Source organism: Cohnella sp. WQ 127256, assembly GCF_024519285.1.
Classification (GTDB): domain Bacteria; phylum Bacillota; class Bacilli; order Paenibacillales; family Paenibacillaceae; genus Cohnella.
On the sequence record NZ_JAMZCY010000002.1, the window covers coordinates 403,700 to 461,370 of the forward strand.

General features: G+C 45.8%; 45 protein-coding genes and 1 tRNA gene (2 of these 46 running past the window's edge). 33 read left to right on the forward strand and 13 right to left on the reverse strand.

Annotated features, from left to right (window positions below; genetic code table 11):
• Positions 1 to 1,620: the 5' portion of a molybdopterin-containing oxidoreductase family protein gene (locus tag M1K58_RS09835; protein WP_256758645.1), read on the reverse strand. Its footprint begins 417 nt before the window's first position; the window shows 1,620 of its 2,037 coding nt (coding positions 1-1,620); the start codon lies at positions 1,618 to 1,620; its stop codon lies off the left edge, out of view.
• A gap of 352 nt (positions 1,621 to 1,972) precedes the next feature.
• Between M1K58_RS09835 and M1K58_RS09840 the strand changes: the two genes are divergently transcribed.
• Together M1K58_RS09840 and M1K58_RS09845 are read left to right on the forward strand one after the other, a co-directional pair.
• Positions 1,973 to 2,173 (forward strand): cold-shock protein, encoded by a 201-nt coding sequence (locus tag M1K58_RS09840; RefSeq protein ID WP_256758646.1) that lies wholly within the window; start codon positions 1,973 to 1,975, stop codon positions 2,171 to 2,173.
• A gap of 78 nt (positions 2,174 to 2,251) precedes the next feature.
• Positions 2,252 to 2,482 (forward strand): cold-shock protein, encoded by a 231-nt coding sequence (locus M1K58_RS09845; RefSeq protein ID WP_256758647.1) that lies wholly within the window; start codon positions 2,252 to 2,254, stop codon positions 2,480 to 2,482.
• A 49-nt stretch (positions 2,483 to 2,531) separates the two neighbouring features.
• Here the strand turns inward: M1K58_RS09845 and M1K58_RS09850 are convergent, their stop codons facing one another.
• Positions 2,532 to 3,767 carry an S-layer homology domain-containing protein gene (locus M1K58_RS09850; protein WP_256758648.1) on the reverse strand — a complete coding sequence of 412 codons (1,236 nt, stop codon included), beginning with the start codon at positions 3,765 to 3,767 and terminating at the stop codon, positions 2,532 to 2,534.
• A 238-nt stretch (positions 3,768 to 4,005) separates the two neighbouring features.
• Here M1K58_RS09850 and M1K58_RS09855 point away from each other — a divergent pair, with 238 nt between their 5' ends.
• Positions 4,006 to 4,563, forward strand: coding sequence for a guanylate kinase (locus M1K58_RS09855; RefSeq protein WP_256758649.1), 558 nt, complete (start codon positions 4,006 to 4,008; stop codon positions 4,561 to 4,563).
• Between the two features lie 390 nt (positions 4,564 to 4,953).
• On the forward strand, positions 4,954 to 6,162 hold the full coding sequence (gene lplT, locus M1K58_RS09860) for a lysophospholipid transporter LplT (protein WP_256758650.1): 1,209 nt from the start codon (positions 4,954 to 4,956) through the stop codon (positions 6,160 to 6,162).
• On the opposite strand, the gene M1K58_RS09865 is transcribed toward lplT, so the two are convergent.
• Entirely contained in the window at positions 6,138 to 6,434 is a 297-nt protein-coding gene (locus tag M1K58_RS09865; protein WP_256758651.1) for a hypothetical protein, read from the reverse strand. The genes lplT and M1K58_RS09865 overlap by 25 nt on opposite strands.
• Positions 6,435 to 6,575: 141 nt before the next feature.
• Between M1K58_RS09865 and M1K58_RS09870 the strand changes: the two genes are divergently transcribed.
• On the forward strand, positions 6,576 to 8,426 hold the full coding sequence (locus M1K58_RS09870; RefSeq protein WP_256758652.1) for an LTA synthase family protein: 1,851 nt from the start codon (positions 6,576 to 6,578) through the stop codon (positions 8,424 to 8,426).
• 38 nt (positions 8,427 to 8,464) lie between these two features.
• A complete protein-coding gene (locus M1K58_RS09875; RefSeq protein WP_256758653.1) occupies positions 8,465 to 9,124 on the forward strand; it encodes a phosphatase PAP2 family protein in 660 nt (219 codons plus the stop codon).
• 91 nt (positions 9,125 to 9,215) lie between these two features.
• On the opposite strand, the gene M1K58_RS09880 is transcribed toward M1K58_RS09875, so the two are convergent.
• Positions 9,216 to 9,824: a TetR/AcrR family transcriptional regulator gene (locus tag M1K58_RS09880; RefSeq protein ID WP_256758654.1), complete on the reverse strand. Its 609-nt coding sequence runs from the start codon at positions 9,822 to 9,824 to the stop codon at positions 9,216 to 9,218.
• Between the two features lie 218 nt (positions 9,825 to 10,042).
• On the opposite strand from M1K58_RS09880, the gene M1K58_RS09885 reads away from it, so the two are divergent.
• The gene (locus tag M1K58_RS09885; protein WP_256758655.1) at positions 10,043 to 11,548 is read left to right on the forward strand and encodes an MDR family MFS transporter; all 1,506 of its coding nucleotides are present in this window, start codon (positions 10,043 to 10,045) and stop codon (positions 11,546 to 11,548) included.
• A 68-nt stretch (positions 11,549 to 11,616) separates the two neighbouring features.
• Here the strand turns inward: M1K58_RS09885 and M1K58_RS09890 are convergent, their stop codons facing one another.
• Both M1K58_RS09890 and M1K58_RS09895 read right to left on the reverse strand, forming a co-directional pair.
• Positions 11,617 to 12,507, reverse strand: coding sequence for an MBL fold metallo-hydrolase (locus M1K58_RS09890; RefSeq protein WP_256758656.1), 891 nt, complete (start codon positions 12,505 to 12,507; stop codon positions 11,617 to 11,619).
• A gap of 161 nt (positions 12,508 to 12,668) precedes the next feature.
• Entirely contained in the window at positions 12,669 to 13,598 is a 930-nt protein-coding gene (locus M1K58_RS09895) for a helix-turn-helix transcriptional regulator (RefSeq protein ID WP_256758657.1), read from the reverse strand.
• Between the two features lie 392 nt (positions 13,599 to 13,990).
• Here M1K58_RS09895 and M1K58_RS09900 point away from each other — a divergent pair, with 392 nt between their 5' ends.
• From M1K58_RS09900 to M1K58_RS09985, 18 genes are all read left to right on the forward strand, one after another.
• On the forward strand, positions 13,991 to 14,935 hold the full coding sequence (locus M1K58_RS09900) for a DoxX family membrane protein (RefSeq protein ID WP_256758658.1): 945 nt from the start codon (positions 13,991 to 13,993) through the stop codon (positions 14,933 to 14,935).
• A 379-nt stretch (positions 14,936 to 15,314) separates the two neighbouring features.
• Positions 15,315 to 20,279 (forward strand): S-layer homology domain-containing protein, encoded by a 4,965-nt coding sequence (locus M1K58_RS09905; protein WP_256758659.1) that lies wholly within the window; start codon positions 15,315 to 15,317, stop codon positions 20,277 to 20,279.
• Positions 20,280 to 20,552: 273 nt separating this feature from the next.
• Positions 20,553 to 20,981 (forward strand): hypothetical protein, encoded by a 429-nt coding sequence (locus M1K58_RS09910; RefSeq protein WP_256758660.1) that lies wholly within the window; start codon positions 20,553 to 20,555, stop codon positions 20,979 to 20,981.
• Between the two features lie 219 nt (positions 20,982 to 21,200).
• Positions 21,201 to 22,139, forward strand: coding sequence for an ABC transporter permease (locus M1K58_RS09915; RefSeq protein ID WP_256758748.1), 939 nt, complete (start codon positions 21,201 to 21,203; stop codon positions 22,137 to 22,139).
• Between the two features lie 19 nt (positions 22,140 to 22,158).
• Complete coding sequence (locus M1K58_RS09920) at positions 22,159 to 23,049, forward strand: carbohydrate ABC transporter permease (RefSeq protein ID WP_256758661.1); 891 nt, start codon at positions 22,159 to 22,161, stop codon at positions 23,047 to 23,049.
• A gap of 67 nt (positions 23,050 to 23,116) precedes the next feature.
• The gene (locus M1K58_RS09925; RefSeq protein WP_256758662.1) at positions 23,117 to 24,820 is read left to right on the forward strand and encodes a type 2 periplasmic-binding domain-containing protein; all 1,704 of its coding nucleotides are present in this window, start codon (positions 23,117 to 23,119) and stop codon (positions 24,818 to 24,820) included.
• 121 nt (positions 24,821 to 24,941) lie between these two features.
• On the forward strand, positions 24,942 to 26,828 hold the full coding sequence (locus M1K58_RS09930) for a sensor histidine kinase (protein ID WP_256758663.1): 1,887 nt from the start codon (positions 24,942 to 24,944) through the stop codon (positions 26,826 to 26,828).
• Position 26,829: 1 nt separating this feature from the next.
• Complete coding sequence (locus M1K58_RS09935) at positions 26,830 to 28,395, forward strand: response regulator (RefSeq protein WP_256758665.1); 1,566 nt, start codon at positions 26,830 to 26,832, stop codon at positions 28,393 to 28,395.
• A gap of 296 nt (positions 28,396 to 28,691) precedes the next feature.
• Entirely contained in the window at positions 28,692 to 31,793 is a 3,102-nt protein-coding gene (locus tag M1K58_RS09940) for an efflux RND transporter permease subunit (protein ID WP_256758667.1), read from the forward strand.
• A gap of 40 nt (positions 31,794 to 31,833) precedes the next feature.
• Complete coding sequence (locus M1K58_RS09945; protein ID WP_256758749.1) at positions 31,834 to 32,748, forward strand: TetR/AcrR family transcriptional regulator; 915 nt, start codon at positions 31,834 to 31,836, stop codon at positions 32,746 to 32,748.
• Between the two features lie 130 nt (positions 32,749 to 32,878).
• On the forward strand, positions 32,879 to 34,567 hold the full coding sequence (locus tag M1K58_RS09950; RefSeq protein WP_256758668.1) for a cache domain-containing sensor histidine kinase: 1,689 nt from the start codon (positions 32,879 to 32,881) through the stop codon (positions 34,565 to 34,567).
• Positions 34,564 to 36,177 (forward strand): response regulator transcription factor, encoded by a 1,614-nt coding sequence (locus M1K58_RS09955; protein WP_256758669.1) that lies wholly within the window; start codon positions 34,564 to 34,566, stop codon positions 36,175 to 36,177. Before M1K58_RS09950 ends, M1K58_RS09955 begins: the two co-directional genes overlap by 4 nt.
• Before the next feature lie 91 nt (positions 36,178 to 36,268).
• The gene (locus M1K58_RS09960; RefSeq protein WP_256758670.1) at positions 36,269 to 37,585 is read left to right on the forward strand and encodes an ABC transporter substrate-binding protein; all 1,317 of its coding nucleotides are present in this window, start codon (positions 36,269 to 36,271) and stop codon (positions 37,583 to 37,585) included.
• 61 nt (positions 37,586 to 37,646) lie between these two features.
• Positions 37,647 to 38,537 carry a carbohydrate ABC transporter permease gene (locus M1K58_RS09965; RefSeq protein ID WP_256758671.1) on the forward strand — a complete coding sequence of 297 codons (891 nt, stop codon included), beginning with the start codon at positions 37,647 to 37,649 and terminating at the stop codon, positions 38,535 to 38,537.
• Positions 38,534 to 39,349, forward strand: a complete 816-nt coding sequence (locus tag M1K58_RS09970; RefSeq protein WP_256758673.1) for a carbohydrate ABC transporter permease — start codon at positions 38,534 to 38,536, stop codon at positions 39,347 to 39,349. The genes M1K58_RS09965 and M1K58_RS09970 overlap by 4 nt, the downstream gene beginning before the upstream one ends.
• Positions 39,350 to 39,354: 5 nt before the next feature.
• On the forward strand, positions 39,355 to 40,380 hold the full coding sequence (locus M1K58_RS09975; RefSeq protein ID WP_256758674.1) for a glycoside hydrolase family protein: 1,026 nt from the start codon (positions 39,355 to 39,357) through the stop codon (positions 40,378 to 40,380).
• Between the two features lie 23 nt (positions 40,381 to 40,403).
• Positions 40,404 to 46,115, forward strand: a complete 5,712-nt coding sequence (locus M1K58_RS09980) for an S-layer homology domain-containing protein (RefSeq protein ID WP_256758675.1) — start codon at positions 40,404 to 40,406, stop codon at positions 46,113 to 46,115.
• Positions 46,116 to 46,286: 171 nt separating this feature from the next.
• The gene (locus M1K58_RS09985) at positions 46,287 to 46,802 is read left to right on the forward strand and encodes a nuclear transport factor 2 family protein (protein ID WP_256758676.1); all 516 of its coding nucleotides are present in this window, start codon (positions 46,287 to 46,289) and stop codon (positions 46,800 to 46,802) included.
• 53 nt (positions 46,803 to 46,855) lie between these two features.
• On the opposite strand, the gene M1K58_RS09990 is transcribed toward M1K58_RS09985, so the two are convergent.
• Complete coding sequence (locus tag M1K58_RS09990) at positions 46,856 to 47,728, reverse strand: aldose epimerase family protein (protein ID WP_256758677.1); 873 nt, start codon at positions 47,726 to 47,728, stop codon at positions 46,856 to 46,858.
• Between the two features lie 474 nt (positions 47,729 to 48,202).
• Here M1K58_RS09990 and M1K58_RS09995 point away from each other — a divergent pair, with 474 nt between their 5' ends.
• The 4 genes from M1K58_RS09995 to M1K58_RS10010 are packed head-to-tail and all read left to right on the forward strand — an operon-like array spanning position 48,203 to position 51,676.
• The gene (locus M1K58_RS09995) at positions 48,203 to 49,300 is read left to right on the forward strand and encodes a phosphodiester glycosidase family protein (protein ID WP_372339147.1); all 1,098 of its coding nucleotides are present in this window, start codon (positions 48,203 to 48,205) and stop codon (positions 49,298 to 49,300) included.
• A gap of 36 nt (positions 49,301 to 49,336) precedes the next feature.
• Entirely contained in the window at positions 49,337 to 50,482 is a 1,146-nt protein-coding gene (locus M1K58_RS10000) for a LacI family DNA-binding transcriptional regulator (protein ID WP_256758678.1), read from the forward strand.
• A 37-nt stretch (positions 50,483 to 50,519) separates the two neighbouring features.
• Positions 50,520 to 50,975: a VOC family protein gene (locus M1K58_RS10005; protein ID WP_256758680.1), complete on the forward strand. Its 456-nt coding sequence runs from the start codon at positions 50,520 to 50,522 to the stop codon at positions 50,973 to 50,975.
• Positions 50,975 to 51,676 (forward strand): SDR family oxidoreductase, encoded by a 702-nt coding sequence (locus M1K58_RS10010; RefSeq protein ID WP_256758682.1) that lies wholly within the window; start codon positions 50,975 to 50,977, stop codon positions 51,674 to 51,676. Before M1K58_RS10005 ends, M1K58_RS10010 begins: the two co-directional genes overlap by 1 nt.
• Before the next feature lie 116 nt (positions 51,677 to 51,792).
• Here the strand turns inward: M1K58_RS10010 and M1K58_RS10015 are convergent, their stop codons facing one another.
• The 3 genes from M1K58_RS10015 to M1K58_RS10025 are packed head-to-tail and all read right to left on the reverse strand — an operon-like array spanning position 51,793 to position 53,435.
• Complete coding sequence (locus tag M1K58_RS10015) at positions 51,793 to 52,401, reverse strand: DUF3298 and DUF4163 domain-containing protein (protein ID WP_256758683.1); 609 nt, start codon at positions 52,399 to 52,401, stop codon at positions 51,793 to 51,795.
• Between the two features lie 56 nt (positions 52,402 to 52,457).
• Positions 52,458 to 53,120, reverse strand: coding sequence for a class F sortase (locus M1K58_RS10020; RefSeq protein ID WP_256758685.1), 663 nt, complete (start codon positions 53,118 to 53,120; stop codon positions 52,458 to 52,460).
• A gap of 15 nt (positions 53,121 to 53,135) precedes the next feature.
• Positions 53,136 to 53,435, reverse strand: a complete 300-nt coding sequence (locus M1K58_RS10025) for a hypothetical protein (protein ID WP_256758686.1) — start codon at positions 53,433 to 53,435, stop codon at positions 53,136 to 53,138.
• A gap of 243 nt (positions 53,436 to 53,678) precedes the next feature.
• On the opposite strand from M1K58_RS10025, the gene M1K58_RS10030 reads away from it, so the two are divergent.
• A tRNA-Thr gene (locus tag M1K58_RS10030) sits at positions 53,679 to 53,754 on the forward strand.
• Between the two features lie 241 nt (positions 53,755 to 53,995).
• On the forward strand, positions 53,996 to 54,679 hold the full coding sequence (locus M1K58_RS10035) for a PsbP-related protein (RefSeq protein WP_256758687.1): 684 nt from the start codon (positions 53,996 to 53,998) through the stop codon (positions 54,677 to 54,679).
• A 60-nt stretch (positions 54,680 to 54,739) separates the two neighbouring features.
• Here the strand turns inward: M1K58_RS10035 and sda are convergent, their stop codons facing one another.
• Positions 54,740 to 54,913, reverse strand: a complete 174-nt coding sequence (gene sda, locus M1K58_RS29655) for a sporulation histidine kinase inhibitor Sda (protein ID WP_372339141.1) — start codon at positions 54,911 to 54,913, stop codon at positions 54,740 to 54,742.
• A gap of 229 nt (positions 54,914 to 55,142) precedes the next feature.
• Between sda and M1K58_RS10040 the strand changes: the two genes are divergently transcribed.
• On the forward strand, positions 55,143 to 55,892 hold the full coding sequence (locus M1K58_RS10040) for a DcrB-related protein (protein ID WP_256758688.1): 750 nt from the start codon (positions 55,143 to 55,145) through the stop codon (positions 55,890 to 55,892).
• A gap of 29 nt (positions 55,893 to 55,921) precedes the next feature.
• Here the strand turns inward: M1K58_RS10040 and M1K58_RS10045 are convergent, their stop codons facing one another.
• Positions 55,922 to 56,482 carry an ImmA/IrrE family metallo-endopeptidase gene (locus M1K58_RS10045; protein WP_256758689.1) on the reverse strand — a complete coding sequence of 187 codons (561 nt, stop codon included), beginning with the start codon at positions 56,480 to 56,482 and terminating at the stop codon, positions 55,922 to 55,924.
• 77 nt (positions 56,483 to 56,559) lie between these two features.
• Positions 56,560 to 56,964 (reverse strand): helix-turn-helix domain-containing protein, encoded by a 405-nt coding sequence (locus tag M1K58_RS10050; protein ID WP_256758690.1) that lies wholly within the window; start codon positions 56,962 to 56,964, stop codon positions 56,560 to 56,562.
• Positions 56,965 to 57,229: 265 nt separating this feature from the next.
• Here M1K58_RS10050 and M1K58_RS10055 point away from each other — a divergent pair, with 265 nt between their 5' ends.
• Positions 57,230 to 57,671, forward strand: the 5' portion of a protein-coding gene (locus M1K58_RS10055) for a sigma factor-like helix-turn-helix DNA-binding protein (protein WP_256758691.1). Its footprint extends 137 nt past the window's final position; the window shows 442 of its 579 coding nt (coding positions 1-442); its start codon is at positions 57,230 to 57,232; its stop codon lies off the right edge, out of view.

Sequence of the window (57,671 nt, forward strand, 5' to 3'; positions counted from 1 at the left end):
CATGGCTTTCGAATATAGCTCTATTTTGCCGGATGGAGTTGGGATCTTATCAGGAAACAGCGAAGGCCGATTCAGCTTCATTTTCGCCCAGCCCTCCCGCTTCAGCTCCTCATAAGTTAGACCATCTAAAAAAGGAGTATTAAGGTCCAAAGCCTGTCGAATCATTTGCTCTTCGGTAATGTCGAAAATGTCCGGCTCAAAACCCATGCGCATGCCAAGCTCTTTGAATAACGTAAAGTTAGATTTGCATTCTCCCATAACTTCGATGATCGGTTCGTGCAGCTGTAGGTATAAGTGCCAGTAGGAGGAGTACAGATCACGATTTTCAAAGTGGCTCGTGGCGGGTAGAACGATATCCGCGTAACGGCAAGTGTCGGTCAAGAATAAGTCGTGCACGACGGTGAACAAATCTTTCCTCAATAAGCCCTGCCGCACTTTATTCTGGTCGGGAGCGACAACGGCTGGGTTGCTATTATATACGAAGAGGAAATCTACGGAGGGTTCTGCAGCAAGCAAAGCTTCTCCAAGACGGTTCATATTAATGGAGCGCACGTTGCGATCGGGTAACAGATCAGGCCGCTCTATCTCATAGCTGTTCAAGGAGGAATAATAACCGTTGCCTTTAAGTGCTCCACCACCGAGGACTCCCCATTGGCCGGTTAATGCGGGCAAGCATACAATTGCACGAACGGCCATTCCGCCATTGTCGTGATGCTGCAAGCCGTTGCCGATCCGTATGAAGGATGGAGCAGCTGTACCGTACTCTCGAGCAAGCTTGATGATCACATCGACGGGTATACCCGTAATTTGCGAGACTTTCTCTGGAGGATACAATTCAGCTTGAGTAATAAGCTCCTCATATCCCGTTGTGTACTTCTCTAGAAACGATACGTCCGTCATTCCCTCTTTAATGAGGATATGCATCATCCCAAGCGCTAGAGCCGTGTCAGTACCGGGTAAGATTGGAATGAATTCATCCGCCCATTTGGAGGTTCTGTTCCGGTGGACGTCTATATGTACGATTTTGGCTCCACGCTTACGAGCCTCCGTTAAATACATGACCTGATGCATGTTTGTAGAAACCAGATTACATCCCCATACGAGCACGTACTTCGAGTGTATCGTGTCCTCGGGATCGATTCCGGCTGAGGCGCCCATCGTATAGTTGTAACCGGCTGACCCTGCAGCATTGCATATCGTTCTTTCAAGCTGGCTTGCACCAAGTCGATGGAAGAACCGTCGATCCATTCCTTCGGCATTTAGAATTCCCATGTTTCCATAAAAGCTATAAGGGAGTATGGTTTCTGCACCCTTGTCGGATATCGCAGCTTTTATTCGCTTAGTCATTTCTTCATAAGCTTCATCCCAGGTGATACGTTCGAATTCTAGCGTGCCTTTGGGACCAACTCGACGCAAGGGATGAAGAAGTCGATCGGGATGATAGACTCTTTCATTCAAATTCCGAACTTTATTACATATCGCACCCTGGGTTACTGGGTGGTCGGGATTGCCGTCGATCGACACGATGGTGTTATTCTCCATTCGTACATTCAAGCTACAGGTATCTGGACAATCGAATGGACAGACTGACCTGACTACCGTGCTTTCGTTTGTTGTCATGCTACATTCACGCTCCATTCCTTCATAGAAGTAATTATATCGCAAAGCGCGGGGGAGATGAGAGCCCTTCGCATAAGATCTTTAATAACGGCTATCCTAAACAAGCTACGCTTGTAAATAAAGGGGTGGCAAGGTGTTGTTTGGAACAAAGGAGTTGTGGAAATGAAATTGTCAGGAGATTAAGTTTGCTTTTTAATCAGGAACCTGTTATAGTAAAAACTATCGAAATCGTGACCTGGATTCACAAAATGGAAAGGGTTATTATTTTGGAAGCGACCTTTTTCATGGTGTGGATTTTTTATTCGTATGAATAAAAAAGTTCATGAGGCAATAGAAGTTGGAGGTGAATTACATGCAAACAGGTACAGTTAAATGGTTTAATGCAGACAAAGGCTTTGGTTTCATCGAAGTTGAAGGCGGCAACGATGTATTCGTACATTTCAGCGCTATCACTGGTGATGGTTTCAAGACTTTGGACGAAGGCCAACGTGTTGAATTCAATGTGGTACAAGGCAACCGCGGACCACAAGCGGAAAACGTTGTTAAATTGTAAATCAAACACGAAAATACCCTTAACGTTCGTTGAGGGTATTTTCTTTTGGTTATGCTATAAGGAAAAGGGGTCTCGTCCATGTACTCACGGAAAAAGGTTTTAGAGGAAATTCCTGAAGAAATGACGGCGGTCTGGTCCTGCACGAGTGAAGGCTGTAATGGGTGGATGAGAGATAATTTCGCGTTCGAGACAGTTCCGACCTGTGGGTTGTGCCACAAGCCGATGGAAAGCGGAATGAAGATGCTTCCATTGCTTGTAAATACGAATCGGGATCAAAAAACCCTTCGTAAAGGCGTTTCAATAGGATAACCAAGATTATGCAGGAGAGCACCGCGAGAGGTGCTCTCCTTCTTTGTGTTTAGCTCTTGTTCTTGGCGATGGAGACGATAACTGTCTTCGTGGCAGATTCGATTCTAATGTCCACCGTGTCCTCACCAATCGTCATTTTCTTAGAAGATAATGCTTTTCCGGCAGCCACGTCCGTACAAACCTCTTTAAACCAGTTGCTAAATGTAGCTGCGTTATAACCGAATAAGAAGTTGGTGAATACCTCGATTGCTTCCTGATTACGGGCTAACGTACCCTCGCGAAGCTGGATCGTGATCCCGTAGGTGTTGTATTGCGGGTCGAGCCATAAGGCTGTTTCTTCCTGCAACTTGTCGGCACCAGGAGCAGGAGTTGTAAAGCTGTTTTTTTCCTTCTGATCCTTAAACAATCGAAGTGTTGTATCGGACAGCTCTTGATTCGAGCCTCTCAGTTGGCCTGCCAGTTTCAAAGTGTCGTAAGCATCGCGCATTCTTTGATCTGGGAAAATGACTACCTTCGATCCTCCGCCAACTGTAGGGACGGAAAGCTGCAGCTTATTCGTTTCGGAAGGTTTAACCACAATGCGCTGCGCCTTATCCGTTAACCTGTTCAATATGACCAGCGATTCTGCCCGAGTCACTTTGTCGCCTACACCGAAATAACCGTTCGGATAGCCTTGCATAATCCCCTTAACCAAAGCTTCGGCAATGAACTTCTGCTCGCGTTCAGTTGCGCTCATCAAATCGCCATAAGATTGCGCGAGCTGCTGGCTGAACTGCCCGTCTTCCAGAAACTCGGTTTCCTGAAGCGTGTAGAAAATAATCTCCGCCACATTTTCCCGTGTCATATCGCTTTGGAAATCGCTGTAACGACTTTTGTTAAGGAAATGAAGATCACTGGCGACATCAATGTAGGGCTTTGCCCAATAGCCAACGGTCGCGGGCTTGAACGTGTAATAACGGTAATCCTGCTTGAGAATCGTTTGATTTTCAGTGCTTAAGGATTGTAAGAAGGAGGAGCTCCAGCTCCGTTCCCCGTTCTGATGGAGCGTAGTGTAAGAAAGCATGAGCATCTTAATAAATTGATCGACCTTCACCGGTTGATTAGGCTGGAAGGTTCCGTTCGGATAGCCGTCGAGAATTTCTTTGGCAACCATATCGTTTATGGTTTTCTCTGCCCAGTGCCCTTTAACATCCTTAAAGGGAGAAGCTTGTTGTTCCTGTGCATAAGTTGCGCTGCCTGTAAATAATAACGCGATAATTAAGCTGAATATTGTTAAGTGACGCATGAGGACCCTCCTGTGTGTTGATTGCCTTTAAACAGACTTATTAAGCTAAACATAAATAGATTGAGGTTGGAAACAGCCGTGAAGACTATTATGTTGATAGGATCAGTGGGTCTTAAGGCGTGTTTGAGATATGCCTAAAGACTACCCTTCCGCGTAGGGCAAGATGTTCGCGTCGCCAAACATTACCATGGTACTATGCCGATATATAAAGTACGAACCATTTATGGGGGTGCTTGATATGTCCAAGCCAACGATCTTCGTGTTTACTGGAACGAGTGGATCAGGACGTAAGACGGTTGCTCGGAAAGCGGGAGAGCTGATCGGTTGGACGGCAGTGCGTTCCTGCACGACACGTGCTCCACGAAATCCGGATCATCCTGATGGAGATTATCACTATATTGGCCCTGAGCAGTTCGTTGAATGGGAACGTGAGGGAAGGTTTCTGCAAACCGTGGAGATGGACAGAAACAAATATGGTGTCCTGCGCGATGAACTGGAAAGAGCAATAAATGGCAACTTAGGAGAAGGCGTCTATCTCGTCCTTAATCGGGAGGGGGCGGCAGCTCTTAAGCAGCTCTATGGAGAGCGGCTTGTACGGATATTCATCTATGTGGATAAGCAAACGGTGCGGGAGAGATTGGAAAGCAAAGGGGCTCCCTACGAGGTCATCGAGAATTATTTGGATCACTATTCCGAAGAAGTGACTTATCGCAAGGTTTGTGAGCATGTATTCGAGAATGTGGACTTGAACCGAACAGTTGAAATGATTAGCGAAGCCGTGAAATCTTATAAATAGACAAATATTAAAGCCTCCAACCACTTAGATGAACTGCACCTCAATTGTTAGGATGTGTCTAACAATTGGGGTCAGTTCAAGAGTGGAATTGGAGGCTTTTCTAGTTGATTAGGAACGATAGGATATGGCGGATTACGCAGTTTGCTCCTTGATTTGAGCTTCGATCTTCAATTTTAATTGTGATCTTTCCTCATCCTTGAGCAATTGTAACATTTGACGCCATTCTCTCGTTTGTAATATTTTGAATAATAGTGTTATGTATAAGTCTTGTCAACTCGATGAGTGGGCTGAAGAAAATAGCTTAAAAATTATGTAAAGAATTACATATAATAAGGACGGATTTGTATCGAAGGAGTATAATATAGGTTCGAAGAGAAAGGGTGGGGAACGTTGGCAGGGTTGAAAAATAAGCTATCACCGTTAAAGGCAGTCGTATGGACACAATTTTTAAGTGCATTCGCGGATAATCTAAATTTCTTTCTTATCGTAGGGTTAGTTAAGCGTGAAGGTGTATCGGACCCCGATGGAATGATAACTTATATTCAAATCGCTTTTCTAATTGCTTATGTCCTATTAGCTCCAATTGTAGGAGCTTTCGCAGATAAAAAGGCGAAATCGAATGTTCTACTACTAGGTAACATACTGAAAGCAACGGGGATTTTTCTGTTACTACTCGGAGTATCTCCAGCGATATGTTATTTCTTTGTAGGTGTGGGCTCTGTTGTTTACTCCCCGGGAAAATATGGGATTTTGGCGGAATTAACGAAAAACGAAGGCGAGCTTCTAAGAGCGAACGCGCAAGTAGAGGGAACAACCATATTAGCAATTTTGCTCGGTACGGTTGCAGGAGGCTTTCTTGCTACGAATTCTGATCTTCCAGCGATCCTTGTCTGTCTGTTCATCTATTTAGTATCGCTCGGTATGACCTTTCTCATTCCGGCTAAATCAGGCAATCCAGACATTCGTTATGGAAAAGCTTCATGGCAGTTTTTCTACGATGTAGTTAAGCTGTTCAGGAACCGGAGAAGTCGGTTCTCGCTACTTGGGACTGGGGCGTTCTGGTTAACTGCTTCTGTGCTTCGTATCGCATTGATTGCATGGCTACCGTTAAATTTAGGGATCGAAGATACGGACCAGCAGTCGATGATTATCGGAGTTACGGCTCTTGGTGTTGTCGCCAGTGCATGGCTGACTCCTAGGCTCGTACCAGAGGGTAGACTGTATAGAGGATTTTTCTACGGGATTGGTATGGTTGCAGCTGTCATGACTGCTAATTTCACGAACCAGCTGTGGATGACGGTTACTTTGCTATTCATTACCGGAGTCATGGGCGGTATTTTCCTTATACCACTCAATACGATGCTTCAAGAGGCAGGAAAAACCGCCATTGGCTCTGGTCGGACGATCGCCGTTCAGAACTTCGTAGAAAATAGTCTGACGGTTATTGGGCTATTCCTATATCTAATGTTTAGGAAGATGAATGTTCCGGTTAATTTTTCAATTATGGGTATCGGAGCGGTACTCACTTTATTTTTCATCTATTTGGCTTTCCAGGTTGGCGCAGTAAGAGCTAGCTATTCGCGTAAAGAGATGACGTGAATGAGCTGAGGCCCAGCGGTCACCTTAATGACGGCATGGCTAGAGTCATATTCTGCGGACCCTAGACCAACGTCGGTTGACGTCTCGGTACCAAGAACGTAAAATAGGTCGTCGGAGAGCGTGCGAATGCATACGTCTTTCTCATCTTTGCTGAGGTCTTCCCAGTCCGCTGCTTCCATCTCAAATGCCTCGTAAAATTGCGGTATTGTGGTTAACGCACGAGACAAGTCATCGAGAATGTGATCATAAGCTCTATTATAGGTAATTGCCATAGAGGATCTTCCTTTCAAGTTTTGTTTCATTATACGCGATGCCTTATTCTTTAGCTAACCTTTAGGAGAACTTCCTTTAAGATAGACTTTAACACTGCGTTAACATTCGATATAATAGTAAAGGCTCTGGAGGTGAATAGCATGAAATCTTTAAGACTAGGTGTATGGTTTTCTAAGCCGTTTATCTTCTTTACCTTATTAATGGTGATCAAGATTTGCTTGGCTAGATTCGTTATTTTTGATAGTGCCTCATTATGGCTACAGATTGCAACGGGGATACCCTCAGTCTGGGTGCTATTCTGCTTAATTGAGTGGATTGCTCCACGTAGAAAATTAGGGGTATATATAGCGGTTAATTTATTGATAACGACCATCTTCTTCGCAGTTATTATGTATTATAAATATTTTGGTGTTATTGTTACGTACCATGCCTTGCAGCAAGTGAACCAGGTAACGGAAGTAAAGGGTAGCGTCTTCTCCTTGTTACATCCGTATTTCTTGTTTATCTATACCGATATTGTTGTCTTCCTATTGTTATACATGAATCGCAAGTATCGAAGCTGGGGCAAATCAATTGCCGTTCGTGAATCGAATGTGCTTATCTCAGCTCTATTCGTTGTTTCCTTGGCAGTTAGTGTGACAAGTGTTTGGGTTCATCGTGATAGCCTAAATGAACTGAAGCAGGCCGAGAACATGGGGATATTGAATTATGAGGCCTATGCGATCATTTCTAGCCGCTCTGAAGTGTTGGAAGATCCGAGCAACATTACAACTGAAGCAATCGCTACGCTTAAGGAAATGGAATCTCCGGAAGTACCTCTCTATTGGGGGGAGGCGCAAGGGAAGAATGTCATTATTCTGCAGTTGGAGGCGACTCAGAACTTCGTGCTTGATCGGAAGATCGATGGTCAGGAAATTACGCCTGTCTTGAATCAATTGATTAAAGAGCATTTCTATTTCCCGAATTTTTATCAGCAAGTGGGTCAAGGGAATACTTCGGATGCTGAATTTGTCGTGAACACTTCTTTTTACATTCCTCAGCATGGCGCTGCTGCCCAAGATTATGGCGATCTGGCGCTACCAAGCATGCCTAAAGTGCTTGAGGAGCACGGTTATCAGACGGCGACATTCCATACGAACAATGTGCAATTCTGGAATCGTAAGGAGCTTTACAAAGCCCTTGGCTTCCAGCATTATTACGACGCTGAATTTTTCGGTAACGACGATATGGTTTTTTTCGGGTCTTCAGACGAAGTGTTGTATGATAAAACAGCTGATGAATTGCTGAAGCTAAGCCAAACGGGCAAGCCCTTCTATGCTCAACTTATCTCCATGTCCTCTCATCACCCGTTTAATATCCCGGAGCGTAAAGTCCGTTTCCAGCTACCGGAAAGATATGAGGACACCTTAGTAGGCGACTACATCCAAGCTCAGAACTACACTGATTATTCGATTGGCTTGTTCATTGATAAGCTGAAGAAGAATGGTTTGTGGGATAATTCGGTGCTAATCATTTACGGTGATCATCTAGGCTTGCCCATCTATTCGTTAAGTGAGCATGAGAAAGGTCTAATGAAAGAAATTTACGGCAGGGAATATCAATTTACAGAGATGATGAATATTCCTTTGATTGTCGCTGCACCTGGCATTACGGAACAGAAACGTTTGCCACAAACAGGGGGTCAGATCGATATCTTTCCTACAGTGGCTAATCTTCTAGGGATCTCACTGCAAGACCATATCCATTTCGGGCAGGATATTCTGAATAACACGAGTAACTTGCTTCCACAACGATATTATTTGCCTTCCGGATCATTCATAAACGATAAAGGCATATTCGTACCAGGACTTAATTATAAAGACGGAGTAAGATACCCTTACGACGGAGCGATACCCAATGAGACCGATACTACGGAAGAGGAATATAATCGAGCGTTGGAGCTTTTGAAGCTATCGGACAGTTACGTGAGTCATCTGCCTAAGCATGATTGATCTATCGATGTTATAGGTATTTTAAGGGGGGTTAGGTAGTGGCGCTTAGAAATATAAATTGGAAAAAGTACGCTCCGTTGCTATGGATGCTAATGTTTCCTGTTCTTGGGTGGATGTACGCTGCAACTAACAATGTTGAAGGTCAAGAGGTGTATCGGCTAATTACGAAGGTTGATGAAGCGATCCCGTTCATTCAAATTTTCGCATTGCCTTACTCGATCTGGATATTTTATATTTATGTTTGTTTGATTTACTTCTTCAAGAAGGACCCCAATGTCTATTATCGTTCACTCATGACTTATGCCATCTGCGCATTGTTGTGCTACTTGATCTATTCCGTATTTCAAACGACAGTTGACCGACCGGTTGTAGTTGGTAACGGCATAGTATCTGACGTCATGCGCTATATTTACAATCGAGATCAGCCTTATAACTGTTTTCCGAGCATACATTGTTTCTCAAGCTATATGGTGATGAGAGCGATATGGACCAGCTCTTTCCGTAATAAATGGAACATCATTCTTATTACTGGAATGTCGAGCACTATTATTATGTCCACATTATTCGTGAAGCAACACGTCATTATGGATGCATTGGCTGGTATTTTTATGGTCGAAGTTGTTGTGGCCGTCATTATTCTCTTCGAGCGTAGGTTTAAGCTTTCGCGCGCGCGTCAGAAGAGTACATTTGAAGCTTAAGCATCGAATATAAGAAAAAGGCTGATAAACCCGACAGATGTAATGATCTGCACGAGGTATCAGCCTTTTCTATGATCTACTAAACGATTTACTAGATAGTGGGTAGACATAATCGGCGTAAATGTAACTTGATTTGGCTAGTGGTGTATTCTTTCTCCTGTTTGATATGGAAGTATCCATTGGGAGACAAGGAGCAAATGATGAAATGAGCAGTTAGATCTGCATCGAAAGGTGGCTGCAAATCGGATTGGACTACTTCGGATAGAAGCTCAGATATTTTTTTTCGGAAGAAATGGTACATGGGGGAGTGAAAATAGTTTCCCCGTTCATCCTCGCAATTCATCTTGGATTCCATCGCGGTAACCAAACCTGAGATCAAGCTAGATTTTTCCTCAATGGCATCTATCCAATAGTCAATAATTCCTCCCAAGCGTTCGCCTGCTGGAGATTGTTTGTTTTCTTCAAGATAAACAGTGATCAGTTCTACAAGCTGATGTCCGTAATCATCTAGAATATCTAGACACAGATCGCCTTTATGAGCATATCTGCGGTACAAGGTTGCTTGTCCTATGCCAGCTGTCTTGGCGATTTGGTGCATGCTAACCGGCTGGACGCCATGCTGGTTAAATAACTCATTGGCGGTTTGCAGAATCAATTGACGGTGCTCTACAGCATCCTTGCGTTCCCGACGAATTGACACAGAAAGACCTCCTCGCTTTACTGAAATTTAACATTTCGCATATTGACAACCGGACAATTGTCCGGTAACATCGAGATTAAACGGACAATTGTCCGGTAATGCTGCGGGTTACCTTCGTAGGGTCCATATGTACTTATTGTACCGTCAAGTCAGAGTGCGGTCAATGGACGAGAGAGACTGCGCGAGGGAAGCTCCTTAATTTGGGTAGGAGGTACGATATGTCTTCGAAAACAGCACCACCTGTATTAACAGAAACGCCATTCTCAATACGTACGATTTTAGGTCCGTTGGTGGCAATCGTTATTGGAATCTTTATGGTCATCTTAGATGGAACGGCCGTTAACGTCGCTCTACCGAAGCTTCAGCAAGAATTTGAATTGTTGAACCTCTCGCTAGTTCAATGGACTGTCATTGGCTATGCACTAGCGCAGGCCGCAGTTATTCCTTTGGCTGGCTGGTTATCAGATCGATTCGGAGCTAAGAAAGTATTCTTGATTTCAGTCGGATTGTTTACGATTGGGTCGTTACTTTGCGCATTAGCAACAAGTGTTGAAACACTTATTGCCTTCCGGATTGTTCAAGGCTTAGGCGGAGGCGTCGTCGTTCCGATTGCCATGGCGTTCATCTATCGCCTGTCTCCCCCAGGTAAGGTTGGGGCGGTTATGGGGATGATGGGGATTCCAATCTTGTTAGGTCCTGCTTTAGGGCCTGTAGTGGCGGGATGGTTTGTTGAATATCATAGCTGGCAGTGGATATTCTTGATTAACTTACCTATCGGTGTTATTGCAATCATTCTTGGAATTCGTACGTTACCTAATATGCAACGTCAGACGGTTGCTTCGTTGGATTTGTTTGGGATGATCCTTGGACCGTTGGCTTTTGCTGCTCTAGTGTTCGGAGTTTCGAAGGGCGGTATTGACCCGATTACGGGTGAATCCACTTGGACTCAGCCTGCTACATTGATCGGCATAGGTGTCGGACTCGTGGCATTAATTCTATTCGTTCTTGTGGAATTAAACCGTGATAATCCATTGCTGGAGCTTCGGGTATTCAAATCCGGTAACTTCACGAAAGGGATTATCGTACAATGGATTTCGCAGATCGCGATGTTCGGTACTATGTTCCTTGTTCCTTTGTTCTTGCAACAAGCGCATGGATATAGTCCATTGAAAACGGGTTTAATTATGCTTCCGCAGGCGTTAGCGTCAGGCTTATTTATGCCAATCGGAGGTAAGCTGTCTGACCGTTTCGGTGCTCGACCGCTTGTCATAGCGGGTATGGCCCTAACGACAGTGGCGGCATTGTTGTTATCCAACATTTCAGGAGACTCTGGAATAAGTTCAGTTATGCTTCCCCTTGGTTTGCTTGGGGCTGGAATGGGATTATTCATGATGCCACTTAATAATCACCTGATCCAATCCGCACCGCAGAATCTAGTAGGGCGAGTAACCTCCCTTACGAATGCTGCACAGCAGGTTATGATGTCGTTTGCTATTGCGATCTTAATGACGATTTCTTCTACGAAGATGCAGAACCTCATGGTTGAACAAGGTAAACAGCAGCCGGATGTTCATTTGTTTGCATCGTCATTCGGATATACGTTCCTCATCCTGCTTGGAATTGCGATTGTCGGTGGTCTACTTGGTCTCATGCTTCAGAAGCCTAAGATGGTGGAAGGCGAGCATGGAAGTAAGACAGAAATTCCGGTCATCATTGGTCACTAATTCGAAGTAAGAAGATAATAAGGCAGCATCCCGCTTTGAAGGGGATGCTGCCTTTATTAATTTGCATGCTATTTCAACATATAATATTCAGTTTCTTTGATAGCATCCAGGTCCACACGATCAATAGCCAACTCTGCGGCTTCACCTTTGTCGATTAGTTTTGCTGTCGAGATGACTTCTTTTACGATTTCAGGTTCATAATGAGTTGGGATTACGAGAATAGGTTTGACTAGCTCAAGAGCTTTAATCGTACTTGCAGTAGTCGCACTATTGTCGCTTATGTTCGAGAATCTGGTGAGCATAATGTCGATCTTACCGATTTTCTCTAATTGCTCTGGGGTGAGCTCATCCTGTCCTAGATCACCAAAGTGAGCAATACGTAAGCCATCTACCTCGAAGACATAGATATAGTCGCTCGGGGCTGCATCGAAGAATGTAGGCGTATGGCTAGCTTTGATGGATGTGACATTCATATCCTTGATCGTGAAGGAATCCTCTTGAGAGATGGATATCTTGGCATTAGTCGAGGCCATAACAAATTTCTCATCATAGTGATCGGTGTGTTTATGGGTAACGACAACGATATCTGCATTAAGAATCTTGCTATCGCTCCATAGGGAGTAGGGATCAACTATGGCAACTGTGCCAGCTTTGGAAACAATCGCATAGGACGTGTTGTTAGCGCCATCCTTCGCCGTAGAAATGTTGCGAACTAAGGTTTTGCCTGTTGTATTCTTTAAGGTTTCAGCATCAAAGGTCATGACGGGCTCAGGGCTTTCTACGGGAGCAGATTGTGCAGCATTAGGGGTTTCTGAAACGGGGCTTGCAGCTGGTGCGTTCGTTGTGCTTGGTGAGCTAACAGAAGGGGATGCAGGGCTTTCTGTTGAGTTGCCGCAAGCTTGGGCAAGGAATAGAAAGGGAATACTTAAAAGCAGCATACGTGTCTTGCCAAATCTCATATTAGACCCTCCTTGTAAGTGCTACGCATCGCATATCGGCGTCGCTACTAAATCTATGTTACTAGATCGTTAAGGGGAGTAAATATAGCCAATCGTCAGCGATTGGGTGTCAATTGGCAACAATCCAAGAAGACCAGGGTAGCAGTTACCCTGGTCTTCTATTACATAGGCTGAGGCATCCGACAATATAGATTTCTAAACTCTGCAGGAGAGCAACCAGAATGCTTGCGGAAGGTGCGAATGAAATGAGCATTATCGCGTAGTCCTACGCGAACCATAATCTCTTCGGAGGGTAACAAGGTATTTCGCAACAAATCGCTAGCCATCTGCATGCGTATGGAGTTCAAGTAGGACATAATGGATAAGCCAGTTGAAAGCTTGAAGTTCTGATTTAAGGTTGTTTTGTTTGTATGGAAGAGCTTGGTGAGATCTTCGATCTTTATTTTATTTTTGTAGTTCGTATGTAGGTGAAGGATGACGGGGTGTATTTTCTCAGAGGCAGCGCTAGGTATAGGTTGGACTGTCGGCTTCATTTCCCCATAAGCACGTCTTAGGAGAGCGAGTATCTCGATCAGAATGGAACGACTGCGGCAGGGCCATTTGCTATCGGGCTGGTTGACCAACTGACGCTCGACTTCCTCGATAAGGTGATTTCCATAGTTGGCTAACGCAGGGTCAATGGGGACGATGATAGGCTGATTACTATTGGTGTTAACGAGGCGATCACGAAAAGGATCTAGATACCACATATCTTGTTTATCTCGCTCGGAGAAGGTGACAAATGTTTCTTGGGTTAATTCAAAGCTGAACAAATCATTAATTAAATTGGGATGAAAGAAAACCGATTTGGCTTTCATATAGGAGCCTGGAAGCAGATGAAAGGAATCGCGTTCATTTAAGCAATAGAAAGCAGGACTGTGGATCGGATAGGAAGCGCCTTCAATTTCACAAACGCCTGTACCATCTAAGGATAGCAATAAACGATAACGCTCATGGCGACCTTCATTAAAATTAGTCATTTCTTCTGAACTTACCCACATAGGATGAGTATAGCCAGACTGGTGCATCCTACCTATCGTTGATAACTTCATAAGTGAATCCTCCACTCCTAAGTTATTTTGGATATTGGACGACCCCCGTAGACGAGTCTGACGGGGGTCTTATTATTGAAGCGCAACCGCGCGATTCTTCCTGATTTCACTTTCCACGAACACAACGATAGCCCTACCTCTCCATCGTTCTTGCGGCTCCAAGACCGCTCCAGTGAGAATTCGTGTTTCCTTCCAGCAGCCAGTTCATTGATTTAATAAGGAATGTGTGGGAAAACGGAGGAATATTACCCTTTATTTGAGGAAAAACCTGAGGGTTACTACTTCTACAATTTAATATTATACTCCTTTGACTAATAAATGTCAATCTTCTAGCCGATAACCATATCATATTATTCGATTTTCAACTCATGAAGAGTAGGTGTTTTTGACTGATGGTTAAGTATGCTCATGTTAAATGGTTTACGGATGTTACACCGGTCAAAGAAGCGCTGGACAACGTCCTGTCCCCCGTATTTATGGGTACCGCTCTAGCTATCGCTTTGTTACTAGCTGTATTGACCCAAGTGCTGCCTTCTATTATGAAGATATCCGTGATGGGGAAATTAGATCAACAGGTGGAGCGCCTGCGCCCGAAGTCATTTCTCATCCTGCAATACGGAACGGCAGTGGCGTTACTTTGGTCACTTCTAGAAGGAACCTTGTTTGCTCCTGAGTTTGCTTCTCCTGAGGGTGGAGTTACGATTGCAATAGGGATCGCGATTGCCATGCTACTTATTCCGCATCATCTTACTGCTAAAGCAGCAGCGCTTGTTCTGGTCGGGTTATATGTTTATTACATAGGACAATACGGTCTATTTCACATGCTGGATTATGGTTTCTATTTGGCGATTGCTGCAGCTCTCGGACTTTACCGGACGGTATTCGAGAAATGGTCGTTCCCACTACTCTATTTGGGTACGGGACTTTCGTTATGCTGGGTAGCGGTTGAGAAATGGATCTATCCGGCTATGAGTCTAGATATTGTGGAGAATCATCATGTGCCTACATTCGGCTTCGATCCTGCAGTATTCATCGTATTGGCTGCATTTATCGAATTTGTCGTCGGGTACTTGCTCGTTGTAGGGATATTGAATCGATTGTTATCTATCGTCTTAACGCTAATCTTTATCATGACGACGATGCTGTTCGGATATGTGGAGATCGTAGGTCATTTCATGATTCATGTCATTCTAGTGTTATTCATTATTGAAGGCGTGAGCTTCTACAAGCCACCAGTTGATATGCATAAGACGAAGCTGGATCGGATTATATTCGTTGCCCTTAACTTCTTGCTTGTGCTTGCGATGTATTTGCTGCTGTACTACAGGTTCGCATAAGCTAATATTACAGTACAAGCTTGCAATGATTGTCAGTTGCAGGTGTCAGGTGTCAAGAACCTTGTCCCATAACAAGTCGCGTAATTCGCGGCTTTTTTTATTTATGGGATCAAGTTCTTGTTATTTGACGTTGACAAGAACATTGTCCCATTCCCGATCTGTGTCAAGATGAAACACATCTAGCATTTCAAGTTAAGGAAAGCCCCAGCCCCTTCCGTAGAAGAGTTTAAGTATTTGTTAAGCGGCTTATGATAGGATGCTAACGGAAAATGAAATAAAGCGAATCAAGCGGCGGGAGTTGAATCGGTGCCGACTGACCGCAAAAATCCGATCACATTTATAGCAGAAAACTCTATCATCTATTTAGGAAGGAATGGGTATGACGATGAAAACAAAAACAACGAATCGGTTTATGGCTTTGATGCTGATCAGCGTCTTGATGGCTACTCTCGTTCCGATGGGAACCGTGTTTGGCAGTGCTTATACCACTTGGAACGATATCACGGGTACGTCCAGTTTGACGATTCCAAATGGCGTAGCAACGGATCCTTGCGGCAACGTATATGTAGCCAATACGGGATTGGACAACTATTACGCCAATACCAATAAAATAAAAAAGTATTCGAACGGAACCTGGAGCGCGGTGACGGGAACGGGGAATATTCTTCTAAAACCGACAGGCATCGCGGTCGATCCGAACAATGGCGACCTCTACGTGACGGAAGTGTTTCATGGCAGTCCTGCCACAAAGAGGGTGAGCAAGCTGAACAACGACGTGTGGTCGACCGTTGCCCTTAACGCGGGCGTTACGTTGATCAATCCACGCAGCATCGCCGTGGACGCTTCAAGCAACTTGTACGTAGCCGATTCGGGCAACGACTCCGTTCCGGGAACGAGCAGAATTTACAAATATACAAGCAGCTCTAACCTATGGTCGGACATTACGAACGGGTGGAGTTTCACAATGGCATCCGCGATTGCCGTTGATCCTTCCGGAAACATCTATGCAGCCGACTGGAAGTATAGCGGCAACTTCGGAAAAGTGGTGAAGCTGCCATCAGGCAGTTCGTCCTGGACAGACGTCACAGGTACACTGGCAGGTAAGCTGACTTTGCCGCAGGGTCTGGCTGCCGATGGTCTGGGTGATGTTTACTTGACGGACAATACGACAATCAGCGACAAGGATGTTAGCAAAGTCTATCGATTCTCGAATGGCGTCTGGCAAGACATGACGAACGGCGAAAGCTTTGGTGCGGGTGCGCTTCATGGCATCGCCGTAGACGGACATCAGCATCTGTATACGGTCGAAGGTACCGCCCAATTACCAAACAAGGTAAGAGCGCTTTACAATACGGATTTTTCGTATGGCATCGCCTCTATTGCCAATCAGTCGTTGACTAAGCTTACTTCGGGATATGCCAGTGGTACTCAGCAAACGAGGACGATTAAAGTAACTTCCACCGGCACGGGTGACGTTAGCGGCTTGACCGTAACGTCCAGCGACACCGATAAATTTATCGTGACGCAGCCCAATACGCCGCTTTGCGGAATGTCTTCGACCACGACATTCACGGTCAAAGCGAAGGACAACTTGCCCGTAGGAACGCATACGACGACGGTAACCGTATCAGCGCCGCGCGTCGCGAGCAAGTCGTTCACCGTGACACAGATCGTCGATCCGAGTTACAAGATTGCCCCGGTAAGCAATCAGACATTGCAGTTTTTAAAAGTGGGCTACGCGGTGGGAACGCAGGAGGAGAAGACGATTGATATCTCCTCTGCCGGCACGGGAGTATTGAATAACCTTACGATAACGTCGAGCGACACGACGAAATTTGTCATGACTCCGCCAGCCGTCACAACTTTGAACCCGTCAGCATCCACGTCGCTGAAGATCAGGGCGAAAGATAATTTGCCGGTGGGTACGCATACGACGACCATCACCATTTCCGCTGACAACATGCCGAACACGACATTTACAGTGACGCAGAAGGTGGGCAGCTTTGATGTAGCCCCGATCGTGGATCAGGCGCTGAAAGACTTGAGCGTTAACTATACGTTGGGGACTCAGGAAAACAGGGTAGTTACGATCAAAGCGTCCGGTACGGAAACCTTAACCGACCTTGCCGTGACGTCGAGCGACATGACGAACTTTGTGCTGACGCCGCCATCTGGCACGACGCTGAACGCGAATTCCTCTAAGACATTCATGATTAAAGTGAAGGACAACCTTCCAGTTGGCACGTATGAAACGACGATCACTATTTCCGCGACGAACATGACGAGCAAGACATTCAAGGTGACGCAAATTGTCACTGCCACGCCGTTGACGTATGACATCGCGGCCATAGCCGACCAGACGTTGAACGTCCTGGCCGTCGGCTATACGTCGGGGGCTCAGGAAACGAAGGAGATCACCGTGACGTCTACCGGCACAGGAAGCATAGTCAACCTGAGCATGTCGTCTAGCAACATGACGAACTTTGCGATTACACCGTTAGCAGCCACATCGCTGAGTCCTGGTAACACTACGACGTTCAAGATTGGTGTGAGGAACAACCTTCCGGTTGGCACGTATGAGACGACCATCACCCTCTCAGCAGCTAACATGACGAGCAAAACGTTCAAGGTGACGCAAACCGTCTCTGTCGCGGGTTTGACGTACGACATCGCAGCCATAGCCGACCAGACGCTGAGCGGCTTGACCGACGGCTATACGTCGGGGTCGCAGGAAGAGAAAGAGATCACCCTAACATCTACAGGTACGGGAACCTTAAACAGCCTGGACGTAACGTCGAACGACACGATGAATTTTGATCTGACGCTGCCAACGGTCACGTCGCTAAATCCGAACGGCTCTACGACGTTCAAGATCAAGGCGAAGGATAACCTTCCGGTTGGCACGTATGAGACGACCATCAACGTATCCGCGGCCAACATGACGAACAAGTTGTTTAAGGTGGCGCAGACCGTCTCAGTCGTAGGTTTGACGTACGACATCGCAGCCATAGCCGACCAGACGTTGAGCGGCTTGACCGACGGCTATACGTCGGGGTCGCAGGAAGAGAAAGAGATCACCCTAACATCTACAGGTACGGGAACCTTAAACAGCCTGGACGTAACGTCGAGCGACACGGTGAATTTTGATCTGACGCTGCCAACTGTCACGTCGCTTAACCCGTCTGGATCTACGACGTTCAAGATCAAGGCGAAGGATAACCTTCCGGTTGGCACGTATGAGACGACCATCACCATCTCAGCAGCCAACATGACGAGCAAAACGTTCAAGGTGACGCAAACCGTCTCTGCCGCGGGTTTGACGTACGACATCGCGTCCATAGCTGACCAGACGTTGAGCGGCTTGACCGATGGCTATACGTCGGGGTCGCAGGAAGAGAAAGAGATCACCCTAACATCTACAGGTACGGGAACCTTAAACAGCCTGGACGTAACGTCCAGCGACACGGTGAATTTTGACCTGACGCTACCATCGGTTACAACGCTAAATCCGAACGGCTCTGCGACGTTCAAGATCAAGGCGAAGATCAACCTACCTGTTGGCACGTATGAGACGACGATCACCATCTCAGCAGCCAACATGACGAGCAAAACGTTCAAGGTGACGCAAACCGTCTCTGCCGCGGGTTTGACGTACGACATCGCGTCCATAGCTGACCAGACGTTGAGCGGCTTGACCAAAGGATATACGTCCGGATCGCGGGACGAGAAGGAAATCACCATTACATCTACTGGAACGGACGTCTTAAACAGCCTGAATGTGACGTCCAGCGACACGGCTAACTTTGTGTTGACGCCGCCTTCGGTCACGTCTTTAAGCCCGTCTAGCTCTACGACGTTTAAGATCAAGGCAACTAACGGACTGCCGGTCGGCACATATGAGACAACAATCACCGTATCCGCGGCCAACATGACGAGCAAGACATTTAAGGTGACACAAGTCGTTAATGCAAGTCCTTCTTCATCAGGAGGAGGCGGCGGCAGCAATCCTATTAAAGAATTCATTACGGTCGACGTCGAGGATGGGTCGCGCAATAGCGGCGAGGTTGTGTCCAAAGCGACCATCGAGCGTACAACCGACGCGAATGGAAACAAGAAGGACAGCGTGACGTTTACGACCGAACAAGCGGCGCAAACGACGGAACAATTAAAGGCGGCCGGTTCGAATACGGCCAAGATCGTCATTCCCGACAAGAAAGACGAAGTGTCTGAGTTGAACGTGAAGCTACCGTTATCCTCAACCTCGACGCTGGCAGGCAACGGAATGAATCTGGAAATCAACACTCCGAACGCCCGCGTTCTCATTCCAAGCGATTCATTGAAAGGACTGATCGACGACGTCTACTTCCGCTTCATCCCGATCAAGAAGGAAGCCGAGCGCAAGGAAGTGGAGCAGCGGGCTCGAACCGAGCAAGTGGTGCGTATAGTGGCCGGCAACGATACCGTTACCGTAGTCGGCCGACCGATGACGATCGAGACGAATATGCAGAGCAGGCAAGTGACGCTTACCATTCCCTTGCCGGAAAACGAATTGACGAACGATCAATTGAAAGATTTAGGCATCTTCATCGAGCATAGCGACGGCGAGAAAGAGTTGGTCAAAGGGGAAATCGTTCCTTACGATCAGACAGGAAAACTAGGAATCCGGTTTACGATTAACAAATTCAGTACGTTTACGGTCATTCACATGGATGGTTGGCAGCAAACCGAGGTTGCAGGCGAGAATGCGCATCATGCCTATATTAAAGGGTACCCTGATGGTACGTTTAGACCCAAACGGGCGATCACCCGGGTGGAGATGGCTGCGATATTATCGCGCGTAATGGACAAGGAGAAGAAACTGCCCATTATCGGTTACTCGGATGTAAAGGCTACGCATTGGGCGAGCGAGTCCATCGCGAAAGTGACACAAATGGGTCTGATGCGCGGCTATCCTGACGGCAGCTTCAAGCCGGAGCAGACGATTACGCGCGGGGAGATGGCCAACATTGCGCTCCAATTGCTCACCAAGGATGGGACGGCAAGCAGCACATTCCCGGATGTGGCCGGCCATTGGGCGGAACATGCCATTGTGCAAATTTATGCTGCGGGTATCATTGTCGGGTTTGAAGATGGAACCTTCCGTCCAGACGATGCCCTTAGCCGCGCAGAAGCCGTTACGATCATCAACAAGCTTCTAGGAAGAGGTCCTCTAGTCGGAGCGGAGAAGCAATGGGCAGATGTTTCGATGGACCATTGGGCGTACGCGGATATTCAAGAGGCATCCAGTTATCACGCGTTTGAGAAAAACGCGAAGGACGTAGAACAATGGGTCCCTTCGCACTGAAACGCCAAGCGAATGTTAAACCTACCATGAAAAATACAGCCTGTATCCGTTGGGATTCAGGCTGTATTTTTATGTTGCTATAGTATTCCTGAGGAAGGTATCCGGCAGTTCGTGGGCTTCAGCGCTGGGAACACTCGAAATGGTATGATTAGTGCGAGGAATCAGTATACATTCTTGTCATTTATCGGAATAAATTCTTGTCATTCGCAGGCTTATTATTGTGCATTTTACGGGCTGGTCTGCTGTATATATGTACAAAAGGAGGAATTTCTGATGCAGCAATTTGGGATTGTAGTTAAGGAAATTCGGTCGTTCCTGACCTCTTTTGGCATCGTAAGGCTGAGTTCACCGTTTCACCTACTTATTTTGTTTGGTGGACTCGGTGTTTTATTTCTGGAAAAGGTACTTTACCGGACCGTCTCCTACTCCAGCTATGACACCATGAATACCCTGTTCAACGATATTCCTTTGCATTTAATCGCGTACTATGGGTTTTTCGTTGGGATATGGTTAACCCTCATCTCGCAAAATGTGAAGTACTTATCCTATGGATTGTGGGGATATGCGTTTGTTGTATTGTTCCCGTTCGAAGGCTTGGGGTTAGCCGAAATCGTTCGAGCTGCAATCTATGCGGTAGGTGGTTATTACCTCTTCCGTTACACCGCGACCTCACATCGTGCTTCAAGCACGAAGAGCTTATAGCTTAATTGTCTGAAAAACGGATAGATGAAGAAGTCGACTTGATTAGTCGGCTTCTTTTTGTGTGTGAATAGATGATTTTACCTAAAAAAATGCAACCTTAGATGAAATTTGACACCTTACATTCCCATGCTGCAAGCTATAAACTTTGATGTAAGAGCTTACAAAGTTAGTTGTGGAGGTGCGGCCGGAGTGGAACCAAACGCGGAAATTCAAATTCCGATGCAGAAGCCTATGAACAGAAAACGAGGAAATACGAATCTATTCCGCAGACTTTACGGTCAGCGCTATCTGCAGATCATGGCATTGCTTGGGGTTGCTTGGATGATTGTGTTCAATTACATTCCGATGTACGGAATCAGGCTTGCGTTCAAGGAATACATCGGAGTCGGGGATATCGCGAACGCTCCGTGGGTAGGTTGGACCCATTTTCAGGCGATATTCGAGGATGATCTGATGCTTGGAGTGATCAAGAATACGCTAGGAATTAGCTTACTCAAGCTCATCATTGGATTTCCATTGCCGATTATTTTCGCATTGTTCCTGAACGAGCTTCGTTCTCTGAGATTCAATCGGATTGTTCAGACCATTTCGTATCTTCCACATTTTCTTTCTTGGGTCATTCTGGGTGGTATTTTAATCACTTGGTTGTCCGACGTTGGAGTTATCAATGACGCTCTGATGGGACTTGGGATAATTCATGAGCCTATCTACTATTTGGCCGAACCCAAATACTTCTGGAGTATCGCGATTGCCTCCGACATATGGAAGGAGTTCGGATGGTCGGCTATTATCTACATCGCTGCCATAGCCAGCATCTCGCCTGAGCTTTATGAGGCGGCGACGATTGACGGAGCAGGTCGGTTCCAGAAAATGTGGTTGGTTACCCTGCCGTGCATCAAAGGAACGATATCGATTTTGTTCATTCTGGCGATCGGTAATGTCTTGAACTCTAACTTCGATCAAATTCTAGTGCTGAAAAATCAAGTCAATGAAAGTGCCAGCGGTGTTATCGACACCTATGTATATGAAATTGGGATTAAGATGGGGAGATTTTCTTATTCAACCGCAGTGAACTTGGTTAAAGGGATCATCGCGCTATTCCTACTTTTACTAGCAAACTCACTGACCAAGCGTATGAATCAATCTTCTCTATTCTAATAAAGGTGGTGAACCGACCATGTGGACACGAGATCGTAGAACGCGCGGAGATTGGATATTCGACAACCTCAACGTGATCGGGATGCTACTGATTTGTTTCGTAACCTTATATCCGATCTGGTATGTACTCGTTAACTCGTTTAACGAAGGCAAGGATGCGATGACCGGCGGCAACATTTACTGGATTCCACGAGATTTCAGTCTGGAAAATTACACAACCGTATTCAAGAATGCCGGAATCATGACAGCAATGGGCATCACGATATCCAAGACGCTAATTGGAACGGTCATTCACGTTTTCTTCACGGCAATGGTCGCCTATGCCTTCTCGCGAAGAGAGTTAATCTTCCGAAATGGTTATATGATTTTTGGTACAGTGACTCTTTTCTTCAATGGGGGCTTGATTCCGACCTATCTCTGGTTCCGTGATCTTGGTCTGCTCGATACGTTCGGAATGTATATTTATCCGGCAATGTTCAGCTTCTTTGATCTCATCATCTTCGTAGCCTTCTTCCGTGAAATACCTGAAGGTCTGGAAGAGGCAGCTAAGATTGATGGGGCAAATGATTTCTCGATATTCGTCAGAATTGTACTTCCGGTATCTTTACCCGTAGTGGCAACGATTGCGTTATTTCATGGGGTCTGGCAGTGGAATGACTATTTTACGGGGGTATTGTATACGAGCAGTGAATATTTGCAGCCGATACAGACGTTCCTATATAGGGTCATTGCCCAGTCTAGCTCTAATCAAATCGTTGGGGCCACAGGGGGAGCGATCAATCGAACGGTCACAGGCCAATCGATCAAGCTTGCAACTATGGTCATCACTACATTGCCGATCGTGCTTGCGTATCCGTTCCTCCAGAAATATTTTGTCAAAGGCCTCATGATTGGGTCACTTAAGGGTTAATACAAAATAACGGTTTCACTTTCCCCATCGGGAAAATATTATAAATACGAATTTAAGGGGTATAACGATGAAGAAATGGCTAAGCTTAACGATTATTGCTGCACTCATGATCACCCTCGTCGCTTGTGCAAGCAACAAGAATGAACCGGCTTCAAGCAGCCAAAGCGCATCAAGTGAGCCTCCGGCATCGAGTGCCAGCGCAAGTGCAAGTGAAAGCGCTAGCGAACCAGCAGCGGATGAGGCAGGTTGGAAAGCAGACACTTCGCCGATTACATTCGACTGGTATTTGAACTTCGCTTGGTTCCCGAACAAATGGGGCGTCGATCCGACCTCTCAGTACATTACGAAGAAAACCGGAGTTAGCTTAAACCTTATCGTTCCGGCTGGTAACGAGAATGAGAAGATGAACGCTATGATTGCAGCTAACGATCTACCAGACTTTATTACACTCGGCTGGTATGAAGAAGGCGTGAAGAAAATGATCGAAGGCGGACTCGTTGATTCCTTAACGGATCTGGCAAATGAATATGATCCTTACTTCTTCAAAGTCGCGGATGCTGCCAAGCTGTCTTGGTATGCTCAACCGGATGGCAAAACGTACGGTTACCCGAACGCTTCATCTTCTCCGAAGGACTTCCAGACGTTCGGCACGGAGTTTACTTCCAATCAGACATTCGTTGTTCGCAAAGATATGTATGAAGCAATAGGTAGTCCGGACATGCGGACACCGGAAGGCTTCCTAAATGCACTGAAGCTTGCGAAGGAGAAATTCCCTCAAGTGAATGGTCAACCCCTCATTCCGATTGGCTTCCATGAATTCAATGATGTGGGCAACTATTCATTCATCGATGTTCAACAGGATTCGTCTTACTTGGCGAATTATTTGGCTCTACCTCGCGAGAAGGAAGGCAAGCTCTACGACCGAACCACAGATCCAGAGTTTGTGAAATGGCTCAAAGTATTCCGTCAAGCGAATCAAGACGGTTTAATCTCTAAGGATGTATTCGTTGACAAGAGAGCGCAAATGGAAGAGAAAATCTCACAAGGACGTTATTTCGCAATGCTGTACCAGCGTACGGATTTTGCAGCACAGCAGAATGTTCTATTCGCGAACGATCCGAATTCTGTTTATATCGCAGTGGATGGACCAGCGAATGCACAAATGGACCCTCCAACGCTTTCAGGACCGGCGATCTCCGGTTGGACAGTCACGTTGATTTCCAAGAAGGTTAAGGATAAAGAAAGAGCAATTAAATTCCTTAGCTACCTAATCAGCGAAGAAGGACAAAAAGACATGTATCTTGGCGAGAAAGGCGTCTCGTACGATACGATCGATGGCAAGGACCAACTCAATCCTGAAGCATTTGCATTGATGAACTCAGATCGCTCGGCCTTCGATAAGAAATACGGTGCGTCGCATACGTTCTGGATGCTAATGGATACAAACATGCAGCTCCAATGGCAAAAGCCTGCTGTTGAGCCTTTCAAACAATTGGAAGATTGGACGAAGGGGAAAACAGTGAGCTACTCTCAGTATGACTTGATTAATCCACCAGCTACCTCTAAGGAAGGGATTAACGGGACGAAGATTGCGAATGAATGGGGCAAGATATTGCCGAAGCTACTCTTGTCCAAATCGGATGCGGACTTCGATCAAGTATTCAATGAGTTTATTGAGAAACGTGAAAAAACAGGCTTTGCAGAGCTGCAAGCCTACCGTCAAACCAAATATGAAGAAAATATTAAGAAATTAGCGGAATTCATGAAGTAAGCAGCAGGGTAGGTCCAAAAAAACCCAGTAATTCTGGGTTTTTTTGGACTTTTCTAGCGTCATCGATAGGCGCGCATGATAGAATAACTGCACGACCCGCTGCGAAAGAGATGTGAAGACATTGTCTATTTATTGGAAAAGAAAAAAGGACAGAGTGGTGTATGGGATTGAACAGCTGACCTTGCAGCAGAGGCTCGTGATCTCCTATATTCTTATTATTCTGCTACCGAGTATTCTCATCTCTATGTATATTTTCCGAGGGTTAACAGGAAATACGATTCAAGAGCTACAGAAGAATAACGAATATGCATTGGAGATTGAACAGGTTAGTATTCATAACAACATGGAAACGATGAAGAGGGCTGCGGAAAGGGCAAGGATCGAACCGCATGTATACGATTACTTAGATCAACCAAATGAATTGAGTGTTGAGGATCTGATTGATCTAGATCGGATTAACCTTTATAACATTGTCAGAATTCAATATAATAACCCAAGCATTGAGCTCATCCGTATCTTTATGAGTAATCCAGCTACCAATGAAATGTATCCCGTTCTTTATCACGAAAGTCGGATTCAGAAGGATCCTTGGCATAAGACTGTTATGGAAGCGGATCAACAAGACGTTTGGGTATTTAGTAGATCGACACGTGAAATTCTTCAAAGCCGGCTTAAAGGAGAAGAAGTGATCAGTCCTAGAATCTCTCTTTACAGGGAGATGCAATATCCGAAAGGATCCCATGTTGGCATATCAGAAGTCGATATGCTACTGACCAATTTCTTTCCGAATACATTCAATGCCTTACAGGATGATCATTCCCAACTGGTGATTTTTGATCGGAAGGGTAGCATTTACCGTAATTCTGCTAATAGCTTCTTCGATCGATCAGGTTTAACGGATGCCATGGTAATGCAACAACTCGCTTCTATCGAACCTACCAAGATCAGCAAGGGCAGCTTTGAATTTAAGGTGGCAGGTGCTCCGTTCTTGGGTGTCTATTCCTACATCGAGCCTTTGGATATTTACATGCTGAAGGTATCGTCGCTCCTGCCCGTCTATGAAGGGATCAACAAGACCCGCAACCAAATTATTCTCGCAAACTTCATCCTAATCGCCATCTTGACGCTATCTACCTATTATTTGAACTCCTTCATTCTCAAGAAGCTACACGTGTTGACGGATTCGATGAAGAAGGTGAGGCAGGGAGACTTCGGCTTTGACATTAACATCCGTGGTGGAGGAGAGGTTGGAGACTTAGCCCACCATTTCCGTAAAATGTTACGTAAAATTAACGAGCTTATCGCAGATGCGGTGAACAAGCAGGCTGCTGCTAAAGGTGCAGAGCTCGCCACACTCAAAAATCAGATCGATTCTCATTTCTTATACAATACACTCGAGAACATTAAGATGATGGCAGAAATCAACGATCAGCGAGATATCTCAGATGCACTGACCTCGTTGGGGAGTATGATGAGATATAACATGCGCTGGACAAGTGAATATGTGCGTCTGAAGGATGAGCTTAGTCATATTAGTAATTATATTAATATTGCCAATATCCGCTTTGACAACAAGATGAAGCTAATAACGGATATACCCGCGGACGCGATGAATCAAGAGCTGTTAAAGATGTCGCTCCAGCCAGTCGTTGAAAATTCCGTTAAGCACGGGCTTCGGGATAGGGATTTGAATATCGTCATTCGTGCGGAATTAGATTCTGATCTGATGCTTATCTCAGTCACAGATGATGGAGCGGGAATGTCCTCAGAGCAGGTGTATGAGCTTAACAGTCGAATCACACGCAGAGAAGGCGTATCAGGTGATTGGAGTGGCCAAGGAGGAAGCCATCCTGGTCAAGGGAGTGGCATTGGGTTAGTGAACGTTCATAGCCGTATCCAACTCTTCTTTGGCAAAGAATACGGATTACATGTCGAGAGTGAGTTAGGAAGCTACACGCGAATTACGATTCGTATTCCACATCTCATTTTAAGTGGGGGGCTCTCTTAATATGCGGACATTACTAATTGCGGATGACGAACGAAATATCAGGAATGGCCTTAAGGCAATGATTGAGCGGGAATATCCGGGAGCTTATCATATTTTCCTCGCGGCGGACGGTCAGCAAGCGTTGGAGCAATTCATGCAGAGCCCAGCTGACATCGTTCTTACGGATATTCGAATGCCGATCATGGACGGGATCGCCTTAATTAAACAGCTGACGGATATTGTAGATGGGCCTGCGCTGCTCATCTTAAGTGGCTATGATGATTTTCAATATGCCAAAGAAGCAATTAAGCACAAAGTAAGGGACTATTTGCTTAAACCGATCATCCGTGAGGATTTGTTCGGAGCACTTAATCGGATTGAAGCTGAGCTTAAGCAACAGGAATCGATCCATAACAAGCTTGAGGTGACGGATAAATATCGGAAAGGCATGCGGATCAATACACTTCAGCACGTGTGGGCGAGATCGGATATGGGTTCAGAGGAAGTGGCATCCTTAGCGTTAGAAGCGGGCCTTCAGGAGTTTGAGCCTTCTTATTATATTGGGATATTAGATTCTCCGGACAATCAACGCAATGTAATAAAAGGGCAAGAATATTTATCCGGTCGTGAGCTGGAGGGAACACTCCTCTCCTTAGAAGACAAGGACGGCCGTCTCGTAGTGTTAGCGTCCCGACAAGAGCTGCTTCAAGGGATGACGGATCATCTAGCCTCTGCATCGGGTGGAACAGGGACGTTCGCTACTGGAATAAGTGGAAGAGGAGAAACGGTGGGTCAACTCAAAGTCAAATATGAAGAAGCTCGCCACGCCCTTAAATACCGTCTTTTGCTAGGTAGGTCGGATTCGATATTGATTCATTATGAACAGCTTAAGCATAGGAGTCGCTCCTACCAGGTTCCTGAAGATACGATCCATAAGCTAGCTAATATGATGGGAACGGACAGGGATAAAGAGATGAAGATGCTACTCTTAGAGCTATTCTCTGCTCCAACGCTAGCTGAGGCGGATATTGACTACTTCGAGGCAGTCAGTCTGAAGTTAAATGAACAAGTGTTCGATAAAGTGTTCTACACCTATGGTGAAGCATCGATTGAAATCATAAAGTTGTATAAGATGGCCGGTAGCTTATACAATTTTACGATTATTCATGACTATATCCAATGTGTGGAAGGCTTGCTGTTAAGCTTGAACGACTACATCCGGAGTTTGAAGTCGGTCCACGTCGATCAGAAGGATATGTTTAAGGCTGCGGAATATATTCGGGACAACTTTGATAAGGAGCTAAGCATGACGATGGTATCCAATCATGTTTCCCTTAATTACTCTTACTTCAGCCAAGCGTTCAAGGAGTTTGCGGGGATGAGCTTTGTCCAATACTTGAAAAACCTGCGGATCGGTAAAGCGAAGGAGCTCCTCGAGACGACCGAATTGAAGGTGCTTGAGATTGGTGAGAAGGTTGGTTTCGATAATACGAAGCATTTCAATCGAGTCTTTAGGGAAACTCTCGGTGTTACCCCCTTAGAATATCGGCAAAGCATTAACAGTCGTATAAATGGGAAGTCGATTTGATGAAATAGTTAGAGGTCTCGATGATCGTATTCATGACCAGGACGTTCAGAAGCTCGTTTCTGAACGTTCTTTTTTACGAATAAAAAATAACTAAAAAATAGAGGGCAGGAGAAGCTATAGGGATGGATAGTGAGGGTGTAGTGAGGGCTATGTGTAGAATGCGGGTAGATCATTCGAACGATTGTTCAATCCTATTTCCCTGATAAATCAATGAAATAATCGCGCCTGAATTTGACTTTCGACCAGCCGTTCGATAATCTAAAGAAAAGAGAGATCAAGAGGAGGAAGTGGAGAAGATGAAAAGCGTTATTGGATTTTCGTTAAAGAATAAATTTGCTTTATGGATGATTACAATCATCGTAATCATTGCCGGTTTGTATTCCGGTTTGACTATGAAGCAAGAGAGCCTGCCTAACCTTAGCCTGCCCTTCTTAAGCGTGACTACGATTTCCCCGGGTTCTGCACCGGATGCTGTCGTGAAGCAAATTACTGAACCGTTAGAGAAGCGTCTTAAGAATGTTGAAGGGGTTAAGAATTTGACTTCGACTTCTATGGAGAACGTTTCTTCTATATTCGTCGAATACGATTTCGGTCAGGATATGGATCAGGCTGTATCTCAATTAAGGGAAGCGGCTGCTGATGTTGCACTCCCAGAAGGGATTGCGACGCCTGACATTTCGAAGTTCTCAATCAATTCCTTCCCAGTTATTTCGTTAAGCGCGTCGGGACATGGAAGTCTAGAAGAGCTGACGAAAATTGTATCTGAAGAAATACAGCCTGATCTTGAAGGGGTAACGGGTGTTGCTTCCGTTCAGATCGCGGGTCAGTATGTTCAAGAAGTAACCTTGAAATTCAACAAGGCCAAGCTTACCGAGCTAGGCCTTAACGAAGAAACGATCAAAGGAATCGTGCAAGGCTCTGCCTTAAAGGTTCCGCTTGGGTTGTTCCAATTAGATAAGACTCAGAAGACCGTTGTTGTTGATGGACGTATCACAACAATCGACGACTTGAAGAAAATCGAAATTCCAGTTATACCTTCGGCTACTGGACCTAATGCAGGTGCGGCTAATCAAGAGGCCCCAGCAGCAGGGGCCGGATTAAACACGGTCCAATTAGGTGACATTGCCGACATTGCGATAGCGGGTAAAGCTGAATCCATCTCACGCACGAATGGTCAGGAATCCATCGGAATTCAGATCGTTAAAGCTAATGATGCCAATACAGTTGACGTTGTTAATGGTGTTAAAGATCAGGTAGACAAGCTAAAGGAAAAGTTCTCTGATCTGAAGCTGGATGTTCTGTTAGATCAAGGGGAGCCGATCGAGAAGTCTGTTGAAACGATGCTAACCAAGGCGTTATTCGGTGCATTATTCGCAGTCATCGTTATATTGCTATTCCTTAGAAATATCCGTACAACGATCATTTCCATTGTTTCGATACCTTTGTCGCTCATTATTGCTGTTCTTTTCTTAAAGCAATTTGATATTACCTTAAATATTATGACACTTGGAGCGATGACTGTTGCCATCGGGAGGGTTGTCGACGACTCGATTGTGGTCATCGAGAACATATACCGTCGTATGTCGCTTGCCGGAGAGAAGCTGAAGGGTAGAGAACTTGTCCTGGAAGCAACGCGCGAGATGTTCCTGCCAATCATGTCGTCCACGATCGTAACGATCGCGGTATTCTTGCCGCTTGGACTAGTAAGCGGAATGGTTGGTCAAATCTTCCTTCCGTTCGCACTGACGATTGTTTTTGCACTACTGGCTTCCTTGCTTGTCGCCGTTACGGTTGTGCCAATGCTGGCTCATCAAATGTTCAAGAACGGAATCAAAGCGGACAAAGTCCACAATCACGAAGAGAAGCCAGGCCGTCTTGCTAATGGCTATCGTCGTTTTCTGACTAAAGCTTTGAACCACAAGATTATAACGCTAGTCATCTCTTTTGCCCTACTTGTCGGCAGTATGTTCCTAGTTCCGTTAATCGGAGTCAGCTTCTTGCCTGATCAAGAGGACAAATTCACAATGGTGACTTATTCTCCTGAACCAGGAGATCGTGTTGAAGATGTAGAGCAACGAGCTTTGATCGCTGAGAAATATATTATGGAGCAATCGGATATTACGAGCCTGCAGTATTCGATAGGGGGATCTAATCCTCTCCAGCCAGGACCTTCGAAATCCGGATTGTTCTTCGTTCAGTATAAGAGCGATACGAAGGATTTCGCTGATAAGAAAACAGCCTTAGTTGAAGGCTTGCACAAAGCTGTTCCAACAGGAGAATGGACAGAGATGGACATGGGTGGCGGAATGGGCGGAAGTGGCTTTAGTATTAGCGTCTTCGGCGAAAACTTGGACGATATTACTCCAGTCGTTAATCAAATTGCGGATCTCATGAAAGCTGATGATTCCTTTGATAAAGTAGATACAAGCCTATCTAAGACGTACGAGCAATATACAATTGTAGCTGACCAAGCGAAGCTCAGCCAATACGGGTTGACTGCAGGTCAGATAGCAATGACATTAAGCCCACAGCGTGCTCGTCCGGTATTGACGCAAGTGGAAGAGCAAGGCAAGACATACAACGTTTACGTAGACGTTGCAACAGCTCAATATAATAATGTGGATGATATTCTGGATTCTAAGCTGCAATCTCCTCTTGGTATAGCTGTACCGATTCGCGATGTGGCTAAAGTCGAGGAAGGCACTTCACCAAACTCGATTACTAGACAAAACGGAAAAATGGTTGTAAATGTAACAGCGGATATCACGAAATCTGATGTTTCTAAGGTGTCCAGTGATTTACAAGCCAAAGTAGATAAATTAGAGAAACCGTCATCTGTTGAAGTGAATTTCGGTGGTGTTACGGAGCAAATCAATGAAACGTTCACGCAGCTTGGTCTTGCGATGCTTGCAGCGATTGCGATCGTGTATTTAGTGCTCGTGCTTGCATTCGGTGGTGGACTTGCACCGTTCGCAATCATGTTCTCCTTACCGTTCACGATTATTGGTGGACTTGCAGCCTTGTATGTGACGGGTGAGACGTTAAGTGTATCTGCTCTGATGGGTGCATTGATGCTGATCGGTATCGTTGTCACGAATGCGATTGTTCTTATCGACCGTGTTATTCATAAGGAGAATGAAGGCATGTCAACTCGCGAGGCGTTACTTGAAGCGGGTGGAACGCGACTTCGTCCGATTCTGATGACTGCACTTGCCACAATTGGAGCACTTCTACCGCTTGCTTTTGGTTTCGAGAGCGCAGGTATAATTTCCAAAGGGCTTGGAGTTACCGTTATTGGAGGGTTGATCAGCTCGACGTTGCTTACGCTCCTGATCGTGCCGATCATTTATGAGCTGCTTATGAAAATGAGACGCAAACCGAAAAAGGCAACAGTTTAATTGTTAATTCATAATGGGAACGGAGGTGATGGAGTTGGCCATGCAAGATAAGAAGAAGCAAATTCTAGATGCAGCGATTTATTGCTTTGCTCGCAAAGGGTTTTACGCAACTACAATTCAAGAAATCGTTGATGAGCTCGGCATGGCCAAGGGCTCCATCTACTTCTATTTCAAGTCGAAAGACGATCTACTTATATCGGTTATTGAATATTATGGCGAAATGTTATATGTAGGGATGGAGGTACTCCCAGAAGAAGTGGGTCTCTCACCAAGAGATAAGCTGGCCACGCAATTAGAAAGGCAATTCCGCTTCCTAAGAGATCATCTGGACTTCATGCGGATGCTCTTAAAGGAGCCGCTGACTGGGCTACATCCACATATTCAGAAACTAATGAGTCGCATGCGAGCGAGGGCTCAGCTATGGAATACGAATCATCTTCTAGCCATCTACGGCAATTCTGTTGAATCCTATTTGGGCGATGCATCAGCCTTATTATCGGGTATTGTAGCGCAGTATTTCGAGTCAATTGTTTTCGGTAACACTAAATTTGATGATCTGCGGTTAAGCCGGTTTCTTGTACGTCGCTTGGATGATCTCATTTCCGGGATCAAGCGAGCAGAAGAAGAGCCGATTTTACCTCCGATGGACTTAGTTTTACTTCGGAATCTTGCGGGCTATGTACAAGAAGAGGGAAATGTAGAAATTGCCCTTATCCAAGAGCTTGTGAATGAGATCACCACTTCGGAATCGACTTGGGATATGCAAACTCAAAGTGACTTACTTGCCGCGCTGGCGTTGTTGAAGGAAGAGGTCGTCAAACCGATTCATAAAAATCAATTAATCTTACGAGCGATGCTTGCCCTGCTTAAACAGCATATCTCAGGGCAAATGCGTGAGTCGGTGGAATTATTGGAACAGCGATTGTTCCCCAAAACATCAGAAGTAGTAGATTAAATTAAACAAACGAAAGCCCCGGTTCCTCAATGGAATCGAGGGCTTTTGTTTTGTAAGTTGAGGATTACAAAAGCGGCATCCGTATGTTTTAATAAGGGGGTTAAATGTTCATCATCTTAATGACCTGGCGGTGAGACTTCTGAAGATCAAAACGAAATTGCTGCTGTTGCTCTTATTCTGTACGATTCTTCCGCTCGCTGTTAACGTATTCGTCTCTTACAATTCGATTAACAATCGTCTGAAGAATGAACTGATTACCCAATACAAGTCGCAAGCTGACCGACTTAATCAGTCGTTCGAGCTGTCCATTCGGGGGATGGACAACAATATTCTGAGTATTTATCAAACAGCCGAGCTGTACAATTTCGTAACGGAAAGCCAGCACACGGGTGTAGAGACGATTGCAAAGCAGCGCCGGGTGGAGAATTTGCTCAAAATATTGACCCACTCGCTGAACGATTTCAGTAACGTGTATTTGTATTTGGACTCAAGCCATCAAATGTTCAAAGTAAACGCCAAGTATTTGGACGTGCGTAATCAATCGGTTCTTCCTGCGGAGAGTCCAGCGTGGATCGAGGAAACGAAGAAGCATGATGGCAATCTGGTCGTCGTTCGTAATTCGATTGTAGGTGCGACATCAGAACAGCCCGTTCTGTTCGTAGGCCGATCGATTCCCGACGTTATCGAGAAGAGGCAGGCTGGAGTCATTGGCATCGATCTGGGAACTACCTATTTTCAAAATATGTTGGGCAAAGACTTCATCGTGGAAAATACGGAAATCCGCGACTCAGATGGAACGGTCATCTATTCGACGGTTAAAGATCAGCTAAACGGTAGCGATCAGTTGGAGATCGTTAGCGAAGCGAATGTCTACGGTTGGACGGTCGCCACCTATTTGTCCAAGAAGACGCTTCAGGAAATTGCCTGGGCTGCGGTTAAGCCTACGGTGTTATGGGGAGTTGCTTTCCTCCTGGCAGGAATCGTGCTCTGGCTCATGTTATCCCGACAAATATCCGTACCGATTCATAGCTTGGTGCAACGGATGCGCAAGGTTGGTAAAGGGGATTTCAGCATGGCTGGGTGGACGCCAAAACGCGAACGAAAGGACGAGATTGGTTATCTCGAGCTCCAGTTTCATTCGATGGTCGTACGGATCGAGGAATTAATCAAACGAGAATACGAGTTGAAAATGAGTGAGTCCGTCGCGCAGATGAGAGCTCTGCAATCACAGATTAATCCGCATTTTCTGTACAATACGTTAACCTCGATCTATTCCGAAGCTTTGGAGGCTGGGGCGGACAACGTTTGTAAAATGGTCAAATCGCTATCCGCTATGTTCCGATACACGACAGATCATAAAGACGATATCGTGACGCTTGCTGCAGAGATTGAACATATCCGTAACTATCTTGCCATTCAGAAATATCGATTCGAGCACCGGCTGGAGTTCCGTATCGACATCCCCAAGCATCTGGAGGAGGCCCTGATACTTAAGCTAAGCCTACAGCCTATCGTGGAGAATGCCGTCGTGCATGGCGTATCGCGGAAAGGACAGGGTACGATCGTGATCTCAGCTAGGGAGGAAGACGGGCGGATGATCGTAGCGGTTACCGATACGGCGGGAATGGTCGATGAGTCCGAAGCGAGCAGGTTAACTCTTCATGTGCGGGAAAGCGGATCATTGGGAACAAGCGTGGGTCTTGCGAACGTGCATAAAAGAATACAATATTTGTTCCCCGGATCTGACGGGATTGAAATCCACGCCAGCGAGGGACAGACAAGCGTTTCGATAAGTTGGAAGGCAGGTGCGACATCATGAGAGTTCTCATTATCGAAGATGAACCGAAAGTAAGAAGGGCATTGAAGAGGCTGCTGCTTGATATCGAGCCAACAATCGAATTTATCCGTGAGGCAGAGACAGGTTTGGAAGGGTTGGCCGCTGTTCGGGAGGAAACACCCGATCTGATTCTGCTCGACATGATCATGCCGGAGATGAACGGCAACGAGCTATTGGAGCATATTCGTGCCCTCAAGCTCGAGACACCGGTCATAGTCATCAGTGGGCATAACGATTTCGGTTTCGTTAAGCATGCTCTCTCGAATGAGGCCGTCGAATATGTGCTGAAGCCCTTCGATCGGGATGATATCGAGGCGGCACTGAATAAAGCGAAGGAGCGGATGGACAAAAGCCGGTTCCAGCGCCAGACCGAAAGACTATGGGAAGAAATGAAGAAAGAGAAGTCACAGTTGCATCGCGCCTCCGTCCTGAGCAATCTATATGAAGGACGAAAGCTGACGAAGGACGAGCTAGCATTGCTGCCTGGATTTGTGAGTGGAAATTCCTGTGAGGTTCAAACGATCGTAGTTAAAAATTTCGAAAAGGTGCTGCAGGAACGATTCCACAAGGACAAGGATTTATTGGCGTACGCAATCGGAAAGCTGATCGCCGAATATGCGGAGCAGGAAGGAATTACGCTTCTGTCCGGGCCTTCTGGAAGATACGATTGGAGTCACTGGCTGATCGTTCCGGCCTCAGCCTCGTCCGCTGCTACACTGAAGGGGCTTCGAGACGTCTTCGAGAAAGTGCTTAAGCTATCTTGTATCTCGATATCAGCGGAAGAAAGCATGACGATGGCGGATTATTCCTCGACGATTGCCATGTTAGAGGATACGGCGTTCTATGCCGATCTCTATACGCTGGATCTGGACTTGCTAGTCAAGAGAAACGGTTTTGGGAGTCGAACGGTGTCTACTCCGGAATTGCAGGAGCTTGTTACCGCGTTCGTCCCGAAGGCTTGTCATCTCATCAAGCATGGGCTGGCGTTCCGTATTCGGGGGGAACTAGAGGAATTGTTCGAAACCGCGACTTCTTCCCAGTGCTTGTCGGCGATGTTCCTATTCCAAACGTGGACGATGCTCCAAACTCAAGTAGGAACGGAGTTTGGCTTCCGAGCTTATGCCGCTGGCTCCTTGGACCGCGTAGAGCCGTTTGCGATGAAGATCGCTTTCGACAAGAAGAAGGCGATGGAACTTTTCGAGGAATGTCTGAATTTCTTCATGAACGCAGCAACAAGCTCCAAGTCTGAAGGAAAGGCATCCGGGAATAGGGCGCTGGCGGTAAAGGAGTATATCGACATTTGTTATCGAGAGGAGATGTCACTTGCGGATTTGGCCGAGCGTTTCTTCATCAGTAAAGAATATCTCGCAACCCAGTTTAAACGGCAGTTCGGGGTTACAGTGATTCAATATATTCATTCTAAGCGTTTGGATATGGCTAGGCGAATGCTGGAGGAAGATGGTCTTTCTGTATCGGCTATCGCTTCGGCCGTTGGTTACGACCATTTCAGTTACTTCGATAAGTTATTTAAGAGAGAGTACGGAAGTACTCCTTCGGAGTACCGGGTATTGTTTAAAGGCAAAACACATTAATATCGTGCTAATCGATCCCTTAATATTATAGTAGGTGACCCCTTCGGAATTCCTTATAATGAGGATATTCAATTCGAGAGGGGTCATTATTTTGCGCAAAAAGAATCTGCTAGCCCTAACATCTACACTATTGTTAAGCCTTTCAATGGTGCTTGGTGGCTGCGGCAACAATGGCGGCAATAACGCTTCGCCTTCATCGGAAAGCCCGGCTTCTACTCCTGCTGGAGAAAGTGCTTCGCCAAGTGCAAGCTCTGTTGTGGGAGAGCCCGTAACGCTCACAGCTTTCCTGTTCAATATGGACAAGCGCCAGGCGCTTGAAGAAACGTTCAAGAAGTTTACCGAGCAGAACCCGAACATTACAGTCGACTTACTGGTGAACGACCAAGATTACTACACTGTGCTTAAGACGAAGATCGCATCCAACGACATGCCTGATATTGTAATGGGCGAATACGGAGATCTTCTGGAGCTTGGTCAAGCCGGACATATCCTCGACCTAGCCAGTGATGCCTACATTGGAAATTACTCGGAGCAGATTCGCTCCCAGATGAAGACGCCGGACGGCAAAATCTATGGTATCCCGCTCGACATATCTGGAATGGGGATTTTCTACAATAAAGACCTATTCAAGGAAGCGGGTATTGAGGCTTTCCCTAAGACGCAGACGGAATTGCTCGCTGCTGTCGATAAGCTTAAAGCTAAGAATATCTCGCCTTTCGGCTTGGCAGTAGCGGATGGTTGGACACTTGCTCATACGCTATTCACGACCATTGCAGGAACTACGGATGACGTCAAAGCGCTTGCTGAGAGCGCAAAAGCAGGACAGTCCATTCAATCCGATCGCCTGAAACAAGGCTTCAAAACCTTAGACACCATTTACGGAAACACCGATCCACAAGCGGCTTCGAACAACTACAACGCAAGTCTGTCGCTTCTTGCACAAGGAAAAGTGGCCATGCTTCAGCAGGGTTACTGGGCATACTCCAGCATCACGGATATAAATCCGGAAGTGAATCTCGGTTTCGGCGCTATTCCGTATAGCGACAATCCAGATGAAGCGAAGATGGGTGTTAACGTGAACGTATCCTATGCGATTACTGCCAAATCCGCGCATCAGGAAGCGGCTAAGAAGCTATTCGAATGGCTCACGACTAAAGAAGGTAACGCCATCGCTAACGAGAACATGAAACAAATTCCGGCTATCGAAGGGGTAACGGTATCTAGCAATCCAATCGCTGATGACATCCTCTCTTACGTGAACGAACAGAAGGTCGTTCCGTGGTCGCAGGTGCTGATGAACGGCTCCACTAGGGTAGAGGCGGAAGCGAACATGCAAGGATATTTCTTTAAGAAAAAAACAGTTGAAGAAGTCGTGACGGATATCGCAAAATCTTGGGCAAAAAAATAAAGATTTAGAGACAGAAGGACACCTTACAAGTGTCCTTCTACTCTTCTAGGAGTGGTTTGAAATGTCATCTGGAGCTTCATCAAAACTGAGAAAGTTCGGAATCACGCTGTCTTTCATAGGGCCGATCTGTATTTTGTATATTTGTTTTTTTGTCGTGCCACTCGGCGGCTCCTTCTTATATTCCTTCACTGACTGGGACGGTCTGCAATCTACGTTTCAGTGGGTGGGCTTCCGTAATTACACCGATATGCTCTGGAACAGCGGGGACTTCCGCGATTCCTTCTTGTTTACCTTGAAGTTTTCTGCGCTGAATATTGTGCTTGTTAACGTCTTCGGTGTGCTTCTCGCGCTGCTAGTCGATTCGAAGCTGAAATCGAAATACGCGCTCAGAGTTATCTTTTTCTCACCGAACGTGATTTCCTTGATCGTGGTCGGATTTCTATGGAAGTTTTTCTTCTCCTCCGTGCTCTATGAGATGGGGACGAAGCTAGGGTGGGATTTTCTTACCTACAGCTTCTTAGGCAATCCCGACCACATTCTGTATCCAATCGCTGGTGTATCCTTATGGTCCAGCGTCGGGCTTGCCATGGTCATCTACTTGGCTGGGCTTCAGGGCATTCCGGGTGAATTGAAAGAGGCGATGCACGTGGATGGAGCGGGAAGCTGGACACGTTTCTGGAAAATGACGCTTCCGTTACTCATGCCAGCGATTATCTCTAACGTGTTCCTAACGACGACGAATTCCTTCAAGGTGTTCGATCTCATCCTGTCGTTGACCGGTGGTGGTCCGGCGAATTCCAGCCAGAGTTTGGCGATCAACATTTATCGCGAAGCGTTCACGGCCAATTCTTACGGTTCGGGAACGGCCCGTTCAATTGTTTTCTGCTTGTTCATTGTTATCGTTATGCTTGTTCAATTCCGCGTTATGCGGAGCAAGGAGGTGAGCGCATGATCCGAAGAGGTTTTGGAGAAATCGTAGCGGTGCTTCTAGCGCTGCTGTTCCTGCTGCCAATCCTGTTCGCGCTGCTGAATTCCTTCAAGACGAACGGGGAAATGCTTCGCTCGTTCGTATCCTGGCCGGAAACATGGCAATTCGGCAATTACAAGCAGGTGTGGAAGGACATGCACTATCCTCGCGCCCTCTGGAATACCGTTCTCGTTACGTTGTTTGGAGTCGGATTTACTCTGTTGTTCAGTGCAATGGCGGCTTACCGGATTTCGCGGATGAAGGGCTCGCGTGGCTTCTGGTTGCTCATGTTCTTCACGCTGTCGATGATGGTACCTTTCCAGACGATCATGATTCCGCTCGTCAAGCTGGCTTCCGAACTGAATCTGATGAATTCGAGATTCGGGCTCGTACTCATGATTATTGCGTTATTCTCACCATTTACAATCTTCCTCTATCGGGGCTTCATGACCCAGCTTCCGGCTGAGTTGGAGGAAGCGGCGAGAATCGACGGAGCGAATGTCTATCAAACTTTCTTTCGTATTATCGTTCCGTTGCTGCTGCCTGTCACCGCGACTGCCGCGGTATTGAACGTGCTATGGGTATGGAATGACTTCATCCTCTCTTTCCTTATGCTTCAACGGGAAGAAGTGATGACTTTGCAATTGACCGTTTACCGTTATTTCGGAACATACAGCCAGCAATGGAATCTTGCGCTGGTATCGCTCATTCTTGCCGCGATCCCCGTGCTCATTATTTATCTCATGCTGCAAAAATATATCATAAAAGGTGTCGCTGCAGGCGCAGTGAAAGGGTGAGCGGAATGAAATTGGATGAAGAAGCATTACTAGCGCAATGGAGTACTTCTAATAGAAGAGAAACACCGGCATTGGTCGGCTCCGGGATCGGAGAGAGCTATGATTCACAAGGCGTTGATTGTCCGTTCGTCTTCCGGCACAACGACCAATTTTACATGATGCATGTCGGGTTCGACGGTATCGGCTATCAGACGGCATTGGCTATAAGCGACAATCTGCTGGAATGGCGGCATGAAGCCGTCATTCTGTCTCGTCTGGAAAATTCGGATCGGTGGGATCGAGTCGGGGCGGCGGGCTCTTGGATCTTATTGGAGTCGAACGATATTCGAGAGGTGCCAACTCTCCGCAAGCTGGACGGGCGGTACTGGATGATCTATCACTCGTATCCGGGTGAAGGCTATGAAGCAGGGGGCGCCGTTATGGGGCTGGCTTGGACGACGGACGAATCGTTACGGACGTGGCACCGCCTTGAACAACCGGTTTTCACTTATGAGAACGGCGGGGAGTGGGAGAAGGAAGGTCTGTATAAGTGCTGTTTACTAGAGCATGAGGGTAAGTACTGGATGTTCTATAATGCGAAAGGCTCTAGCGTATGGCCATGGAAGGAAGAAACAGGCGTCGCGACATCGACTGATTTGATTCAATGGGAACGGTATGCCGGCAATCCGATCATGCCATTCGAAGAAGGGACGTTCTACAGTCAATTCTACAGCGACCCTTGTATTCGTTATGACGGTGAGCGCTGGCTGAACTTCGGTTTCGGATTAGATGGGACGCATGCTCAGGGTTTATTATCCGTTTCGGAAGACTTGCTACATTGGGTGACGCTGGACAAACCATTGCTCCCGCATGGCGGATCGGGCGATCTGGACGAGATTCATGCACACAAATCCTCGGTCGTAATGTGGAACGGAACTCTTTATCATTTCTATTGCGCTTGTCGTCCTTGGCGCGAAGGCGATCCGACGATCGTTGAGGTGTTCGAAGGACAGGATGAGTTCAGATGTATTGCGGTGGCGATGAATAATTAACCAATTTACAGGAGGATATTGAGATGAGAAGATTCAAAAAACCGTTTATATGGATGCTTGCTTCATTACTTATATATACATCGCTTCCCGTCTCCTCCGTTGCTCAAGCGGAGGAAATAAGTCGTTCTGCAAACATTGTTCACGACACAGATAATCATACAGTTGGGATTTCCAATGATCAACTTTCTATGCAATTTGATTATGACCATAAGTTAGTCATCAGCTCAATGAAGATGGGAGGAACGGTGGAGGTCATTGACGCGGATGGGGTTTCCGGCTCAGGGATCAATACCGGCACTGCCGCGAATCCAAATGTAAGCGCATCATTTTCTTTCGTGCATTCTCTGGATGGCGTATTACGGCTGAACGATGGCATAATTTCCTATACGGATGTCCCGCGGAATCGTTGGACCAGCTATCGGGCGGGGAGCAATTGGGTCACATCAGATTGGGTCGAATATGATTTCGGGTCCATTCGTAAGATGGATTCGGCCAAGCTCTATTTCTGGGCTGATGGCGGAGGAGTGAAAGCTCCTCAAAGCTATGCGATTCAATACTGGAACGGTACTTCATGGGTTGCAGCCGTGAATCAAGTGAAGAGTCCCGCTGTCCCTGCAGGCAATGCGGTAAATACAGTAGTGTTTGATTCAATCAACACGTCGAAGATACGATTTATGCTTCAGCATCAATCTAAATCCTATTCCGGCGCAACTGAAATTCAGGTTTACAATGGCGCCGTCGATATATCCACGATATCAAGTGGAGCCGATGATCCGAGGGGCTGGGAGGGAACACAACAATTAGCGGCTTCGCCTACAGTAAATATTGTCGGTAATCAAGTGGTGTTCAGCGATATTGTTTATTCTAGCGATAATAAAGTGGTTCGTGAAACTTGGACCATCAACGTTGAAGCTGACGATATTCGGTTGCAGCTAGACAGAGCGTATGAGGACAGCTTGACGATGATGAACCAGCGGTCGCTGTCATTCGCTTTTCAGAAAACGGCATTTGATGTTGTGCAGAGGACAGAAGATGGTGGTTCCTTCATCCTGCTCGATCATAACCGAAATATAGCCAATAGATTCTTGTCCGGAGTCCGGATTGGTCATGCTCTAAATCAGCTACGTTACCCCAACACGAAGTATTCTTTTTACACTACGGATATGGATTTTATCGATAAGCTGAACGAGAAGACTCTGAGTATATCGATGACCTCTAACCGTAATACTGCGACCAAGATCTGGCGTCCTACCGTGGGTAGCAGATCGCTAATCGTTGAACATAAGCTGAATAAGGATGACTTTTCGTTTCCGAAAGGTACTATCCTGCCCATATATGTATACACCAATGAAGACTTCAACCCCGTTCAGGCAGATGCCGGTCAATTGGATCAAGTGGTATATTCCTTCAAGGCCGCAAATGACACGGACAAATATTATGATCTTGGATCAATTCCAGAAGGTTCCGGTCTGGACGAAAATATGCTCGCTCAGTATATGCAGGATTTCGGAAGATCTAATGTAATCGATAAGAATGTCGGAATGGCGGATACAGATGTGAACGGCATGGGTCCATATGAAACCTGGTGGTATACTGTCAATGCCATTGGAACCCAAGGAGCAGGGAATAGTGCGAACCTAGAGACGTTGAAAAATTTTGTGAGAGTTGTCAGGGATACGAATTATGAGGCTTTGGGAACAGGGAAATTATACGCGCGGATTTATGATCAGTCCCCATGGATTCATAGCTATTTGCTTGATACTTATGGTCAATTCATTGCAGGAATCGTCAATATTTATAATTTGACAGGTGATGAGGAATGGCTGAATGAAGTAACCGATATGACCAGAAATATATTGGGCTGGGTACTTGATGATGCCAGGGACTTAAATAAGAACGGCATAATCGAAGGATTCGAGCAGAATGATTCCGGAAATGATTGGAATGACTCGGTGTTTATTAGTAAGGTTGGTATGGAAAATGCATACGCCAACATTATGCTCTATAAGGGGTTAAAGGATTGGGCTGAAATTGAAGAAAAAGTGCTAGGAGATAAAGTTCGCTCTAATCAATACAGAAGCAGGGCGGCATTGATCAAGGAAACCTTAAATAAAGATGTATCGGACGGTGGCTTCTGGTCTCCGGCGACCCAATCTTTTGTGTACTGGAGAGACATCAACGGTAACGCTCACGATGATATCAGTCATATCTTTACGAACGCTTACCCCATTATCTTCGGAATGGTTGATGACCAGCGTGCACAGAACATCATGAACGGGTATACGGAGTTTATGCAAGCAAACAACCTGGAGATTTTTCCAACCCAAAGGAAAGCTTGGGAGTCAGCCCGTGACCCATGGAAGTCCTTTATTAATGGTGGAATCTTCCTGCAGATGACATATGACATGATGGGGGCATATGCGAAGATTGGCGACACTCAGAAGCCTTTGGCTATGTTAAAAAGAGCCGTGCAGGAATATGCCGTTGACGGGATGTGGGACGGAAGCTGGTATCGTTGGGATATGAACGGCGGCATTATCAAGCATGAAGCTTGGATGAGCTCGAATGTAAGGCCTGCTTCCGGATTTTATAATTTCATTATCGGCCTCAAGCCTCAATACAATCGATTGGTACTTGATCCGATGCTCGATCCGTCTTTGAACGGTGTCACAGTGAATTATAACTGGAGAGATCATCCTCTAGTCGTTACCTTGCACGATCAAAATACACGGGAAATCGTAACAAACGAAGCTGTACCTGTGGAAGTAGTATGGAGTCAGCTACAACATAACAAAGCCTACAAAATCGTGTACAGGGATCAGATCAGTGGTCATGAGGAAGTCAATTATGTGACTAGCAGCAAGGATGGACAAGCCAGTTATTTTATTCATTCGAGCGGTAGACATCTTGTTACATTGACAGAGGCAGAGCCTGAATTGTATATCATTCAATTTAATGATATTAAAGGTACGAATGAGGACGAAGACAAGGTTATAAGCAATCTTAATCTTCCGTCAACGGGACCTGGAGGCGAGACGATTGCATGGAGATCTTCCCGTCCCGATGTGATCAATAGCGAGGGTGTGGTGTCGAAGCCTTCAACCGGACCGAATCAATCTGTGAGGTTAACCGCGGTGATTACGGTCGGTAATCATTCGTATGAGGTGTCGTTCGATCTGATTGTTCTTGCCAAAGCCAATCAGAATACAGGTTTAACTTCAGGCCTGTATACCGTTAACGATTCTGAGAGAACGATTCGACAGGTTGAAGCGAATACATCGATTCGTTCGTTCATTCAGCATCTTCAACCGGCTGCTGGTGCAACCGTCCGAGTGTATGGCAGCGACGGCATAACGGAAGTTACTCAAGGACGAGTGGCTTCCGGAATGAAGGCGGTTGTGACGGCGGAAGATGACACGACCCGAAAGGGATATACCATTTTCATCAAGCGTCATTCGAACCTGGCGTACAATCCGACAGCCGAAGAAGCAAACCCTACAGGATACCCAGTTGCCAGCGCTTCGTACACAGCTGTGCATTTGAGTCTTCCTAATGCATGGAAGACAATTGATGGAATTATCTCTTACACGGATTTTCCACATAATCGCTGGCACAACTACAAGGGAACCCTTCCTGCTCAACCAGGTGTGGAGTGGCTGCAATATGACTTCGGTGAAAGTAAGATGGTGGATAAGGCGAGTCTTTATTTATTCAAAGATAGTGGGGCAGATGCATTGCCGTCATCCATCGTGGTCAAGTATTTCGACGGTGGGAATTGGATTGCAGTCGAGAATCCAGTAAGTTCTCCTGATGGATTTACTGTAGGAATGAATGAAATTACGTTCAATCCAGTGAATACATCGCGAATACGCATAGAGTTGGGATATAAGGCTGGTACGGTTATAGCCGTGACCGAGACGCAATTCTATGGTCCGAGTTCAGATACGACACTGGCTTCAGGAATTTACGAGGTCGACAGCGGAGCGGGATCCGTAAGCAAGGTCGTATACGGTACTGAGGTGCAGCAATTCGCAAGTCGATTAACTGTTGTGGAGGGAGCGGTATTCGGGGTTTATGAGAGTGACGGAACGACGCCAGCAACGTCAGGTAGCGTTCAACCGGGTATGATTGTTGTCGTGACGTCGGAAAGCGGAGCGTCTAAGGTGTATTCGATTGACGTTCAAGTTCTTCCTACGTGGGCTAGTGGAGCAATTGTAGCCGATCGCGTAACTTCTGATTCCGTGCAGCTTCGGTGGTCGGGAGCAAATGATCCGATAACGCAATATAAGATTTACCAGAACGGAGCTGAGCTCTCGTCCGTGACAGGATCCGTTTACGCATATGAAGCTACCGGTTTATCCGCTGCGACCTTGTATTCGTTTAAGGTGGAAGCGGGTAACTCCTCCGGTGCCTGGAGCATAGATGGACCGACAGTTACGGTAACGACACTTGCTAAGGACAATGGAAGCAATGGGAACGAAGGCAATAACGGAAACGAAGGTAATAACGGCAACGAGGGCAACAACGGAAACAATGGAAACAACGGAAACAACGGAAACAACGGAAACAACGGAAACAACACGAATAACGGCAACAACAGCAACGTGAATAGCGGAAACAGTGGAAATCCCCCCGCCATCGCTGAGAAGCCGAAAGTGACCGTGCGAGATGGAATCGCAATTGTCCAGATTACGGAGGGTCACAACTCTGTCGAAATCTCCAACAGTCAATTGGGTGAGCTTGCTCTTCGGGTAGAATTTGGTCATGCGACGGTTAACGTAGATCGCGTCACATTGGATGCTCTGACATCCGGCTTGGGTGCAGGACGCGATGCGTTATTACATTTGAGCGTTGAGCCCGTTAGAGGTAACACGCTCGGGAAGTCACCGTTAGTCGGCGGAGGAACCGCTAACGTTCGCTTGGTCGGCACCATATATGACGTTCGTTTATCTTTGAATAATGGCGATCAGGAAGTGGATTGGCAAGGACCCGAAGGCGTGCAAATTGCCCTCCCGTATGTGGCTGCTTCAGCCGATGCAGACTTACTGGGCATGTACTATTTCAACGAAGCGTTGGGGAAATGGGAATATGTCAGAGGAACGGTGGATACCGCCTCCAATACAGTGAAGGCGGAGGCAAATCGGCCCGGCAAATACGCCATTCTGGAGGTTGACAGAATTTTCGCTGATATTCCGGCGAACCATTGGGTTGCGCGAGCATTGAAGGTGCTGGCGGCTAAAGGCATCGTTACTGGTATAAGCGAAACGGAGTTTATGCCGGACAAGCCGACCACAAGAGCGGAGTTTACGGCTCTATTGGTTAGAGCCCTTGGACTGAAGGGGCATGGTACAACGAAATTCCGAGACGTTCCCGAGAATGCCTGGTATGCGACCGATATTGCGGCGGCATTCATGGCGGGTTTGATTAACGGATTATCGGAGGCAGAGTTCGATCCGGACGCGATCATTACCCGCGAGCAAATGGCCGTATTGTTGATGAGGGCTTACGAGTACGTAACCAATGGTCAAAAAGAATGGAACGGCTCGCCGCTAAAATACAAGGATGCCGATCAAATCTCGGCTTGGGCAAATTCCGCGGTTGGGAAAGCAACGGAGATCGGGCTGGTTCAAGGTCAATCTGACGGCAGATTCGCAGCTCAATCGAAGGCGATTCGAGCCGAAACGGCTCAAGCGATTATGAATCTGCTTGAACTTCTGAAATCTATAATGAAATAACATGTTAGCCATATAGCCGCACAAAAATAAAGAGCCGTCAGGGTAACTGCACTTCAGCTTGAAGTTACCTCTGACGGTTTTTCTCAACATTAGATGGAATATATTCCTAGATCAATAGAGATATAATGGTATAATGAGTGAATTATACCATGGGACAGGTGATTATCGAGGATGAATCGCTTAACAGAAGAGGCTGCGGCTTCACAGCAGGTACACCAATCGGAAGATGATCCCTTCGCAGGATTTCCACCTGTAAGAACATTTAGGCTACCGCAAACCGCAAAAATCATCATTCTATTGGCATTAGCAGCGGGGGGTATTGTGTATCTCATCATGAAGTTCGTGGGTGATGCGGACCCTCAGTCTACTCCAGTGAGAGCTGTTGAGGGCTTCATGAAAGCAGCTCAAAAAAAAGACGCGGATAAAATGTTCAAATTTGTGTTGATAGAGCCGAGCGATCTACCTGATGGCCAGGACAAGGAAAGCCTAATCGAGGGACAAAGGAAGAGCTTCGAGCAGAATGAAGTCAACATTAACGACTATAAGATTGAAGAAGTCGAGGAAACTGGGAATATGGCAAAGGTAAGCGTCTCAATAGAATTAATGATTCAAGAAGAGAAGCAAACAGGACAACATGATTACAACTTAACGAAGATAGACGGCAAGTGGTTCATTAAAATGAACTAAACATGCGAAAGCCCTCGACACCACTTCAAAGTGGGAATCGAGGGTTTTCTTTTTTATACAAGCGCGATGTTCAACTGTAGATCCAATGTCTCTCCAGGGGCAACCATAAGCAGCTCCTTCTTGTCGTTCAACGCTTCATTTAATGCGGTCCAAGGCTCAACGCAGACGAATGGCTTTCCTTCTACAGACCACAGAACCGCGTAGCGGAATTGTTCGCTGTAGGTCAGTTGGACGCTACGGCGTTGTGACAAGGGGAAGGTAATTTCTGGTTTACTTGCATCAAGCAGTGCGAAGGACTCCACCTTTCCTTCAAGTTGCAAGGAACCATCGAAGGGCTTGACCTGCTTATCGTTATAGTCCAGCATTTTCGTGGCATCTGTACCATAGATAAGATTCTTACCTTCCGTTGCAAAATAGGGATGGAAGCCGGATACCATCGGCATCGCTTGCTCGGAGTGATTCATATATTGCTGTTCAATCGAGAGGATGCCATCCTTGAGGCGATAAGTAAATCGAAGCTCAAACGCAAATGGATAGACTGCTAAAGTCTCAGCATTGCTGTGTAGGGAGAGGGTTATGGAGGCAGAGTCCTCCGTGTTCGTGGCAACAACTTCCCATGGGAAGATACGCGCTACCCCATGATTTTTCATCTGATATGTATGGTCATTCCATTCATATTCCCCGTTGACTAACTGCCCAGCGATTGGGAACAATATGGGGATTCCGCCACGAATGTTCGCTTGTGGATTGAGGAATGTTTCCCGATCCAGGTACAACAACTCTGTTCCTTGCAGTCTACAGCTCGTAACAATTCCCCCACGTTCAGGACAGATGACAACTGCAGAATCCGTATTTGCTTCCTTTAGTACATATAGCGGGAATCCATCAGTCTGTTGGTCAATGTGATAGTTTGGATGAGTAGTCAATGGGAATTCCTCCAGCATCTAATTATTCGTTTGCACTATTATACCAATAATCATTGCGAGAAATAACTGCATCTCTTGGAATAAACAAAAGTCGCTCCACACTCGGGCGACTTTTAATGTTGTGTAGGTTAATGTTTTAAATCATCATTCCCTGGGAAATGGTGTCGAATGCTGCTTGTTTTTTAGCTTCGTTTTTCTTTGCTTCCTTCACAGCAGCAGAAGAGGGGTGTAATCCCACATGTCTATCTGATAGACTGAGAGTTCTATCGTTTCTGAAGAGGGTTCGGTTTCTTCACTCTCGGCGCTTACGGGGATAATACCGACAAAATTAAGTGATAAGCAACAACATACACCTCTATCTCGTATAAAGGGGGTATGTAAAAAAAGCTACAAAGGAGAGTGGACGCCATATCGTCATTACCGCCTAGAGGTTCAACAGCGGCGTCGACATTAAATCAGAATCCTTCACCAAGGATTTCATCTCGTAAAAATAAACCTCCGCGCAAGCAAAGATCGTCTATATGGAAATTATTCAAGATCTTTGTCGTGACGGGATTTACGATTGCGGTATTGTTCTCTGGCTGGTTTTTCTTAACTCCATCGGGCAATGAATATCGCTTTATGCTTGCGGATTCATTAATTACGACTCAGCATCGGGAATGGGCCAAATATATTATTGGAGAGAAAGCTTTACGAGAACGTGTTGGTCTTTATGTAAAGCAGTTCGAAGAGATGGGGGAAGAACGTGATACGCATACGATTCCAGCGGAGCCTGAACAAGGCGGCGTGGTCGTAGATGAGCCGGAGAAGCCTATTTCAATTGAGGAAATCGATGGAGAAGGCTATCACGGGTACCTACTTACGGTACAAGATCCGAAGTCAATACGGCTTGTTGTCCCTAACAAGAGAGGGCGGGGCGAGAAGGTTTCTAGTATGGTGAAGCGGACCGGCGCGATTGCGGGTGTGAATGCAGGCGGATTCTCAGATCCAAATTGGCGAGGAAACGGATTTAAGCCGATTGGATTGGTTATTAGTGGCGGGAAAATTTTCTACAATGGCCTAGGAAGCAAAAATAGTGTGCAAATCGTCGGTATTGATAAGGATGGCAAAATGCTAGCGGGTAAATACTCTGTGGATGAGCTCATTGAACTTGGTGTCTCTGAGGCGGTAAGCTTTTCTCCGCGTATAATCGTGAACGGTAAGGGGCTTATTCCGAATCGTTCACAGGGCTGGGGAATAGCTCCAAGAACGGTCATGGGGCAGCGTGAAGACGGAGCAATCCTGTTCTTGATGATCGATGGACGTCAGCCTGGATATAGTATAGGTGCAACTTTATATGATGCGCAGGAAATATTGCTGGCGCATGATGTCGTTATCGCGGCTAATCTGGATGGGGGCTCCTCTACCGTGTTAGTCACGGAAAATGGGGAGATCGTGAATAAACCTTCCTCCTCTTCGGGAGAAAGATATTTGCCAACGGCATTTCTCGTATTTGAAAATCCAGATACGATTGAAATCCCGAATATCTGGGCGGGCTTGAAGCCATCGGATATCGATGCGGGAAAATGGTAAGGAAAATCATATGAGAATAGGAAGCCCCAGACCCACATGAAACGATGGGTTTGGGGTTTTGATATCGTTTTCCAAGTGATTGACGCGTCACAATACATCGTTTACGATAGATTTGAATGCGCGTTCAGGAATGAGGGTGAGGGCTTGAAGAGTGTAATCAACTCCTTGGAAATTGCCAAGCTCGCTGGAGTGTCGCGAAGCACGGTTAGTCGGGTCATTAACAACTACTCCAATGTTCCGCCGGAAACCCGTGACAAGGTTCTAAGAGTCATTGAACAATATCGCTATGTCCCGAATGCTTCGGCACAAGTGCTAGCAGGCAAGAAGACGAAGACGATTGGATTGTTCATGATCGAGGCGGGTCATGTATCTAGTGATATCCTGTCGAACATGCTTATTGTCAGTGTGATTGAAAATGCTTCTTCACAGGGCTACTATACGTTAACCCACATTATTAGGGATGCAGAGGATGCGGATAGCATTCGGGGAGTAAAGGATATTTTTTATCAGCGTCGGATTGATGGTGGAATATTTATCGGGGCGGCTAATGATGAGCCGTTCATCGAGGAACTGATCGCGGAAGGTTACTTTGTCGCGGTCGTTGATCAGAGGCTGTCTGGACGTCACGAACGGAACCGGATCGTGGCTAATTACGATAATCACAGCGGCATGCATCAAGCGGTGGAGCACTTGGTGAACTTGAAGCATCAGGAAATCGGACTCATTGGAGGGGATATGAAGAGGTATGCTGGGCCTTCTAAGCTTGAGGGCTTCTACGCGGCGATGAAGACGAACGATGTGGAGATACAGATGAGATGGATATTGCCCGGCGGGTTCAGCGAAGAGTCCGGTTATGCTGCGATAAAGGAGTTTATGAAGAAGGGTGAAAATCTCCCAACGGCCATGATTATGGCCAATGATAGTGTGGCTTTTGGTGCGATACGGGCTCTGCAGGAGCATGGGATTAACGTTCCGAGTGACCTTTCGGTGATTGGATTTGACGATCATGCTCTTAGCTCGCGTTATCAGCCCGCATTGACGACCTTGAGAATAGATTTTCGCGAGATGATGGAGCAATTAACGACTTCTTTGATCGAACATATTGAACAACGAGTAACTGAGTTTACCGAGTTTACGGTGGATATGCAAATGATAGCTCGCGATTCCAGTATGGAAATCTAATCTAATTTGATCTAGATCGAAGAGGAGACTGCTACTCATGACTAATAACGTGCTGGGCAATAACGTCATTACGCAAATCGGACTTCTAGTTCACGATATTGAGCAAACATCACAAACCTACGCCGAGTTCTTCGGGGTCGAGAAGCCGACCTGGTTCTGGACGGACACGGTTGATATCGCGCAGACGGAATATCGAGGAGCGCGATCAGAGGCGCGTGCGAAGCTTGCTTTCTTCGATATGGGCTCGCTCCAGCTGGAGCTTATAGAGCCTGATCATAATCCAAGCACCTGGAGAGAATCGTTAGATCAGAATGGTGAGGGGTTTCACCATATTGCCTTTGTTATCGATGGGATGAAGGACAAGATTGCATTGTTAGAAGCCAAAGGGATGTCTTTATTGCAAAAGGGTGAATATACAGGCGGACGTTACGCTTATATGGATACCTTCAGTCAGTTGAAAGTACTTGTCGAGCTGCTGGAGAACGATAAATAATGAACATACTCATAACTGGTGCAGGAAGAGGTCTGGGCTTCCAATTGACGAAGCTAGCGGTCGAGCGAGGACATCATGTTGTGGCCTGTGTTCGTGATGGTGCCGATGCATCGGCGGGTTTATTATCACTCGCATCCGAATACGGTGATCAGGTTCATATCGAACGGATGAACGTAACCGTGGAGGAGGAAGCTGCACGGCTAGCAGTTAAGCTGAAGAATGACGATGTGAAGCTGGATAGTATCATTAATAATGCAGGAATTCTTTTGGGTAGAGAGCATAAGTTAGCGACGCTTCCTATGGCTTATATGAAAACAACGTTTGAGGTTAACCTATATGGTCCTATGAACGTAATTAAACATATGGGATCTTTATTAGCGGACAATTCCGGTGCAGCTATCATTAATATTTCCTCCGAGGCAGGAAGTGTGGCTTTATCGTACGGAGGCGATTATCCGTATGCAATGTCTAAGAATGCATTAAATATGTTGACTAAAATGGTGGGTTCAGAGTTTCAGTCGCGCGGAATTCGAGTGCTTGCGGTCCATCCTGGCTGGATAAGGACGGATATGGGTGGCGATAAAGCACCGCTTTCTGCGGATGTGAGTGCGAATGGAATTCTGGATTTGCTGGAGAGAAAAACAAGGATAGCTGAGGAGTTGTACTTCGTCGATCATACAGGCCGTTCGATGCCGATTTAGATTGTATGGGCAGCTGCTTGTCATATTCAACGAGCTAGTTATATGAGTGGAGGCTGAATCAGGAGGTCTGTAAAGACTTTCCGATTCAGCCTCTCATTTATACCTCGAGAACTCCTCTAATACATTAATACACCCAAAGGCCCATCCTCATCGATAATATCCTGAATTTCGAATACCGAAATCGGGAAGTATGGGAATCCCCAAACGTAAGGAACGATAGCATATAACGGGAAATAGATGACTAACGATTTGTCGGCAACATAGAAGTCTTGGTCGGGTGTAATGCCTGGATAATCGACGAGGAGAGGAAGCTGTCGAGCTTTAATCTGGGCTTGGATAATGGTATTTAGTCGTTTCTCATAGTTACTGTTCGGTTTAAATAGTTGACCGAGAGTATAGCTGCGCCCAGTGTTCGCATCGAAGGTTAAGGACTTCTGAAGCGTGTTTCCGTGAGCGCCTCCTGTGAAATTATAGTTCAGAAGAGAGAGGCTCAGCACACCTCTTTGATTATTTTTAATTTCGAACGTACCATCCATCTGCTGAATATCTTTGCTAGGAAAGCCTTGCTCCTTGAGTATTTCTTGATTGGCGGAAGCGATTGCCTTGTTCATAGCTTCCTGAGCTGCAGACGTGGTTCCTCCATTAACGTATGGAACGTTAATTTTGACGTTTTTGGCGGTCATTGTCCGAACCCGGATCGGGAGCATTAAAGTTTGACCGTTCATTCTCATTCCCCTTTACTGATGGGCTGCTGTCTTGCCAGCTTATGCAGTGAAAGGGATTACGGTGAAACTCGCCTTGTGAAGACGACAAGCCTTGCTTCATGCTCACGTTTGGATCTACTGTATTTTCCCGCGCATGTAATGAGATTTAATCGAGGTTCGTTCATGGGACCAAATATTCTATTTATAGGAGCCTCAGACGTTTTGAAAATCTCGATCGACTCCACAATAAATTCAATCGAGCGCTCCTTATCGTTTTTGATGAATACAGGATCGCCCTTTTTTAGATTTTTTAAATGATAAAATATAGCTTTGCCGTTATACGTATCTACATGCCCATCCATTACTGCATTTCCAACAGCCCCCGGCAGTATTCCACTGGATAAATAACCTACTTTATCAGTGCTCTTGGGAACTCCCATTTGACCCGTACTAGACACATCAACGGGCTCGATTCCTGCATGAACTCCAATGGTCGGAATAAATAGTCGAGAGGGAATAATTCCATCTACAGAGTATTTTTTCTCGACAACTGGATAAATAGGTGGAACTGCTGGTGTTATGATTACCTTTTCAGCTTTCTTGAGTACTTCAGGTGGTGCTTTCTGTGCAATCTTACTTGAATTGGAACAATTGGTGGCACTAATAAGAAACATAATTGTAATAACAAGCAATAGCGACTTTTTCATAAGTAATAAAGAAAAAGAGGAGAGAAACATCATCCCCTCTTACGCTCCTTATTTAGTTTGTTCGCTTGCGCCACCAAAGCCGGTTTTTGGCATTTCACTTATATCCTTAGCTTTCAAGCTTTTGGCATGCAGACTTTTGGCGTGAAGACTTTTTGCATGAAGCTTATGGCTTTTAGCTTTTGAGTGCATTTTTTTCTTCTCGTGCATCTTTTTGTCTTTCTCATGGACTTTCTTCATATGAACCTTATGCTCGTGCTTTTTTTCAATTACGGGAACAGCTGCGAAAGCCGCCGAACTTGCTGAGAATAACATACAAGCAGCTACAATTGTGACAACAGCCTTCTTCATTGGATTGCCTCCTGATATGTTTAGTGTGGGTGCTTGTTGAACTCCCCTTGTCATTATGTCCGTCCGCTTTGTAAACATTAGAGTAAATTTAATCCACCACATTTGCGTACAGTAATTAGGGCTGACTTCATTTCAAATATTGCGCAGTATTAACCTTAGTATTATTTTTATAAATAAAATGAAAATAAGTGTTGCAATCATTATGTGAACGTGATATTATATTTTTTGTTAGCCCATAAATACGCCGACTTAGCTCAACTGGTAGAGCAACTGACTTGTAATCAGTAGGTTGGGGGTTCAAGTCCTCTAGTCGGCACCATTTATTTTCAAAAACAACTAACCAATCCTCATTCAGCTGTAATAGCTGGATGGGGATTTTTGATTATTTATGTTTAAACTTACGCATGGGTAATTGTGGGGAATTGTTGAAATTGTTTCATAATTAAGCGAAAATTTTGTCGAAAAACCTTTACTAAACAAGGAAAATCTTGTATTCTTGTCGAAGAGCACAAGTTATTGGTAAAATATAACATATAGTGCTCAATAGGGGGATATGGATTATGAAGAGAAACTCATCAAAAAAGGTATTAAAGATGTCCATTGCATTAGGATTGTTGGCGTTAGCTTTAAGTGCATGTGGAGGTAACAAAGACGACAATAAGAACGCATCTCCATCACCATCGGCGTCTCCTTCTGCATCTGAAACACCATCGGCATCACCATCGGCATCACCATCAGCGTCACCATCTGCTGAAGCAAGCGCACCAGCAGCATCGGATGTTACAGCGGGGTTCAAGCTATACGAGGACAAGACGAACGCGACAAGCATTGAGTACCCAGAGGATTGGACAGTACTAGATAATATTACTGGTGTTACTGCCATTTTCAAGTCTCCGCAAGAGAATGCTGATGATAAGTTTCAGGAAAATGTCAATATCATCGTTCAGGATTTAGGTGGGCAGGAAGTGACATTAGAGCAATACGTTGAAGTTACGAAGCAACAGTTGGGTCAAATCATTACGGATCTTAAGATCACCAATGAAGGTTCGGATACTAATGAAGAGGGTACGGATGTTTACGCTCTTGAGTATACGGGTAAACAAGGAGAATTTGATTTGATTTGGCAGCAAATGTTCATGATTGAGAAAGGTAAAGCCTATGTTCTCACATATACTGCTGAACCGGGTAGTATTGAGAAATTTGCGGAGCAGGTTGGAACTATGGCGGACACTTGGATTTGGTAATCATGAAATAATGCCATCATAACGCAAATACGATTCGCGGTCCCTATCGGGGCCGCTTTTTTAATGTGTATCACAATGTACAAGGACCTCTTCAATCGTTAACTCACGGTTAATAATTTCTTCAAGAAGCATCTGAATGAATTCGTCATCTGGTGACTGCTCTGAAGCTAAGTTAAATTTGTTAATTAGAAAAGTATTATCTAAAGCATGAATAGTGTCTCTTATATCCCGCATGTCAATCACCAGCCTATTAGTCTTGGTATAGTCATCGTATCGCCAAGGTATTAGAAATGATGAATAAAAAGGATTAACACTTTGTTAGTTATTTTAATACTTTTTTACTATTACCCTTTATTCATCAAATGAAAACATCAAGAGGAAGGAAAGAAATTCTGTATTCTTGTCGAAAGTGTGTTTATAATGATAAATGTTGCATTTGGTATAATTTGGGGGGGCGAGGAAAATGAATAAAAGATCATCGCAAAAAATGTTGAAAATGTCTATCGTGTTAACTTTGCTTGCTCTAGCATTGAGCGCATGCGGCGGCTCGAAAGACGACAATAAGGAGTCGTCACCATCAGCATCTGCGGAAGTGAGTGCATCAGTAGAAGCTAGTGCATCAGCGGAGATCTCTGCAGAGGTGGAGGCAGAAATAGAAGTAGAGGCAGAATTGTCTGTAGAAGCGGAGTTGACGGTGGAGGCAGATTTATCGGTAGAGGCAGACATGATCACGGATACAGAAGTGCCAGCTGGCTACAAGCTGTTCGAAGATCGAACATACGGGACAAGCTTCCAATATCCTGAAGATTGGACGGTACAAGAAAACGTTGATGGTGCACTTGCCTTATTCCTATCTCCTAAGGAAAGCGAAAGCGATAAGTTCCAGGAAAACGTTAGCGTTATCGTTGAAGATCTAGGTGGAGAGAAGGTAACGCTGGATCAATACGCAGAGGTTTCGAAGCAGCAACTGGGCGCAGTCATTACAGATTTCAACATCGTGACAGAAGAAAAGGGAACTCTTGAGGATGGAGAAGAAAGTTATAATCTGTTGTACAGCGGGAAGCAAGGTGATCATAAATTGACTTGGCAACAAGTTTACATGATTGTAGAAGGCAATGCTTTTGTCATCACTTATACAGCGGAACCGGCCAGTTTTGATAAATTTGTGGAAGCAGCTGGCTCCATCGTTGAATCATGGACTTCATACGAGTAATTCATAGCATAGTAACGAAACGCGGCCCCTCATAGGGTCGCGTTTTTGATGCGGAGATCGATATTCAGCAGTACCTGCTGCGCCTCTTGCTTAAGTACTTCTTCCCAAACTATCGAAGATAGCATCCTGCGCTGGATTTGTTCCAATCTCCTGCGAGCCAGCTCGAACGTTACTCCAAAATGTAGCGAAATAACCTCAGCAGCCTCGTCTATCCGCTCAGGGAGCTTGAGATGCTGTAGCATGGAAAAAGGGATTGCCGCGTAGAGAACGAATCGGTTAGCTTCAGCTTCCTGGGCTTCACAAAATAGGCGAGGCATTGTTGTCTGATTTCCTGCATGTCTAAGGACATGGCACAGCTCGTGCAAGAAGTCCTCCCATTGGGATTCTCGATCTTGCCGCTGATCGATTAAGATGGAACGCAACCCCATGTACTCCAATGCACGACTAGTGTCCTGCAAATAATGCACCCACACGTCTAATCGCGTAGCTACTTCCTCAATATTTAACTGAGAAGAAGTGAAGATTCCGAATTTCAGCCACAATTGCTCTATCCATTGTTCTAATGGAGTCGTTTCATAGTATCTGTACATAGTTCCATCCTTATTAATGAGAATGTATGTTCGTATTTATAGTGAAAAGAAAAGCCCTTTGCGGGCTTTGTGAAAGGCTAGCTCTTTCCTTGTTGGTCTCCGGGTTTCCTACCCTTTTCCTTCTCCTGAATGAACTCCCAGAAGCGACGCATTTCCTCTTTACGCTCCTCTGGAGCATTCAAGTAATCCTTGAAAAATACTCCATGCTCCGGATTGTTGATAAACTCCTCGAAGGCTGGGTGATCTGTTGTGCTCGGCGAAGCATTGTAATCCGCCGATGCAACTTCCGTCCGTCCTAGCAAATAGTCCGTCGTCGTACGATAATATTCCGCAAATCGACTGAGCATTTCTGGATCGGGCTTACGGTCATCGGATTCATATCTGGAAAGCTGAACATTGCTTATTCCTAAGTGTTTGGCCGCATCTAGCTGTGTTTTACTGAATTTCTCGCGTCGTTCCCGAAGACGAAAACCTAACGACATCGTAATCTACCTTCTTTTATATGGATAATTGCAGTATATCATATTTTCCGTTTTGGTAAACCTGTAACTTTGCCAAAATGGTAAACTATCTGTTGACTTTGCCTAAATGGCAATATATGATGGTTTCACATTACCGTTTTGGTAATAATTTCTGAGCGAGTACTGCTTAAGGAGGGACATCACGAATGAACCGGAGTTGTAAGATGTCTTTTATTTTCTTCATAGTTTGCCAAAATGGCAAAATTATAAAAAAGGAGTTGAATATATGGAAACCATTCGAGTGATAGAGCTAGGACGGGCTACTTTAGAGAATTACACAGAAACTAGAAGGATGCTGCTTCGCAAAGCGGACGAGCTGACTGTGCGGATCAATCGGTTGGAACCCGTCAAATCGCTTGAGGGCATGAATGAAATTCTAACCTTAGATAAGGATCGTCGATTAATTGTCGAAATGATCGCAAGCTGCTCTTATATTATCGAATGGCTCGATACGGGGAGAAGACCAGGCAACCGAAGAGGCATCGAACGTCGAGCGGGTTATCAAAGGGAAGTTCTCATGGATCCAGCGATGCTGCCTAGGGTAACACTTTACTCGGGAATAACTGAATCTTTGCAGCCGGAGAAAGAGGAAACGAATGAAAGCCGATTTCGACTTGAAGCCGCACTCCACGGATTGACTGAAAGAGAACGCAGCTGCTACATGCTCG

Bases quoted from the DNA above. Each gene is read 5' to 3' on its own strand.
- M1K58_RS10015 (WP_256758683.1), bottom strand. From the start codon at position 52,401: ATGAACGGTCAAACTTTAATGCTCCCGATCCGGGTTCGGACAATGACC.
- M1K58_RS09945 (WP_256758749.1), top strand. From the start codon at position 31,834: ATGCAAGATAAGAAGAAGCAAATTCTAGATGCAGCGATTTATTGCTTT.
- M1K58_RS09965 (WP_256758671.1), top strand. From the start codon at position 37,647: ATGTCATCTGGAGCTTCATCAAAACTGAGAAAGTTCGGAATCACGCTG.
- M1K58_RS10035 (WP_256758687.1), top strand. From the start codon at position 53,996: ATGAAGAGAAACTCATCAAAAAAGGTATTAAAGATGTCCATTGCATTA.
- M1K58_RS10020 (WP_256758685.1), bottom strand. From the start codon at position 53,120: ATGATGTTTCTCTCCTCTTTTTCTTTATTACTTATGAAAAAGTCGCTA.
- M1K58_RS09905 (WP_256758659.1), top strand. From the start codon at position 15,315: ATGACGATGAAAACAAAAACAACGAATCGGTTTATGGCTTTGATGCTG.
- M1K58_RS09955 (WP_256758669.1), top strand. From the start codon at position 34,564: ATGAGAGTTCTCATTATCGAAGATGAACCGAAAGTAAGAAGGGCATTG.
- M1K58_RS09970 (WP_256758673.1), top strand. From the start codon at position 38,534: ATGATCCGAAGAGGTTTTGGAGAAATCGTAGCGGTGCTTCTAGCGCTG.
- M1K58_RS09985 (WP_256758676.1), top strand. From the start codon at position 46,287: ATGAATCGCTTAACAGAAGAGGCTGCGGCTTCACAGCAGGTACACCAA.
- M1K58_RS10000 (WP_256758678.1), top strand. From the start codon at position 49,337: ATGAAACGATGGGTTTGGGGTTTTGATATCGTTTTCCAAGTGATTGAC.
- M1K58_RS10025 (WP_256758686.1), bottom strand. From the start codon at position 53,435: ATGAAGAAGGCTGTTGTCACAATTGTAGCTGCTTGTATGTTATTCTCA.
- M1K58_RS09850 (WP_256758648.1), bottom strand. From the start codon at position 3,767: ATGCGTCACTTAACAATATTCAGCTTAATTATCGCGTTATTATTTACA.
- M1K58_RS09840 (WP_256758646.1), top strand. From the start codon at position 1,973: ATGCAAACAGGTACAGTTAAATGGTTTAATGCAGACAAAGGCTTTGGT.
- M1K58_RS10045 (WP_256758689.1), bottom strand. From the start codon at position 56,482: ATGTACAGATACTATGAAACGACTCCATTAGAACAATGGATAGAGCAA.
- M1K58_RS09870 (WP_256758652.1), top strand. From the start codon at position 6,576: ATGAAATCTTTAAGACTAGGTGTATGGTTTTCTAAGCCGTTTATCTTC.
- M1K58_RS10010 (WP_256758682.1), top strand. From the start codon at position 50,975: ATGAACATACTCATAACTGGTGCAGGAAGAGGTCTGGGCTTCCAATTG.
- M1K58_RS09845 (WP_256758647.1), top strand. From the start codon at position 2,252: ATGTACTCACGGAAAAAGGTTTTAGAGGAAATTCCTGAAGAAATGACG.
- M1K58_RS09855 (WP_256758649.1), top strand. From the start codon at position 4,006: ATGTCCAAGCCAACGATCTTCGTGTTTACTGGAACGAGTGGATCAGGA.
- M1K58_RS09935 (WP_256758665.1), top strand. From the start codon at position 26,830: ATGCGGACATTACTAATTGCGGATGACGAACGAAATATCAGGAATGGC.
- M1K58_RS09925 (WP_256758662.1), top strand. From the start codon at position 23,117: ATGAAGAAATGGCTAAGCTTAACGATTATTGCTGCACTCATGATCACC.
- M1K58_RS09900 (WP_256758658.1), top strand. From the start codon at position 13,991: ATGGTTAAGTATGCTCATGTTAAATGGTTTACGGATGTTACACCGGTC.
- M1K58_RS09890 (WP_256758656.1), bottom strand. From the start codon at position 12,507: ATGAGATTTGGCAAGACACGTATGCTGCTTTTAAGTATTCCCTTTCTA.
- M1K58_RS09980 (WP_256758675.1), top strand. From the start codon at position 40,404: ATGAGAAGATTCAAAAAACCGTTTATATGGATGCTTGCTTCATTACTT.
- M1K58_RS09940 (WP_256758667.1), top strand. From the start codon at position 28,692: ATGAAAAGCGTTATTGGATTTTCGTTAAAGAATAAATTTGCTTTATGG.
- M1K58_RS09915 (WP_256758748.1), top strand. From the start codon at position 21,201: ATGCAGAAGCCTATGAACAGAAAACGAGGAAATACGAATCTATTCCGC.
- M1K58_RS10040 (WP_256758688.1), top strand. From the start codon at position 55,143: ATGAATAAAAGATCATCGCAAAAAATGTTGAAAATGTCTATCGTGTTA.
- M1K58_RS10005 (WP_256758680.1), top strand. From the start codon at position 50,520: ATGACTAATAACGTGCTGGGCAATAACGTCATTACGCAAATCGGACTT.
- M1K58_RS09920 (WP_256758661.1), top strand. From the start codon at position 22,159: ATGTGGACACGAGATCGTAGAACGCGCGGAGATTGGATATTCGACAAC.
- M1K58_RS09975 (WP_256758674.1), top strand. From the start codon at position 39,355: ATGAAATTGGATGAAGAAGCATTACTAGCGCAATGGAGTACTTCTAAT.
- M1K58_RS09910 (WP_256758660.1), top strand. From the start codon at position 20,553: ATGCAGCAATTTGGGATTGTAGTTAAGGAAATTCGGTCGTTCCTGACC.
- M1K58_RS09885 (WP_256758655.1), top strand. From the start codon at position 10,043: ATGTCTTCGAAAACAGCACCACCTGTATTAACAGAAACGCCATTCTCA.
- M1K58_RS09865 (WP_256758651.1), bottom strand. From the start codon at position 6,434: ATGGCAATTACCTATAATAGAGCTTATGATCACATTCTCGATGACTTG.
- M1K58_RS09895 (WP_256758657.1), bottom strand. From the start codon at position 13,598: ATGAAGTTATCAACGATAGGTAGGATGCACCAGTCTGGCTATACTCAT.
- M1K58_RS10050 (WP_256758690.1), bottom strand. From the start codon at position 56,964: ATGTCGTTAGGTTTTCGTCTTCGGGAACGACGCGAGAAATTCAGTAAA.
- sda (WP_372339141.1), bottom strand. From the start codon at position 54,913: ATGCGGGATATAAGAGACACTATTCATGCTTTAGATAATACTTTTCTA.